The organism is Psychromicrobium ferritrahens, from assembly GCF_043789415.1.
Taxonomy (GTDB): domain Bacteria; phylum Actinomycetota; class Actinomycetes; order Actinomycetales; family Micrococcaceae; genus Renibacterium.
Genome location: NZ_JBDLLW010000001.1, coordinates 1,611,445 through 1,668,063, shown reverse-complemented (window position 1 = coordinate 1,668,063; position 56,619 = coordinate 1,611,445). Strand labels below are relative to the sequence as shown.

At 60.9% G+C, this 56,619-nt stretch carries 51 protein-coding genes, 1 tRNA gene and 1 riboswitch (1 of these 53 only partly in view); of the genes, 25 read left to right on the top strand and 27 right to left on the bottom strand.

The annotated features are described in order from the left end of the window. The 5 genes from ABDK06_RS07675 to ABDK06_RS07655 form a co-directional block, all read left to right on the top strand. Positions 1-220, top strand: the final stretch of a protein-coding gene (locus ABDK06_RS07675) for a DUF5819 family protein (protein WP_394940370.1). It extends 569 nt beyond the left edge of the window; only the last 220 of its 789 coding nucleotides appear in the window; the start codon falls outside the window, past its left edge; it ends in the stop codon at positions 218-220. After that, positions 217-1,401, top strand: a complete 1,185-nt coding sequence (locus ABDK06_RS07670) for an HTTM domain-containing protein (protein ID WP_394940369.1) — start codon at positions 217-219, stop codon at positions 1,399-1,401. Before ABDK06_RS07675 ends, ABDK06_RS07670 begins: the two co-directional genes overlap by 4 nt. Further along, a complete protein-coding gene (locus ABDK06_RS07665; protein ID WP_394940368.1) occupies positions 1,394-2,854 on the top strand; it encodes a phytoene desaturase family protein in 1,461 nt (486 codons plus the stop codon). The genes ABDK06_RS07670 and ABDK06_RS07665 overlap by 8 nt, the downstream gene beginning before the upstream one ends. A 198-nt stretch (positions 2,855-3,052) precedes the next feature. Then, positions 3,053-4,384: a sensor histidine kinase gene (locus ABDK06_RS07660; RefSeq protein WP_394940367.1), complete on the top strand. Its 1,332-nt coding sequence runs from the start codon at positions 3,053-3,055 to the stop codon at positions 4,382-4,384. Then, positions 4,374-5,030 (top strand): response regulator, encoded by a 657-nt coding sequence (locus tag ABDK06_RS07655; protein ID WP_394940366.1) that lies wholly within the window; start codon positions 4,374-4,376, stop codon positions 5,028-5,030. Before ABDK06_RS07660 ends, ABDK06_RS07655 begins: the two co-directional genes overlap by 11 nt. Positions 5,031-5,479: 449 nt before the next feature. Here ABDK06_RS07655 and ABDK06_RS07650 read toward each other — a convergent pair whose 3' ends face one another. The 3 genes from ABDK06_RS07650 to ABDK06_RS07640 form a co-directional block, all read right to left on the bottom strand. Beyond that, positions 5,480-8,110 carry a hypothetical protein gene (locus ABDK06_RS07650; RefSeq protein ID WP_394940365.1) on the bottom strand — a complete coding sequence of 877 codons (2,631 nt, stop codon included), beginning with the start codon at positions 8,108-8,110 and terminating at the stop codon, positions 5,480-5,482. Between the two features lie 375 nt (positions 8,111-8,485). Continuing rightward, entirely contained in the window at positions 8,486-8,812 is a 327-nt protein-coding gene (locus ABDK06_RS07645) for a nuclear transport factor 2 family protein (protein ID WP_394940364.1), read from the bottom strand. Between the two features lie 29 nt (positions 8,813-8,841). Then, positions 8,842-9,597, bottom strand: coding sequence for an SDR family oxidoreductase (locus ABDK06_RS07640; RefSeq protein WP_394940363.1), 756 nt, complete (start codon positions 9,595-9,597; stop codon positions 8,842-8,844). Between the two features lie 64 nt (positions 9,598-9,661). Between ABDK06_RS07640 and ABDK06_RS07635 the strand changes: the two genes are divergently transcribed. Next, the gene (locus ABDK06_RS07635; protein ID WP_394940362.1) at positions 9,662-10,372 is read left to right on the top strand and encodes a TetR/AcrR family transcriptional regulator; all 711 of its coding nucleotides are present in this window, start codon (positions 9,662-9,664) and stop codon (positions 10,370-10,372) included. A gap of 127 nt (positions 10,373-10,499) precedes the next feature. Here ABDK06_RS07635 and ABDK06_RS07630 read toward each other — a convergent pair whose 3' ends face one another. Further along, a complete protein-coding gene (locus ABDK06_RS07630; protein WP_394940361.1) occupies positions 10,500-11,333 on the bottom strand; it encodes an alpha/beta fold hydrolase in 834 nt (277 codons plus the stop codon). A 97-nt stretch (positions 11,334-11,430) separates the two neighbouring features. Here ABDK06_RS07630 and ABDK06_RS07625 point away from each other — a divergent pair, with 97 nt between their 5' ends. Beyond that, on the top strand, positions 11,431-11,994 hold the full coding sequence (locus tag ABDK06_RS07625) for a TetR/AcrR family transcriptional regulator (protein ID WP_394940360.1): 564 nt from the start codon (positions 11,431-11,433) through the stop codon (positions 11,992-11,994). Between the two features lie 166 nt (positions 11,995-12,160). Further along, a complete protein-coding gene (locus ABDK06_RS07620; RefSeq protein WP_394940359.1) occupies positions 12,161-12,856 on the top strand; it encodes an SDR family NAD(P)-dependent oxidoreductase in 696 nt (231 codons plus the stop codon). A 630-nt stretch (positions 12,857-13,486) separates the two neighbouring features. Here ABDK06_RS07620 and ABDK06_RS07615 read toward each other — a convergent pair. The 3 genes from ABDK06_RS07615 to ABDK06_RS07605 form a co-directional block, all read right to left on the bottom strand. After that, complete coding sequence (locus ABDK06_RS07615; RefSeq protein ID WP_394940358.1) at positions 13,487-14,074, bottom strand: dihydrofolate reductase family protein; 588 nt, start codon at positions 14,072-14,074, stop codon at positions 13,487-13,489. A gap of 94 nt (positions 14,075-14,168) precedes the next feature. Next, positions 14,169-14,432 carry a citrate/2-methylcitrate synthase gene (locus ABDK06_RS07610; RefSeq protein WP_394940820.1) on the bottom strand — a complete coding sequence of 88 codons (264 nt, stop codon included), beginning with the start codon at positions 14,430-14,432 and terminating at the stop codon, positions 14,169-14,171. Positions 14,433-14,780: 348 nt separating this feature from the next. After that, positions 14,781-15,041, bottom strand: coding sequence for a cell division protein CrgA (locus ABDK06_RS07605; protein WP_394940357.1), 261 nt, complete (start codon positions 15,039-15,041; stop codon positions 14,781-14,783). A gap of 247 nt (positions 15,042-15,288) precedes the next feature. Here ABDK06_RS07605 and ABDK06_RS07600 point away from each other — a divergent pair, with 247 nt between their 5' ends. From ABDK06_RS07600 to ABDK06_RS07590, 3 genes are read left to right on the top strand one after another with little or no spacing between them, the layout of a single operon-like run. Next, complete coding sequence (locus ABDK06_RS07600) at positions 15,289-16,062, top strand: class E sortase (RefSeq protein ID WP_394940819.1); 774 nt, start codon at positions 15,289-15,291, stop codon at positions 16,060-16,062. A gap of 5 nt (positions 16,063-16,067) precedes the next feature. After that, positions 16,068-16,229, top strand: a complete 162-nt coding sequence (locus ABDK06_RS07595; RefSeq protein ID WP_394940356.1) for a hypothetical protein — start codon at positions 16,068-16,070, stop codon at positions 16,227-16,229. Next, entirely contained in the window at positions 16,226-16,864 is a 639-nt protein-coding gene (locus ABDK06_RS07590) for an anthranilate synthase component II (protein ID WP_394940355.1), read from the top strand. Before ABDK06_RS07595 ends, ABDK06_RS07590 begins: the two co-directional genes overlap by 4 nt. A 107-nt stretch (positions 16,865-16,971) precedes the next feature. Here ABDK06_RS07590 and pknB read toward each other — a convergent pair whose 3' ends face one another. The 7 genes from pknB to ABDK06_RS07555 form a co-directional block, all read right to left on the bottom strand. Further along, positions 16,972-18,873 (bottom strand): Stk1 family PASTA domain-containing Ser/Thr kinase, encoded by a 1,902-nt coding sequence (gene pknB / locus ABDK06_RS07585; RefSeq protein ID WP_394940354.1) that lies wholly within the window; start codon positions 18,871-18,873, stop codon positions 16,972-16,974. 62 nt (positions 18,874-18,935) lie between these two features. Then, the gene (locus tag ABDK06_RS07580) at positions 18,936-20,675 is read right to left on the bottom strand and encodes a protein kinase domain-containing protein (RefSeq protein ID WP_394940353.1); all 1,740 of its coding nucleotides are present in this window, start codon (positions 20,673-20,675) and stop codon (positions 18,936-18,938) included. After that, complete coding sequence (locus tag ABDK06_RS07575; RefSeq protein WP_394940352.1) at positions 20,672-22,192, bottom strand: penicillin-binding transpeptidase domain-containing protein; 1,521 nt, start codon at positions 22,190-22,192, stop codon at positions 20,672-20,674. The genes ABDK06_RS07580 and ABDK06_RS07575 overlap by 4 nt, the downstream gene beginning before the upstream one ends. Beyond that, positions 22,189-23,616 (bottom strand): FtsW/RodA/SpoVE family cell cycle protein, encoded by a 1,428-nt coding sequence (locus tag ABDK06_RS07570; protein ID WP_394940351.1) that lies wholly within the window; start codon positions 23,614-23,616, stop codon positions 22,189-22,191. Before ABDK06_RS07570 ends, ABDK06_RS07575 begins: the two co-directional genes overlap by 4 nt. Further along, positions 23,613-25,253: a PP2C family protein-serine/threonine phosphatase gene (locus ABDK06_RS07565; RefSeq protein ID WP_394940350.1), complete on the bottom strand. Its 1,641-nt coding sequence runs from the start codon at positions 25,251-25,253 to the stop codon at positions 23,613-23,615. Before ABDK06_RS07565 ends, ABDK06_RS07570 begins: the two co-directional genes overlap by 4 nt. Further along, a complete protein-coding gene (locus ABDK06_RS07560; protein WP_394940349.1) occupies positions 25,253-25,738 on the bottom strand; it encodes an FHA domain-containing protein FhaB/FipA in 486 nt (161 codons plus the stop codon). The genes ABDK06_RS07565 and ABDK06_RS07560 overlap by 1 nt, the downstream gene beginning before the upstream one ends. Beyond that, positions 25,735-26,523, bottom strand: coding sequence for an FhaA domain-containing protein (locus ABDK06_RS07555; RefSeq protein ID WP_394940348.1), 789 nt, complete (start codon positions 26,521-26,523; stop codon positions 25,735-25,737). The genes ABDK06_RS07560 and ABDK06_RS07555 overlap by 4 nt, the downstream gene beginning before the upstream one ends. Before the next feature lie 294 nt (positions 26,524-26,817). Here ABDK06_RS07555 and ABDK06_RS07550 point away from each other — a divergent pair. Further along, positions 26,818-26,903: transfer RNA gene (locus tag ABDK06_RS07550), tRNA-Leu, on the top strand. Positions 26,904-26,959: 56 nt separating this feature from the next. Here the strand turns inward: ABDK06_RS07550 and ABDK06_RS07545 are convergent. The 7 genes from ABDK06_RS07545 to ABDK06_RS07515 all read right to left on the bottom strand — a co-directional run bounded on the left by ABDK06_RS07545 (position 26,960) and on the right by ABDK06_RS07515 (position 34,682). Then, positions 26,960-27,340: a YciI family protein gene (locus ABDK06_RS07545; RefSeq protein WP_394940347.1), complete on the bottom strand. Its 381-nt coding sequence runs from the start codon at positions 27,338-27,340 to the stop codon at positions 26,960-26,962. A 1,046-nt stretch (positions 27,341-28,386) separates the two neighbouring features. Then, positions 28,387-29,286: a hypothetical protein gene (locus ABDK06_RS07540; RefSeq protein ID WP_394940346.1), complete on the bottom strand. Its 900-nt coding sequence runs from the start codon at positions 29,284-29,286 to the stop codon at positions 28,387-28,389. 502 nt (positions 29,287-29,788) lie between these two features. Further along, a complete protein-coding gene (locus tag ABDK06_RS07535) occupies positions 29,789-30,568 on the bottom strand; it encodes a S1 family peptidase (protein WP_394940345.1) in 780 nt (259 codons plus the stop codon). A 67-nt stretch (positions 30,569-30,635) separates the two neighbouring features. Further along, a complete protein-coding gene (locus ABDK06_RS07530) occupies positions 30,636-32,216 on the bottom strand; it encodes a bifunctional hydroxymethylpyrimidine kinase/phosphomethylpyrimidine kinase (RefSeq protein ID WP_394940344.1) in 1,581 nt (526 codons plus the stop codon). Next, a complete protein-coding gene (gene thiE / locus ABDK06_RS07525; protein ID WP_394940343.1) occupies positions 32,213-32,884 on the bottom strand; it encodes a thiamine phosphate synthase in 672 nt (223 codons plus the stop codon). Before thiE ends, ABDK06_RS07530 begins: the two co-directional genes overlap by 4 nt. Next, the gene (thiM, locus tag ABDK06_RS07520; RefSeq protein WP_394940342.1) at positions 32,881-33,702 is read right to left on the bottom strand and encodes a hydroxyethylthiazole kinase; all 822 of its coding nucleotides are present in this window, start codon (positions 33,700-33,702) and stop codon (positions 32,881-32,883) included. The genes thiE and thiM overlap by 4 nt, the downstream gene beginning before the upstream one ends. Further along, positions 33,697-33,788: riboswitch (TPP riboswitch) on the bottom strand. (Overlaps the previous gene by 6 nt.) A 48-nt stretch (positions 33,789-33,836) precedes the next feature. Continuing rightward, positions 33,837-34,682 carry a helix-turn-helix transcriptional regulator gene (locus ABDK06_RS07515; protein ID WP_394940341.1) on the bottom strand — a complete coding sequence of 282 codons (846 nt, stop codon included), beginning with the start codon at positions 34,680-34,682 and terminating at the stop codon, positions 33,837-33,839. A 101-nt stretch (positions 34,683-34,783) separates the two neighbouring features. Here ABDK06_RS07515 and ABDK06_RS07510 point away from each other — a divergent pair, with 101 nt between their 5' ends. Further along, positions 34,784-35,467, top strand: a complete 684-nt coding sequence (locus ABDK06_RS07510; RefSeq protein ID WP_394940340.1) for an SDR family NAD(P)-dependent oxidoreductase — start codon at positions 34,784-34,786, stop codon at positions 35,465-35,467. A gap of 47 nt (positions 35,468-35,514) precedes the next feature. Further along, a complete protein-coding gene (locus ABDK06_RS07505) occupies positions 35,515-36,477 on the top strand; it encodes an SDR family NAD(P)-dependent oxidoreductase (protein ID WP_394940339.1) in 963 nt (320 codons plus the stop codon). Between the two features lie 25 nt (positions 36,478-36,502). Here the strand turns inward: ABDK06_RS07505 and ABDK06_RS07500 are convergent, their stop codons facing one another. Next, positions 36,503-36,919, bottom strand: a complete 417-nt coding sequence (locus tag ABDK06_RS07500; RefSeq protein WP_394940338.1) for a VOC family protein — start codon at positions 36,917-36,919, stop codon at positions 36,503-36,505. Positions 36,920-37,043: 124 nt separating this feature from the next. Further along, positions 37,044-37,724 (bottom strand): TetR/AcrR family transcriptional regulator, encoded by a 681-nt coding sequence (locus ABDK06_RS07495; RefSeq protein WP_394940337.1) that lies wholly within the window; start codon positions 37,722-37,724, stop codon positions 37,044-37,046. Between the two features lie 167 nt (positions 37,725-37,891). On the opposite strand from ABDK06_RS07495, the gene ABDK06_RS07490 reads away from it, so the two are divergent. The 4 genes from ABDK06_RS07490 to ABDK06_RS07475 all read left to right on the top strand — a co-directional run bounded on the left by ABDK06_RS07490 (position 37,892) and on the right by ABDK06_RS07475 (position 42,547). Beyond that, positions 37,892-39,295 (top strand): flavin monoamine oxidase family protein, encoded by a 1,404-nt coding sequence (locus ABDK06_RS07490; protein ID WP_394940336.1) that lies wholly within the window; start codon positions 37,892-37,894, stop codon positions 39,293-39,295. After that, positions 39,295-40,143, top strand: a complete 849-nt coding sequence (locus ABDK06_RS07485) for a universal stress protein (RefSeq protein ID WP_394940335.1) — start codon at positions 39,295-39,297, stop codon at positions 40,141-40,143. The genes ABDK06_RS07490 and ABDK06_RS07485 overlap by 1 nt, the downstream gene beginning before the upstream one ends. Positions 40,144-40,151: 8 nt before the next feature. Beyond that, the gene (locus tag ABDK06_RS07480) at positions 40,152-41,723 is read left to right on the top strand and encodes an APC family permease (protein ID WP_394940334.1); all 1,572 of its coding nucleotides are present in this window, start codon (positions 40,152-40,154) and stop codon (positions 41,721-41,723) included. Positions 41,724-41,845: 122 nt separating this feature from the next. Next, the gene (locus tag ABDK06_RS07475) at positions 41,846-42,547 is read left to right on the top strand and encodes a queuosine precursor transporter (RefSeq protein ID WP_394940333.1); all 702 of its coding nucleotides are present in this window, start codon (positions 41,846-41,848) and stop codon (positions 42,545-42,547) included. Positions 42,548-42,561: 14 nt separating this feature from the next. Here ABDK06_RS07475 and ABDK06_RS07470 read toward each other — a convergent pair whose 3' ends face one another. From ABDK06_RS07470 to tgt, 3 genes are all read right to left on the bottom strand, one after another. Then, a complete protein-coding gene (locus tag ABDK06_RS07470; RefSeq protein WP_394940332.1) occupies positions 42,562-43,080 on the bottom strand; it encodes a mycothiol transferase in 519 nt (172 codons plus the stop codon). Positions 43,081-43,110: 30 nt separating this feature from the next. Continuing rightward, positions 43,111-44,901 (bottom strand): gamma-glutamyltransferase family protein, encoded by a 1,791-nt coding sequence (locus ABDK06_RS07465; RefSeq protein WP_394940331.1) that lies wholly within the window; start codon positions 44,899-44,901, stop codon positions 43,111-43,113. Positions 44,902-45,048: 147 nt separating this feature from the next. Further along, complete coding sequence (gene tgt, locus ABDK06_RS07460; RefSeq protein WP_394940330.1) at positions 45,049-46,299, bottom strand: tRNA guanosine(34) transglycosylase Tgt; 1,251 nt, start codon at positions 46,297-46,299, stop codon at positions 45,049-45,051. Positions 46,300-46,400: 101 nt separating this feature from the next. On the opposite strand from tgt, the gene ABDK06_RS07455 reads away from it, so the two are divergent. From ABDK06_RS07455 to ABDK06_RS07430, 6 genes are all read left to right on the top strand, one after another. After that, on the top strand, positions 46,401-48,002 hold the full coding sequence (locus tag ABDK06_RS07455; RefSeq protein WP_394940329.1) for an anchored repeat ABC transporter, substrate-binding protein: 1,602 nt from the start codon (positions 46,401-46,403) through the stop codon (positions 48,000-48,002). Further along, positions 47,999-48,949, top strand: a complete 951-nt coding sequence (locus tag ABDK06_RS07450; protein ID WP_394940328.1) for a choice-of-anchor M domain-containing protein — start codon at positions 47,999-48,001, stop codon at positions 48,947-48,949. The genes ABDK06_RS07455 and ABDK06_RS07450 overlap by 4 nt, the downstream gene beginning before the upstream one ends. After that, entirely contained in the window at positions 48,946-49,737 is a 792-nt protein-coding gene (locus ABDK06_RS07445) for an anchored repeat-type ABC transporter ATP-binding subunit (RefSeq protein WP_394940327.1), read from the top strand. Before ABDK06_RS07450 ends, ABDK06_RS07445 begins: the two co-directional genes overlap by 4 nt. Further along, positions 49,734-50,651: an anchored repeat-type ABC transporter permease subunit gene (locus tag ABDK06_RS07440; RefSeq protein ID WP_394940326.1), complete on the top strand. Its 918-nt coding sequence runs from the start codon at positions 49,734-49,736 to the stop codon at positions 50,649-50,651. The genes ABDK06_RS07445 and ABDK06_RS07440 overlap by 4 nt, the downstream gene beginning before the upstream one ends. A gap of 31 nt (positions 50,652-50,682) precedes the next feature. After that, positions 50,683-51,369: a hypothetical protein gene (locus ABDK06_RS07435; protein WP_394940325.1), complete on the top strand. Its 687-nt coding sequence runs from the start codon at positions 50,683-50,685 to the stop codon at positions 51,367-51,369. A 114-nt stretch (positions 51,370-51,483) separates the two neighbouring features. Then, positions 51,484-55,290 carry a TIGR03773 family transporter-associated surface protein gene (locus tag ABDK06_RS07430; RefSeq protein ID WP_394940324.1) on the top strand — a complete coding sequence of 1,269 codons (3,807 nt, stop codon included), beginning with the start codon at positions 51,484-51,486 and terminating at the stop codon, positions 55,288-55,290. Between the two features lies 1 nt (position 55,291). Here ABDK06_RS07430 and ABDK06_RS07425 read toward each other — a convergent pair whose 3' ends face one another. After that, positions 55,292-55,834: an NUDIX hydrolase family protein gene (locus ABDK06_RS07425; protein ID WP_394940323.1), complete on the bottom strand. Its 543-nt coding sequence runs from the start codon at positions 55,832-55,834 to the stop codon at positions 55,292-55,294. Positions 55,835-55,982: 148 nt separating this feature from the next. Here ABDK06_RS07425 and ABDK06_RS07420 point away from each other — a divergent pair, with 148 nt between their 5' ends. After that, complete coding sequence (locus ABDK06_RS07420) at positions 55,983-56,573, top strand: YdeI/OmpD-associated family protein (protein ID WP_394940322.1); 591 nt, start codon at positions 55,983-55,985, stop codon at positions 56,571-56,573. The last annotated feature ends 46 nt before the right edge of the window (positions 56,574-56,619 follow it).

The following is a 56,619-nucleotide window of genomic DNA, read 5'->3' as shown; positions in this document are numbered from 1 at the left end:
GGTTGCTCGCGCTGTCTGGGGGAACTCGGTCATCAGGATCCAATTCCAGGTCTCGCGTCAGAACGTGGTTCCCTTCGAGGACCGTAAGACACCGGGTGTTCAGCCTCCAGCCCCGCAGATAGCCACCACCGGATGGCGGGGACTGCAAGTTGCTCCTGGACAATCGGATCAAGACTTTGCCGAGGTCTTCAAGGCTGCTTACGACAGGCTTCAACGATGAGCGCCCTTCAAGAACGGGAAGCAGCACTCGTGCAGCAGGACGCCGAAATCAGTTCGCCGAAGAACGCACCCTTTGCTCGGCCTGGTAATCCGCTCCTCGGCTTCCTGCGAGGTCTGGGTCGGTTTGCGCTGAACCTGTTTCAGGAATTCCTCGGCATTGTCGTAGGAATCGTCAAACGAGGCTATTTCTGGTCCGAAGGATGGCTACTGGATTCCAGGAAATCGCTTTACGGGCTTGCAATGACCAGAATCGTTCTCGGCGCTACCGGGTTCGGACTGCTGTTTTTCAACTTCTCCACTCGGTTATACAGTTTCGGTCCGGGCTCGGCCTGGAACGGTGAGGCCGCATCGGCCAAAAGTGACTTTCCTAAGCTCTGGATCTTCAGTGCTTTTCATGACGCCATCCTGAACGACGCGGTGTACACCTTTCTCTATCTGGTGCTGATGGCCCTCTCAGTGCTTTTCATGATCGGCTGGCGTTTCAAGCTCGTGCTGCCCTGCTACTTCGTTCTCTGGGTCTCCTTCATCGAAGCCAACGACATGTTGGGCGACCAGGGCGACAATATGTACCGGATCGTCCTGCTTTTCCTGTTTTTCGCCGACCCGGCGGCGAGGATTTCGCTCGATGCCCGACGTCGAAAGAAATGGGCGGCAAAACTGCAGGGAAGTCCCTGGCTGGTGCGCAAGTGGCGAGGGCAGCGTATCTTCGATGAGCAGCTCGGAAACCTCTTTCACAACCTGACGTTGATTATTCTGACCGCACAAGTCTGCTTCGTCTATGTCTCAGGGGCGCTCTACAAAGCGGGCGGGACCCCCTGGTCCACCGGCTATGCGATCTATAACCCTTTGATGACCGACCGCTTCGGCACCTGGCCCGAGCTGAGTCAGTTGCTCACTTACTGGGCGCCCTTGGTGGCCCTGATCAGCTGGGGGTCGATCATCATCCAGATGTCCTTCCCACTGATGCTGCTGACTCGGCCGACCAGAGTGCTCGCATTGATCGGCGTGATGTCCTTTCACCTGGGAATCGCCTTGCTGATGGGCTTACCCTGGTTCTCTCTGACCATGATCGCGGTGGACTTCATTTTCATTCGGGACCGTACCTGGAAGAATCTAGGTATCCGGTTGAGAGGGAGTTATCAGAGAGCCATGTCGAGCCGAGAACTGCACCCAGATGACTGACGCCGCGGTAGTCGGTTCGGGTCCGAACGGACTGGCGGCCGCCGTCATCCTGGCTCGTGCGGGTCTTGAGGTGGATCTTTACGAGGCCAGGGAGAGCGTCGGAGGCGGCACCCGAACCGAAGAATTGATCGAGCCGGGGCATTGGCATGATGTCTGCTCCGCGGTGCATCCGATGGCGATGGCCTCCCCCTTCTTCCGAGAGTTCGGCATCGCTGAACGAATCGATTGGCTGGTTCCGGAGCTGTCCTACGGTCACCCCCTCGACGGCGGGCGCGCTGCCCTGGCATACCGAGATCTGGATCGTACCGTTGACTCGCTCGGCGTCGACGGAGCCATCTACCGGCGTCTGATGGAACCGTTGATACGCACAACCGAGCAGGTGGTGGCTACCGCGCTCAACCCCCTATTAGGTGTTCCCCGCGGCGCCGCAGGTGCTATCTCACTCGGACTGAGAGCCCTCTGGCAAGGAGGACCCTGGTGGAACGTGGGCTTCAAGGGCGAGCTCGCACCGGCGTTGATCTCCGGGGCGGCCGCTCATCCGGTGGGTAGCTTGCCCTCACTGGCAAGCAGTGCCGCCGGTCTGGTGCTGGCACACCTGGCGCACACCGGGGGCTGGCCCATTCCACGCGGTGGCTCCGCCCGGATAGCGGACGCCCTGCTGGAGGACTTCGTGGCTCATGGCGGGCGGGTTCACCGTGGGCATCGGATTCGGGATCTGGCTGAACTCTCCGGTGCGAAGATCGTCATGGCGGATACCTCTCCGCGAGCCCTGGACGCTATTGCCGGGAATCGCTTTCCCGCCAGGTATTCAGCTGCTTTGCAGCGTTTTCGGTACAACAACGCCGCTTGTAAGGTCGATTTCATCCTCTCCGAGCCGGTTCCCTGGCAGAATCAGCAGCTTCGTTCGTCCGGAACCTTGCACGTCGCCGGCACTCGTGCAGAGATGGCGCATGCCGAAGCTCAGGTCGCCCGCGGCGAGCACCCGGAGAAGCCGTATGTGCTGGTTTCGCAGCCCAGTCTCTTCGACCCCGATCGCGCGCCGGCCGGCCGGCAGGTTTTATGGACCTATTGTCATGTGCCTGCTGGCTCCACCCGTGATATGACCGAGGCGGTGGTGAGTCAGATCGAACGATTCGCTCCCGGCTTCCGGGACGTCGTGCTGCACAGCAAAGCGATCACTGCGGCTCAGCTGGCTGAATACAACGTCAATTACATCGGTGGAGATTTTGGGTCCGGGGCGACGAATCTACGACAGTTGATCGCACGGCCGGTGCTCAGCGGGGCGCCGTGGAGAACCCCTCTTCGAGGCCTTTACCTCTGCTCCAGCTCCAGTACGCCGGGCCCAGGAGTCCATGGGATGAGCGGTATGCACGCGGCCAGGCTGGCGCTCAAAGATATTTTCGGAACTGACCTTCCCGACCTTGCTCCGCCGCCGCGGTCCGATATCGGATGAGGTGCGGGCATGCCTGGAAAGGAAGAGCTGATACTCCGCCGAAACATAGCCAGGGCTGTCCACGTTGGATAAAATCCGATTAAGAAAACTCTGGATCGACTACTTTATGTGCAGCCGATCTCTTGTCGAAAGAATTAAATATCATCGCAAATGGGGGGCGCCGTCTTTAGCTGATTTCACCGGGAGTGTTGATTCTAGATGAGTACTGATTCAGTGGAACTGTACTTGGATACTTTCAACGGTGAGATGCGTCGAAGTCGGGCGATTAAGCTGATGCGCTATACCTTGCACATAGGGTTCGCGGTCCTTTGGATAACGGGTTTGGTCGGAACGCTCATCTGGCTTGAAGAACTTCATAATGACCCGATTTGGATCCCGCTTTCACTGCTCCTCGTGATTCTCTATGTCGCCGCATTGATATATGACTACAAGAGGTTTCCGAGGAAGAGCGGGCAGAAGCTCGAGCCGATCGCTTATCTCTGGGCGATTGCAATCAGCTTAGTGTGGGGTTTTCTGCTGTACTTCTCCTTTGGGTTCTCTTGGGTTGGATTTCCGCTGGCCTTTTTTATTCTCGGAGTTTTCCCCCGTTGGTTCTTCGGAATCATCTGCTGTACTTATACGGGCTTACTGCTCTGGCTGGTGTGGCCTTACTACAGCGGGAAGCCTCCTGGTGGGATAATCCTCTTGATTCTTATCGCGATGATTCTCGGCATCATTGCCGATATGGTTTTCAAGGCGCTTCTCGCAGAGACAGCAGCACATCGAAAGATTGCACTCGAACTGATTAATGCTCGATCTGAGCTAGCCGCCCGGCAGCATGAGGCAGGCGTCAGGGCGGAAAGAAACCGGATTGCAACGGAGATTCACGACACCCTGACCCAGGGTTTTGCCGGTATATCACTCTTAGCGCGGAAGGGTAAGAGAGCAGTTGAGAAGCGTCATCAGACTGAAGTCTTGGAGGATTTCAGTCAGATCCAGGAACTGGCAGATGAGAATCTAGCGGAGGCCAGGAGATTCGTCCGTGGCTTCTTGCCGCAAGTGCTGGCTCGCAAATCTCTGGTCGAGGCGATCGAAGAAGCCTGTCGTGATGCGGAAGCATCGTCGATAAGGCACGGAAAGAACATTGAGATCGGTTTCACCGTCATAGGAGGCGAGATGCACGTGGCGGCTGCAATTGAAGCGGCGATACTGAGAGCCGCCCAATCTTGTCTGGCTAATATTCTGCAGCACTCGAGGGCTTCTCGGGCAGATGTCACACTGAGCTTCTTCGATCAGGAGCTCACCCTGGATATCTTCGACGACGGGATAGGTTTCGACGTCGCTAGTGTGGCTAAATCACCCGTGCTCAGCAGAGATGGCAGCGGACTTGGTCTTAAGCTGCTGGAGTATCGAGTGTCCCTTTTGGGCGGAGAACTGAAATTCACATCACAACAGAACTATGGCACGGTCGTGACGATAAGACTCCCCAGTACCCCGCCTGGTGACCCCGGCCCTGGTTCAAGGAGAGAGGCGGCTAGCCATGGAGTCTGAAATCCGGATATTGCTGGTTGACGATCATCCCATCGTGCGACGTGGGCTGAGGGCGATGATCGAAAGCCATCCCGATCTGCGGGTTGTGGGAGAGGCCGGAAATGGGGCGGAGGCGATTGATGCGATTGAACGTTTCGAGGAGATCGAAGCTCCCGTTGACTTGGTGCTGATGGATGTTCAGATGGGCGGCCGTCATGACGGAATACTGGCGACGAAGGAGATCCGGTCGAGGGAACTGGCGCCTGTCGTCATCATTTTGACTACTTTCGAAGACGATGAGGACATTTTCGCTTCTCTTGAGGCAGGGGCGAGTGGGTACTTGCTCAAAGACGCCCCGGAGCGGCAGATCTTCCATGCCATTGAATCCGCCGTGCTGGGACAATCGGTTTTCGCGCCGGCCATCACCACCAAACTTGCTGGCTTTGTTCGACGCCCGGAGACTTCGATCAGCCCGCTGTCCCCGCGGGAAACCGAACTTTTGGCTTTGCTCTCCCAAGGCCTATCCAATCGGGAGATTGCCCGATCTTTACATATCTCTGAAGCCACCGTGAAGTCACATCTGGTCAATATCTACGGAAAACTGGATGTCAGAAGTCGGGTCGACGCAATCCTCGAAGCCCAGCGTCGCAAGCTCATCTCTGGATAATTCGCCGCTCCTCAATGCAACTAAATGACCAAAGCTGATCAACCTTAAGATCGATTGAATCCTCTAATTCTGATAAATAGAATTTAACTACGATGCAGTTAGCGATGATCCTTCACCGCTTCCGCGCATCTTTCATGAATGCGCGGAAATTTCTGAATATTTTCGAGGCATGAGTTTCAGCTATCGAGGTGAAATCCATGTCTCGGAGCCCGACTTCGTTGTCCCCCAATTCAGCGAAGTCGTATAACGATGGCGTGCTGGTCGAACCCCAATCCTGAACCAGTGCGCCATCGTTATTTTCACCAAAAAGCTCTTTCGCTGCTTCCTGGCCCCTCGGGGTCTTCAGCAGAGGGTCGTCGTCACCGAACGGGACCTTTGGCTGCGAAAAAGATGGGGCCGGTAACCGCTTTTGCGGTTACCGGCCCCATCTTTGTTTGGTCAGCCCTTGGCTATGCCTTGGCGCGACGTCCGAATCGTGAACGCGCCATGAAGAAGGCCGCTATTCCGGAGGCCATGAGCAGGATTGCTATTCCGGTCGGAGCAATGAACTCCATGCCGGTATTGGGCAGTCCATCACCGTCTCCTGGGTTGAACGGTGTTTGCGGGGCGCTGGTGCCGGGTTTGGTCGGCAAGGCGCTATCCGCCGTGACGGTCACCGCCAGAGACAGGGTGGTATCCCCTGACTGGAGGGTCAGCGTGTGGCTTCCGGGAGTGACTCCGGCCTTCTTGAACAGGAAGTTCAAGACACCCTGCTGATCAGCCACCTCGGTGCTCACCAACTGGCCATCGAAGAGCACCTTCACTGAAGCATTGGCTCCGAAATTGCTTCCGGTGACCTGAATGCCCTTCGAGCCCAGCTCCGATACTGACAAATTGCTGGTACTAGCGTTAGCGGAAGGCTTCGGTGTGGTCGGAGGAGTATTGGCCTTGACGGTAATCGTCACCTCAAGCTGAGGAGCAGCTGCTGCCGCGAGCAGAGCGCGCTGCTTCGGAGCGAAGGCCGTCCAGCTGAATTGAATCTTGTGCTGGCCGGGTGCGACTCCACTGCGCTGATAGGTGAAGCTCACCTTGCCACTCGCATCGGCCCGGTGGTTTTCCGGGTTAGCGCCATCGAAGGTGACAACGACCTGCGCATTTGCCGGGAAGTCCTTGCCCACCACGACGATACCGGGGTTAGCCAGCTGGTCCACGGTCAGGGTGGTTGGTGTTGCGGTGACGGTGGGGTCGGGGATGACCGGGTCGGCGTTCACGGTGAGGTTGACGGTGGCGGTTTTGCCTGCTGCGGTGAAGCTGAGGGTGTGCACACCGGGTGCGACGCCTGCTTTGGTGAAGGTGTAGTCGATCTTGCCTTCGCCGTTGGCGGGGGTGGTGCCGGCGTCTGCGCCGTCGAACTTCACAGTGACGGTGCTGTTGGCTGCGAAGTCCTTACCGGTGACGTGAGTTCCCGGGTTGGCGAGCTGGCTCACCGTCAGGGTGGTTGGTGTTGCGGTGACGGTGGGGTCGGGGATGACCGGGTCAGCATTCACCGTCAGGTTCAGCGTGGCGGTTTTGCCTGCTGCGGTGAAGCTGAGGGTGTGCACACCGGGTGCGACGCCTGCTTTGGTGAAGATGTAGTCGATCCTGCCGGTGTTAGCCACCTGTGCGGTTCCGGCATCGTTTCCGTCCAAGGTAACAAATGCTCCAGTAGAAGGCGGGAAGTCCTTACCAGTAATGTGGGTGCCCGAGCTAGCCAGTTGCGAGACAGTCAGCGTGGCCGGGTCGGCGGCGACGGTGGGCTCCTGGATGACCGGATCGGGATTCACCGTCAGGTCCACGGTGGCGGTTTTGCCTGCCGCGGTGAAGCTGAGGGTGTGTGCCCCGGGTGCGACGCCTGCTTTGCTGAAGGTGTAGTTGATCCTGCCTTCGCCAGTGGCGGGGGTGGTGCCGGCGTCTGCGCCGTCGAACTTCACAGTGACAGTGCTGTTCGCTGCAAAGTCTCTACCGGTAACGTGGACTCCCGGGTCGACCATCTGGCTCACCGTGAAGGTTGTCGAATCGGGGTTCACGGTGGGGTCGGGGATGACCGGGTCGGCATTCACCGTGAGGTCCACGGTGGCGGTTTTGCCTGCTGCGGTGAAGCTGAGGGTGTGTGCGCCGGGTGCGACGCCTGCTTTGGTGAAGGTGTAGTCAATCTTGCCGGTGTTATCCGACTGCGTGGTGCCGACGTTGCTTCCATCAAGGGCAACAGTTATCGCGGTAGAGGCTGCAAAGTCCTTGCCGGTGACGTGGGTTCCCGAGCTAGCCAGTTGCGAGACGGTCAGGGTGGTCGGGTCAGCGGTGACTGTGGGGTCGGGGATGACCGGGTCAGCATTCACCGTGATGGTCGTAGAAGCGGTCTTACCGCCCGCAGTGTAAGCAATAGTGTGCTGTCCGGGAGCGATATTGGTGCCGGTCACCGGATCCTGGAAACCACCATTTGCATTGGTCGAGACATTGCCGTTCATCTGCTGGCCGTCGAAGGTCGCTGAGAGCGGGGAATTCGGTGGGAAGTCTGTCCCGGTGATCACGGTTCCCGGGTTGGCGAGCTGGCTCACCGTGAGGGTCGTGGGATTTGCGGTGATCTTGGGAGTCAGTGGCGAGGTGCCGCCAACTGTTGCATTGAAGGTGAATTGCAAGCCGGAGCAGCCCAGATCAGGCATGGTCGCGCGACCCTGACCGCTGGCCTGGCCATTCGAGCCGACCACGCCGGAGAGTGTGTATTTAACCCTGTTATCCGGATCGCCGAAGAACCAGGTGACATCGAAGGAGCCATCGGCGTTCAAGGCAGTGGGAGGCATTCCGGTCCACTGGATGGGCGTTGGGAAGCTACCGCAGAAGAGATAGCTTTCGGTATTCACATCCGCCATCACGCCATTGGCGTCTACCGTGAAGGAGATGGTTGCCCCGGTATAAGCGGTACTGGTGCCGGTGTACGTGCCCGCTGGCGCAGGCGAGGCCGCTCCGGCCGAGGCGGGCAGGCCCAGAATCGCCAGCAGAGAGATCGCTATTATGGCGATTATTTTGAATATTAGTGGTTTTTTATGCGCATCAGTGGTCAACACTGGGTTCACCCTCTTGGTCGAATTTGCGGATTATCCTCATGCGATCCCAGATCCCCCAGGGACGCACAGTTGCTAACAGGATATTCGGCGAAAAAACGGAAAGCAAGTGATATATCCACCGAAAGCGAAAAGATCTCTCATATTAGGCGAATCCCGCGCTATTGCTGAGGCTAAGGCTCAAATCTGCTACTGAAAAGTAACCGGATCGCCGTCATTATTCGACTCGATTGATCGGGGTGTCTCAGCCCGATGGGCGGGGTTCGATGACCCCCGGTTAAAGGTGACTCTTGGTGAGCACTAGAGGCCCGGTTAAAACAGAGGCCCGTGCCTTCAACCGGGTGTGAAGGCACGGGCTCAGTCTGGCAGCGCGCTGGTTCAGCCTTCGCGAATGGTCATCTTGGTGATCAGCTCACCGTCGACCTCGAAGCTGAACTTGCTCAGGCCATTGGCGTGGTTGCTGCGCCAATCGCCGATCACGGTGATGCCTTCCGCCGTGGAGTTCACTTCCTGGACGTTCAACGTGCCCCGCGAGCCGATGAACTCCTTGTCGCTCCAGCGTTTGATCTGCTCGCGGCCACTGAATTCCCTGCCCCAATCATCGACGACGCCGTGCTCACTGAATGCGCTGAGAAAGGCTTCCTCGTCATGACGATTGACGGCCTCGATGAAGGAGGCAACTGGTTCGGGTGCTTGATCGGTCATCTTGGTTCTCCTTGTTCTGCGGTGCTTGCTTAGCGGGTAGTGTAGCCGCCGTTGGCGAACAGGGTCTGGCCGGTGATCCACCAGCCCTCGGTAGCCAGGAAGCGCACGATCGGTGCGATGTCCTCGATCTGGGTCAATTGATTGCCCATTGCCTGGGATTTGTGAAATTCAACCCGCTCGGGTGTCTCCTGGCCGTAGAAGAATGGCGTATCCATCGGGCCCGGGGCGATCGCGGTGACGGAGATACCGCGATCGGCAAATTCCTTTGCGGCTGCTCTGGTGAAGTGCTCCACCGGAGACTTGCCGCCCGCATAAGTGGAGTAACCATCGGTGAAGGCCGCCAAGAGCGAGGTGACAATGGTGATCACCTTGCCGCCGTCGCGCAGTTGCTTCCCGGCTTCTTTGATGAAGAAGTAGGCGGCTTTGGAGTTGATGTCGAACATAGCGTCGTAGTCCGCTTCCGTGGTGTCCAGAATCGGTTTGCGCAGCACCTTGCCCACGGTGTTGACGGCGACGTCGAGTTTGCCGATCGCGGCTTCAGCGTCAGCGAAGAGCTTCTCGACGTTTTCCGGAGTGCTGAGGTCCCCGCTCAGGATGACCCCTTTGCGACCAGCCGCTTCAACGGCGCTCAAGGTCTCTTCTGCCGCGGTGCGGCTCGACTCGGAGTTGTAATGAATCGCGACGTTTGCTCCAGCTTCGGCGGCCTGCCTGCTGATCAGTCCGCCGAGGTTCTTGCCCCCGCCAGCGATGAGAACGTTCTTGCCTTCTAGTGTGTGCGTGCTCATGCGATCTCCTTGTTTATCATCTGTATAAATGCATATATCAACGATACATAAGTACTATATCAATATGACATCGAGTACGCACGGCGATACACGGTCTCGGCTTCTCGATGCCGCCGCGGAATTGATCGCCCGAGCTCCCGGGGAGGAGTTCTCACTGCGGGAGGTTTGCAATCAGGTGGCGGTCAAGATGCCGACCCTGTATCACTTCTTCGGCAGCAAGCAGGGGCTGATCGACGCCGTCGTCGAACGCGGCTTTGACCTCTATATGGGGCAGAAAGATGGCCAAGAATCCTCGGGTGACCCGATTCAGGACATTCGCCAGGGCTGGGACGCCCATGTGGCCTTCGGTCTGGCGAACCCCGGTTTCTATTCGCTGATGTACGGCAAAGTGCGGCCGGGTTACTCTCCGGCTCCGCAGGCCCGGCCGAGCCAGCTCCTACGCTCGCTGACCCGGCAAGCTGCCGCGCAAGGCCGGTTGGCCGCCGATCCGGATCAGGCGGCGGCGCATATCCTGGTGACTAATATTGGTGTCACTCTGCGGCAGATCATTCTCGCGCAAGAGGATAGAGAGCTCTCTATTGCGGTGCGGGAGGGCGCGATCGCTGCGATCACCGGGACCTCGAGCTCTCGGCGGGGGCGGGATGATCGCCTTGTCGCCATTCACCAGGTGATCGAAGAGGTGGCACGGCATCCAGAGGTGCTCGGCGTCCAGGAATCTCAGCTTCTCTCCTCATGGCTGATCAGGCTGAGTGAAAACGATTCTCCTTCACGCTGATTCAAGCTGATCAGGAAATAGCGACGCCCCCGCAGCCAACGCATTGCGTTGTGGACTGCGAGGGCCGCTGGTCCAAGCCGCTGGGCTGGCCAGCGAACTCGAGTACCTAGAAGGGCGCTATCGGTGCTTATTTGGCGAGGAAATCGAGCAGAATCTTATTGATTTCCGCTCCGTGGGTCCAGAGCATGCCGTGCGGGGCTCCCTCGATCTCGATGTATTCCGCAGCGGGCAGAGCCTTGTGGAACTCGCGGCCGGTCGAGTCGATGGGCAGGATATTGTCAGCGGTGCCGTGCACGATGAGCGAGGGGACCTTGATCTTCGCGACGTCGGCGCGGAAGTCGGTCAGCCAGGTCGGCTGAGCCAGGAAAGACGCGAACGGAGAGGCTGCATAAGCCAGTGAGGTGTTCGCGACCAGTGCCTCTTGGCTCAGTCGATTGCCGAGATAATCTTCGGTGTTGAAGAAGTTCTTGAAGAAATCGCTGAAGAAGGCGTAGCGATCGGCTTTGGCGCTGGCGAATAGCCCGTCGAAGACTTCCTGCGGAACTCCGGTGGGATTGTCCTCGGTCTTCAAGAGGAAAGGTTCAAGCGAACCCAGGAAGATGGCCTTCGCGATGCGATCGGAGCCATAGCTGCCGAGATAGCGCCCCACCTCTCCGGTGCCCATCGAGAATCCGGTGAGCACGACGTCGCGAAGATCGAGGTGCTCGAGCAGCGCCTTGAGATCTGCCGCATAGGTGTCGTAGTCGTGACCGGTGGTCGGTTTCGATGACTTGCCGAAACCGCGCCGGTCGTAGGTGATGACTCGATAACCGGCGTCGAGCAGGGCGGAGGTCTGCTTCTCCCAAGATGAGCCGTCGAGCGGATAGCCGTGGATCAGCACAACGGGCTGGCCCTGCCCATGATCTTCGTAATAGAGCTCGATATCGGTGCTGTTCTCAACGCCAACGGTAACTAATGACATGATCTGCATCCTTTCGATCCAAACTGAGAACGTTCGTTCTCAGCGATATTCACGATGTTACTGGAACGATCGTTCTCACGCAAGTAGACTGGTTCGCATGGTTGAGGAAAAGACGGATTCACTGCGCGAGCACATTATTGAAACCGCGGATGAGCTGTACTACGGCAGGGGTATCCAGACCGTGGGGATGGATGCTCTGCGCGATGCCGCCGGGGTTTCGCTGAAACGCCTCTATGGGCTCTTTCCGTCGAAAGAATCGATTGTGCTAGCGGTTCTTGAGCATCGGGATCGTTCCTGGGTCAACGGCTTGGAGGGTACCGTCAACGCCGTCGATTCGCCGCGAGAACGGCTGCTCGCTATCTACGATTATTTAGCCGACTGGTTCGAGGGCGACCTGTTTCGGGGTTGCGGCTTTATTAATGCCTTTGGTGAGCTGGGTGCGGTTTCGCCCGCTGTCGCCGAGGCCGCTCGGAAGCACAAGGCTAATTTTCAACGGTACGTCGCCTCCTTGGTTAAGGACGCCGGTGGCCCGCCGGAACTCGCCCCGCAATTAGCGATCCTGGCCGAGGGAGCTCAGACCACTGCAGCGATCAGCGGCAGCAGTGATGCTGCCGGACAGGCGCGCCGCGCCGCGGAAATCCTGATCGATTCGGCGGCCTGATGTCATCGGTTGCCGGCCGGCGGCGATGAATTCTTTGCTCAGGTGGGTCAGCCGGCAAGGGGTATGGTGTGAACTGTGAGGACCCGCTCTGGACGGCCGGAGCGATGCTCAGCGGATTTTTACTGGGACGAATTCGAAGACGAATTACTGTGACGAAGGAGAGAATGTGACTGACACTAGCCCTCGAACTGCCTTGATCATCGGTGCTTCCCGAAACCTCGGGCTCGGTCTCGCCCGGGAATTCGCTCAGCGCGGCTGGAAGGTGGTGGGGACCGTGCGCGGCGCTTCGCGGACTGGGTTGCACGACCTCGCTGATACCTCGGAGGGGCAGGTCGCCGTCGAGGAAGTGGATATCACCGTTGTCGAGAGCGTCGAGCAGCTTCGTGAGCGGTTCGCGGAGGCCAGCTTCGATCTGCTCTTCGTCAATGCTGGCATCACCGATCCGGATAAACCTGCCAGTGAGGTCGAGACCGAGGTCTTCACCCGGGTGATGGTGACCAATGCGCTTGCACCTCTGCGGGTGATCGAGACGCTGGCGCCTTTGGTCAAGCCCGAGGGCACGATGGGTGTGATGTCTTCACGGCAGGGCAGCATCAGCATGAATGAGCGGGGCGGCCACGAAGTGTATCGGGCGAGCAAATCCGCATTGAATCAGCTGATGCGTAGCTATGACGCGCGTCGCGACGATAAGAGGACGCTTCTGCTGATCCACCCCGGATGGGTGCAGACCGAACTCGGTGGTGAAGGCGCGCCGCTGACGGTGGAGCAGAGCGTCCCCGGCATCGTGAGTACCCTTGAGGCTCATGCCGGGGACGGCGGACTGCAGTTCCGCAGTTACGCCGATGAAACGGTCGCCTGGTAGGCAGGCCCGAGAACTGTCCGACGGCTGGGACTCCCGTAGGCCGGAGGCGAATGCCTGACCGGCGTCAGGTTGAAATTCTTTCCCGGCGTCCATTTCCTTCCAGGTGAACCACGGCTTGTCCGGGCTGAAATCGGGAGCTCGGGTCGTGTGGCTTAGCGTCCTGCTTCCGTGGCAGGGTTTCGGCCACCGGGGATTCCAGTGGAGGTCCACGAGTTGGAAACGGACTGATCGACTCCGAGCACTCGCGCGAGACCATCCCGCGAGACTACCGGGCGAGACCATCGGGCGAGAAGTCGCCATCCTGCCTGCGGCTCCAGCCATGACGCCTGACGATGAGTCTTGAGGTCTGGGGCCCTTGGAGTTACAGACCGCGGATCCGGCGCGAACCGGCGGTCTGGTTGAAGCTTGAACCGCTTTCCCCAGGTCGATACTTAGAAGTAACCGGCTGGGCTTGAGGATCGGGACTGTGCCGGGTCAAAGCGGCGTTTTCCCGTGAAATACCTGCCAGGAAGCGGTTCTAAGCTGAGTTACACACATGTAATTCCACAGCTGTGGATATCTCTAAACCGGGAAAGCTGGCCGTTTGATCAATTTTTCCCACAAAGTTATGCACACTGTGGATAACTTTGCTCACAGGCTAGAGACGTTCTCGGGACGGTACACCTGCGCCTTGAGGCCCGATTGAAATTGAGGGGCGCTGATGAGGTTCAAATACCTTGGCTGCTGCAATTCCGAGAAAATCGGGATGCCGGAGCCGAGCAGCACCGGGTGGATCACCAGTCGGTATTCATCGACTAGGCCGAGCTGAATCAGGCCGCGGGCGAAACCTGCGCCGCCCTGGGCGAGGATGTAGTTCCCTGGCTCTTCTTTGAGGCGGTTCATCTCAACTGTCAGATCGCCATTTGCTACCCTCGCTGACGCCCAGTTCCCCGCACTGGAAGCTTCCAGATTGTTATCGAATGACTTCTGTCGGGTGAAAATCACCTTGGGAATATCGTTCATCGGTGCTGCCATCGGCTCGGTCGATGTCGGCCAGAAGTCCGCCAATGCGCGGAATGTCTTGCTGCCCAGAGCGTGCAGACCTGCATTCCGAACCGTATCCAGAACCCAGGCCGTGGAGTCTTCACTTCGCCCGCGGAACATCCAATCAACCTCGCCATTGGGGCCGCTGACAAAGCCATCGAGCGACACTGACATCTTCAGTATGAGCTTTCTCAATTCTGATACTCCTCGTCTCGATTTTCCTCGGATCATTGAGGCGGCTGAGTTTGACGATGAATTGCAGTTAATCGAGTGCTTTCGCCGTTATCGCTTAGAATACTCCTCGGCATTTGAGAGGCTTTTGCCCTGCCCCTGCTGACCCAAATGGCTCCGCAGATGAGGGCAGCGGCTGCGGCGCTGCTGATCCGGTATAGCGAGCCGAGAGCCGGATGATCTTAGGGCCATCGGCTTGTTCCAACACATTGTCACACCAGCCGAGCAACTGTGCAGCGGCGAAAGTCGGCGGGAAGAGCTTTCGCTTCAGGCCGCAGGGCTCCATTACAGTGGCTGCATACCACTCAAGATTGGTGTACAGCTCTCAGCCCGGTTTGAGTTGCTTGATGCCGCGTTGCTGCTTGTTGATCGATCATGAACTGGCGGCTTCCACCTTGGCGAGCCGTTCGACGTCATAGCGGCTCATCCCACCGGAACAACAAATAGCCGAGCAGGTGCCACAAGTGGGCCCGCGCGCCGCAGGGATCCGCGCCTTCCCCAACCTCGCTAGCTCGGTTGGGAGCTGAGGCCTACTTTAACTTAAATCTCTGAGGGAATAAGTGCAGTTGCGAGGGGCCCCGAGGCGAGGTACGAGCTGCGGGGTAGCAACAAGGGGCCCACGCGCCCGAGGGCCCCAACGCGAAGGATGAGCGTTGGGAGGGCGTGGGGACTAGCTGCGCCAGCGAGTGGTCATCAGGAAGCCGACAATGGCGATGCCGAAGCCGATCACAATATTCCAGGCACCGATGCCGGGGATGGGCAACTGCGTCGTCGTATTGGAGGTGATGTAGAAGGTGATGATCCAGAGCAGACCGATGATCATCAGGCCGAACATCACCGGCTTGTACCAAACGGCATTCGGCTTAGCTGCTTTGCTGCCGTCCGGATTGGTGGGACGAGCGGTGCGACGGCGGGACTTGGACTCGGGCACAGGATCTCCTTGACGGGTGGACAGCCTATGCTGAGCCACCGAATGGGATGCGGTTCACGCAGTTGGTATCCTGCTAACAGCACTATTGCTGCTGATCCACATGGTTTCTGGCAGCAATTCTAGCGTCAAAATCGTGCGCCGCACCTCAGCGAGGCGGGTTCGGCACTATCCAGGAGTCGCAGTGGAGAGATCACCGGGGGGAAACTCGGAGGACGTAGGGTTCGACGAGCTGGTGGAAGCTGCCGATCTGCGGGATCGTTCGAACCGTTCCAGGCGGCAGCGAAGCGTCCAACCCAAGGGTGTCTTCCGCACCATAGTGCAGGTGATCGGCGAGCTCTTGATCACTCTCGGCGTGGTGCTGATGCTCTTCGTAGGCTGGGAGCTGTGGTGGACCAACCTCTCGGCCGACCAGACTCAGCAGCAGGCGGCCCAGCAGTTCGCCGGCCAATTGCAAGGCCCGGTGGACCCCTCGGCCACGACTAAGAATTATGGCGAGCCGGTAGTCACCAAGGCGCCTACCGAAGCTATGCAGACCTTCGGCTTGATGTACATTCCGCGCTTCGGACCGAATTACGCTCCTCGCCCGCTGGTGCAAGGCACCAATCAGCAGGAGTTGGATACCCTGGGGCTAGGCCACTACCCCGATACCTCGATGCCGGGCGCGGTGGGCAATTTCGCCGTCGCAGGTCACCGGCAAACCCACGGCGCGGTGCTGGACAATATCCATACCCTGGTTCCCGGGGACAAGATCTATGTACAGACCAAAGATGGTTACTACACTTACGTCTTCCGGAATACCGAGATCGTGCTGCCGAGTCAGGTGAGCGTGCTCTACCCGGTCCCGACCGTGAAGGATGCCGCACCCAAAGAGCGGATTCTCACCATGACCAGTTGCAATCCACGCTTCGGAGCTCAAGAGCGCATCATCGCCTATTCGGTGATGGAGTCCTGGCAGCCGCTCAGTGCAGGCCCGCCGGCCGCGATAGCCGCGCAGTTCAAAGCCATCGCAGGAAAGGGATAGACACCATGTACGGCTGGATCTTTCGTTCCTTACCGGGCCCTCTGTGGCTGCGGATCATCTTCTCAATCCTGCTGATCGCCGCTGTGCTGGCGGCGTTGGTCATCTGGGTTTTCCCCTGGCTCTCGCTCTACAACCCCTTCACCGATTCGACGATTGGTTCGCAATGAGTACTCGCATCTTGGTGATCGATAACTACGACAGCTTCGTCTACACCCTGGTCGGTTATCTCCGGCAGCTCGGTGCGGAGACCACCGTGGTGCGAAACGATGCGGTCACCCTGGAAGAAGCAATTGAACTGGCGTCCAGCAGGGACGGCGTACTGCTCTCTCCCGGCCCCGGCAATCCCGCGGAGGCCGGTGTCTGCATTGAACTGATCCGCTGGTGCGGGGAGCACCATAAAGCCATGTTCGGGGTATGCCTCGGCCACCAGGCGCTCGCCGAGGCGTATGGCGGTAAGGTGACGCACGCTCCGGAACTGATGCACGGGAAGACCTCCTTGGTCGAGCACGACGGCGGTGCCCCCTTCGACGGCGTGCCCTCGCCTTTCACGGCCACTAGGTACCATTCACTCGCTGCGCTACGAGAGACCATTCCCGCGGAACTGGAAATCACCGCGCAGACCGCGAGCGGAGTGATCATGGGACTCGCACATCGCACTGCTCCACTGCTCGGTGTGCAGTTCCACCCCGAATCGGTGCTCACCGAGGGCGGCTACCGAATGTTGGGCAACTGGTTGGAATCCTTGGGCATGGAAGGCGCCGCCGAAGCCTCGGCTCAGCTCAGTCCGCTGATTCACCACTGAACAGTCCACCACTGAACGGTCCACCACTGAACGGTCCACCACTGAACCGAGGCGATATCGAGCAGCCGTAAGGGCTCGAATCTTGAACTGAGGCGCCGGAGTTTTCGCTAGGGCTTGTCCGTGGAGCAGCCCGTTGGCGGGCTACTTGCTCCAGGGCTTGCTGTGCAGCTCGGATCCGAGCTGGAACCCGGACTGGATTTAGCCGGCGCCTTGGCGATCGTCACGGTCACTGTGCTGCCCTGATCGACGTCCTTTTTCGCCTCCGGGGCCTGATTCGTTACGTTTCCAGCTTTTACCTGAGAGTTCTCTTCTTCCACGAAATTCACTTGCAGGGTCGGGGATGCCTCGTTGAGCAGCTTGGTGGCCTCATCCTTGGTCTTGCCGATTAGCGAAGGCATGGTGACTTTTCCGCTGGAGATATTGAGGTTCACGGTGGCTCCGGCCTCGACCTTCTGTCCGATGGCGGGTGAGGTGGAGACCAGCAGCCCCTGGGGAATGGAAGGATCATTGACCATCGTCGTGGTGCCGGGATTCAGACCGAGCTGACGTAACTGATCGCGAACCGCGCTCTCGGTCATCTTGGCCAGATCCGAGGGAATCAGCACGCTGGCCGGGCCCTTGGAAATTCGCACGGTCACCGAGGATTGAAGTTCCACCGCGGTGCCTTGGCCTGGCACGGTGTCAATCGCAATGCCCGCTTTATAGGTATCGCTGTTGACTCGTTCGACTTGCGGCTTCAGTTGCATATTGCTGAGCGAGATCACCGCATCTGTCTCCGGAAGCCCTGCCACGGCCGGAATATTGACCGTCGGCGCGGGAGCCGGTTTTGCGGTCATCTGATTGAACAGGAAGAAACCGCCGCCGCCCAGTATCAGGACGAGGACTACGAATAAGGTGATGATCCAGGCCCTACGCCGTCGCTTGGTGGCTTTGTCGACGTCCTTGGCTTCCAGGAAGGTCAACGGGACCTGCTCCGGCTCCTCCTCCGCTCCCTCCGTGGTGAGTGGTCCACCGCTGAGCACCTTCGCCATGGCGCGGGTCACCGGTTCTTCCTCTGGGATGGGGATCGGAGCCACAGCGGGCAGCTTGGTCGGGATTTCGGTAGCTAATTGATCGGTGCTGGCATCTTGTTTGACCGGCGCCAGTTCGACGCCGGCCTTGGCCGCCCGCAGCGCTCTGCGGAAAGAGGCGGCGTCCTGAAAACGATCCTGACGGTCCTTCTGCAGGGCGCGCGCCAGCACGCTGTCCACCGCAGGGCTGACCTTGTCGTTGAAGTGACTCGGTGCTTCGGCGGTCTCCCGGACGTGCTGGTAGGCCACGGAGACCGGGCTGTCACCGATGAAAGGCGGCCGTCCAGTGAGCATTTCGTAGAGCAGGCAAGCCGCAGAATAGAGGTCGCTACGCGCATCCACTGTCTCGCCTCGGGCCTGTTCCGGCGAGAGGTACTGCGCGGTGCCGATCACGGCCTGGGTCTGGGTCATCGTAGCCGAGGAGTCGGCGATGGCTCGGGCGATGCCGAAGTCCATCACCTTGACCGCTGAGCCATCCTTGGTCACCATCACATTGGCGGGTTTGATGTCGCGGTGCACGATCCCCGCGCGATGGCTGTACTCCAGGGCGGAGAGCACGCCCAGGGTGTAATCGATCGCATTCTCGATGCTCAGATCGCCTTGACGGACCAGGTCTCGCAGCGTCCGCCCCTCGATGTACTCCATCACGATATAGGGCACCCTGGTGTGCTCGGTTTCGTGGCCGGTGACGTCGGTTGAGGCGTCGCCGGTATCGTAAACAGCGACGATCGAAGGGTGATTGAGCCCGGCGACCGCCTGCGCTTCACGGCGGAATCTGGCCTGAAACTGCGGATCCCGGGCCAGATCTGAGCGCAGCAGCTTGATCGCAATGGTGCGGCCGAGCCGGATGTCCTTTCCGAGATAGACATCCGCCATTCCGCCACGGCCCAGTAATTTGTCCAGCTCATAGCGACCGTTGAGCACACGCGGTTCAGCCATTACGCGACTCCTTTCTGGTCAGGACGAACTTTCACTGGAACGAGGTGGTGAGGCACTGCTTTTTAGTTGCCCCCGGGTGCGCCCGAGGCTGGAGGTGACTTCGCGGGACCGGTGGAGACGATGTAATTGACCGTCGAGCCCTTTTCGACCTGGCTGTTCGGCCCTGGGGTGGCCGAGATCACTTGGCCCGCGGGTACCGTCGTCGAGGTCTGGCTGGTGATCGCTGGGACCAGACCCGCGGCCACCAGATCGTTGTTGTACTGCTGGGCCGTTTTACCTGCGAACCCGGGAACACTCACCTTTTCAGTGCCCTTGGAATAGGTCACCTTGATCGCGTCGCCCTTCTTCACCGCCCCGGTCGGCGAGATCTTGAGCACCGTACCCGCTGCGCTGCTATCGAAGACCTCTTCGGGATCGACCTGCATCCCTAGCCCGATGAGTTGATTCTGCACATCGGCGAACTGCTTGCCGAGATATTGATCGGGCAGGATCGTCACGGTGTCCGGCGCGCTGGTGCTCGGGGTGGAGGACGGCGTCGTCGTGCTCGGGGTGGAACTCGACGTGCTCGGAGTCGACGAGCTCTGACTCGCTTGGCTGGAACTCGTCGACGGGCTGTTGTTCGGCCGGGAGTTGAACCAACCGGCCTGATTGGCGATCAGCGCGCCGATCACGAAGAGTGCCAGCACGATTAAGGCCACGAGAGGCCAGGTCCACGGGCTGCGCTTGCGTGTCGCGGGCGGTTCTTCTTCGCCGTCCAGGATCTCCTGATCGTCTTCGGGCTGCCATTGTCGTTCGGCCGCCAGCGCGTCCGCTCGGCTCAAGGTCGGCATCGCGGAGGTAGCCGGGGCTGAGCTTTCAGCGACGATCGGCGCACCCACCACGGAGGTGGGAGCAGTGCCGCCGAGATCCACCGGGGCGGTGATCGGCCCGGTAGCGGACTCGAAGAGCAGCATTCCGGGAACCGCCGCGTGGGCAGCCTGGATATCGCCGCGCCGGATAGCTTCTGCTGCTTCGGCCAGCCTGGTGGCGTCCGCCGGGCGATTGGCGGGATCCTTGGCGAGCATTGACATCAACAGCGCGCGCACCGGCGTCGGAAGCGACTCCGGCAGTGGCGGCGGGGCATCATTGACCTGGGCCAGCGCTATGGCGATCTGCGATTCGCCGGAGAACGGACGGTGCCCGGTGAGGCATTCGTAGCCGATGATGCCGAGCGAATAGATATCGCTCGAGCCGGTGGCGGACTGGCCGGTGGCCTGCTCGGGAGCCAGGTACTGGGCGGTGCCCATCACCTGCCCGGTCTGGGTGAGCGGAACCTGGTCGGCCAGTCGGGCGATGCCGAAATCGGTGATCTTGACCCGGTCGTCCGGGGTGATCAAGAGGTTTCCAGGTTTGACGTCGCGGTGCACCAAGCCTTGAGCGTGGGCGGCGGCCAGTGCCTCCGCGGTCTGCGCGATGATGCTCAGGGTGCGATCCGGGGAGAGCACGTGCTCCTGCTCGATGATCGCCGAAAGCGGCTGGCCCGGGACCAGTTCCATCACCAGATAAGCCGAACCGGCCTCTTCGCCGTAATCGAAGACATTGGCGATGCCGATGTGGTTGAGCAGTGCGGTGTGCCGGGCTTCAGCCCGGAACCGCTCGAGGAAGCCCGGATCTCCGGTGTATTCCTCTTTGAGGATCTTGATCGCCACGGTGCGGCCGAGCAATTGGTCTTGGGCACGCCAGACCTCGCCCATGCCACCAATGGCGATGCGCGATGTGAGCTGGAATCTGCCGCCTAAGGTGATGCCTGAAGTAGGTCTCACTTATTCAACACCGCCTTGATGAGTTTTGCTGCGTTCGGACTGGTCAGGGTATTGCTGGTGAGGATGTCTTGACCTTGCACCATGATTGAAACTACTACCTGCGGATCGTTCGCCGGAGCGAAACCCGTGAACCAGGAGTTCTTCGAGGAATCCGGGATATCGGTCACGGTCTCCGCGGTTCCGGTCTTTCCGGCGACTTCGATGCCGGGAACCTTCGCACCGCCGGCGATCCCGTTATCGACCACACCGGTCATCCATTCGGTGAGCTGCTTGGCGATCTCAGGGGTGGTGGATTGCCGCAGGACTTCTGGTTTGAAGTCGAAGCTCGTCACTGGTTTGAGGTCAGGAGTGCGCACTCCCTGGATGATATTCGGCTTCATCTGCACGCCGCCATTCGCGATCGCTGAGGTCATCATGGCGACCTCCAGCGGAGTGGCCTGTACATCCTGCTGCCCCACCGCGCTGCGCGCCAGTTCGGCCGGGCCCAACTGACCGCCAGGGCCGCCGGGGAACTTACTAGTCGGCGCCTTGGTGTTCACATTGGAGTTATTGGCGATATTCACATTGGGGTCATTGAAGCCGAACTTGGCGGCCTGCTCGGTGATCGCCTGCTGACCGAGGTCGAGAGCGATGCCGGCAAAGGGGGTGTTGCAGGACTGCTCTAACGCGAAGCCGAAGTCTGCCTGAGTCCTGGCCGAACAGCCACCGCTGACGTAGTTGGGCAGTCCGACGGGATCACCCGGAATATTCAGTCTGGCGGGGTTGGGCAGCACCGAGTCCTTATTGTATTTACCCGACGCCAGGGCGGCTGCGGTATCGACGAGCTTGAAGACCGAGCCCGGGGAATAGGTGCGCTTATAAGCGGCACTGCCGTACATATTGCCGTTCTGCTGGAAGTCTTTGTATTGCGCGGATTGCGTCAGTTGGTCGAAGTTCTTCGCCACCTGATTCGGGTTATGACTGGCCATCAGATTGGTGTCATAGCTCGGCGTCGAAACCATCGCGATGATCGCACCGGTCTTCGGGTTCATCACCACGATGGAGCCGGTGACGCCCTTGGGGATCATGCTGTAGGCCAGTTTCTGGATTTTAGGATCGATGGTCAGTTCCACTGAGGAGCCCTTGGGCTGGGAACCGGTCAGGATCTGCGAGATCTGATCATAGAACAATTCCGGAGCTTGCCCGGTCAGCGGCTCATCGAGGCTCGCTTCCAAGGCGGTCGAACCGAAGTTCTTCGAGTAGTAGCCGGTCAATCCGGCATAGACCTCAGGGTCGACGTACTTACGCGTGAATTTGCAGGAATCGTCGGCGGGAGATGGCACGGACTGCGCGATCGCCTGACCGCCCACCAGGATGGCGCCGCGCTCATTACAGTAGCTCTGCTCCAGGCTGCGGCTGTTCCAGTCGTTGGTGCGCAAGGAATCGACCGCAAAGAACTGCACATAGGTCACCGAGCCCAGAATGAGGGCAAAGAGGGCGGCAGCAACCACCCAGGAAGAGCGAATAGCTTGGTTCATGACGTGCTCACCGCCTCCGTGGAGTCTTTGCTAATACTGATCGTAGGGTTGCTGCCGGTGCCGACCTCAGCCGGTTGCGGTTCATCGGGCAGTGGCGTGGTGGAGATCGGGCGTCGAGCTGCATCGGAGATCAGCAGCAGAAGAGCCACGATGATCCAGTTGGCCAGCAAGGAGGAGCCGCCAGCTGCCAGGAACGGTGTGGTCAGGCCGGTGAGCGGGATGAGGCGGGTCACGCCGCCGATCACCACGAAGCACTGCAAGCCGATGGCGAAGGAGAGCCCGCAGGCGAGCAATTTGCCGAAAGCGTCCCGGGTGCCTAGCGCGGCTCGGAAACCGCGGGTCACCAACAGTGCGTAGAGCAAAATGATAGCCAGCAGACCGATCATGCCGAGTTCTTCACCGAAGGAGGCGATGATCATATCTGAATTAGCAAAGGGCACTCGCTCCGGTATGCCTTGCCCCAGGCCGGTGCCGAACAAGCCGCCGCTGGCCATGCCGAAGAGGCCCTGAACGATCTGCGCACTGCCGCCGGGGCTTCGGTTGTAGACGTCCGGATCGAAGGCATTGACCCAGGAATCGATGCGCAGGGCGACGTGGTCGAAGATCCTGACGGCCAGGAAGCCGCCTACTGCCACCAGTAAGACACCGATAATAACCCAGCTGATCCGGCTCGTCGCGACGTAGATCATCGTGATGAAGAGGCCGAAGAAAAGAATCGAGGAGCCAATATCTCGCTGGAAAACCAGCACGCCGACACTGGCCAGCCAGGCCACGATCATCGGCCCCAGGTCGCGTGCCCGGGGGAGCTGCAGTTTGCCGATTTTCTTTCCCGCCAAGAGGATCAGATCCCGATTCGAGGAGAGATAACCGGCGAAGAAAATCGCCAGCGTGATCTTAGCGATTTCGCCGGGCTGGAAGGTGGCCGGTCCGACCTTGATCCAGACCCGGGCGCCATTGACGTCTCCCGCGGTGATCCCTGGAATGAGGGGCAGCAGCAGGAGCAAAACACTCACCGCGAGTGAGATATAGGTGAAACGCCGAAGGACCTTATGGTCCCGGAGGAACCAGACCACCACGATTGCTGCAACCGCGGCCACTGATGTCCACAGCCACTGTCTGCTGCCAGCATTATCGCCGGTGGCGACGTCCAGGCGGTGAATCATGGCCAGGCCCATACCATTGAGGGCGATCACGATCGGAAGTATTACTGGATCAGCATATTTAGCGCGGAACCGCAGCGTGATATGCATCGCGAGGGCGAGCACGGTGAGGATCAGGGCTTGCAGGTAGAAATCGCCGCTCAGCGGGACGTCCAGATTTATATCCACCAGGGCATATGCGCCGATCGCGATCACCAGGGCGAAGATCAACAGCACCAGCTCGGTATTGCGACGTGGTTTGGGGACGGTCAGAACCTGACTCATGGCCGACCTCCTTTGCAGTCTGGGCTGGCACTTGAGTTGCCGGTAGCGGACGGAGAGGCTGAGCCACTGGGCTTTGCTGAACCTGAGCTGGGGCAGCTGCTCGGACTAGAGCTGGGTTTCCCTCCCGAAGGAGAAGAGCTCGGCTTGGAGCTCGGGCTGGGATTTTCGCTGCCGGGCGGGCTGACGATGCCCAGTTGCAGATCGGAGACGATTTGATTGGCATCGGTGAGGGTCGCGGCGGCCAGTGTCTGGGCCAGTCGCTGGCGGGAGAACTCGGGGAGCGAATCCACGGTGACCGGGGTCTCGGTGTAGACGCGGGAGAGCTGGATCGGCCCGAGGGATTGCGAGATGCCGTTGAAGATCGCCACTTTGCCGTGGTATTCGCCCACATAGTAGCGAGTCTGAGTCCAGGCATAGCCCAGCCAGGCGCCGCCAACGATCACTACGAGCAGCAGTGCGCTTACCGCCAAGGTGAACCAGCGGCGTCGCTTCGGCGGCTCTGAGCTGAGCACTTCCTCGTCCTCGGCTTGCTCGGGCTTGTGGGTCAGCACAGCAGCTGCCCGCCGGGAAGTGGAACGGCCAGCGACCATCGGGATCTTGCCTTCGGCGGCGGCGGTGATCGCTGCCCCGACGAGCTCGTGAGGCCGATGGGCCAAATCCTCACGCACCACATCCGCAGCGATATGGCTGCCGAGTGGCTGCCCATCGGTGCTCTGTACAGCAGCGGAAGGGCTATCTGTGCCCACCGGAGTGTCGCTGCTCTGCTCGGTGAGTTCAGCTGCGGCAGCGGCCGGCTGTTGTTCTGCGGTGCTTATCACTGACTCGGGCACAGCCGTCTCTGGCAGCTCGAGAAGTTGTTCCTCGGCGGGCGGCACAACCTCGAATTGATCGGTGCGCAGATCATCGGCACTGGCTTCGGAAACCTCGATCACGACAACCGTGACATTGTCCGGCGAGCCCACCCCGAGAGTGAGCTCGATCAGTTTTTCCGCGCACTCACTGAGTGAAGAGGTCTCCCGGAAGACCTGTTCCACCACTGGAAGGTCTACGAAGTTCAGTCCGTCGGAGCAGAGCAACCAGCGCTCGCCGGGACTTGCTTCGAAGCTGGTGAGATCCAACTCCGGTGAGGCATCGACGTCTCCTAGCACCCGCATCAGCACATTTTTATGTGGGTGAGTCTCGGCTTCTTCCGGAGTCAGTCGGCCCTCTTCGATCAGCCGCTGGACGAAGGTGTGATCGGTGCTGATCTGCTCGAAGACACCGTCCTTGAGCCGATAAGCCCGGGAATCGCCGATGTGCGCGAACTCCAGCTTTCCTTCGGAGAGCAGGACCGCTGTGACGGTGGTGCCCATTCCGGTCAGCTTCGGATTCACGTGCACCATCTCGGAAAGCAGCGAGTTTGCGGTCTGGATCTCATCGGCCAGGATGGTTCCGGCGTCGCCACGATAACCATCCCGATCCAGATGGATCAGGTCGAGCACCGTCGAAGCGCTCGCCACATCGCCTCCGGCGTGACCGCCCATGCCATCGGCGACCACCGCGAGATACTGCCCGGCGTAGGCCGAGTCATCGTTTTTCGCGCGAATCTTGCCCACATCGGAACGTGCTGCGTAACGCAGAATCAACGGACCGGCCATTACGGCCTCAATTCGATGACCGTCTTACCGATCCGAACGGGGACGCCGATTTCCACCGGGAGCGAGCGAGTGAGCTGCTGATCTGCCAGGTAGGTGCCATTGGTCGAGCCGAGGTCCTCGATGAACCATCGGCTGCCCTGCGGGAAGAGCCTGGCGTGCCGTCCCGAGGCATAATCGTCCTCCAGTACCAGGGTGGACTCCTGGGCTCTACCGAGCAGGATCGGGCTATTGCCGAGTGGGATGACCTGCCCGCTCAGGGGACCCTCGGTGACCACGAGTTGGTGAGCCTGCTGACGGGCCGGTGGTTCTTCCACCAGTTCGGGGTGCTTGCGGACCTGCCGGGCCGTCGGAGCGCCGGTGCGCGCCTTGCGGCCGATCGCCAGATCCCGGCGCATCGCGGTGATGATGCTGAAGATCAGGATCCAGAGCAGGAACAGGAAGCCAAAGCGCAGTACGGTCAGGGTCAGCGTGCTTGTTTCGATCATCCACGGCCTCCCTTGACCGGAAGCCAACGGAAGGTCATTCTGGTCCGGCCAATCGAGATCATCGCTCCGTCGCTCAGTTCCAGACTGCCGTTGACCCGGGAACCATTGACGAAGCTTCCATTGGTGGAGCCGAGGTCGACGGCGGTGGCGCGGCCCGGTTCGATCCGAATCTCTAGGTGCTGCCGTGAGACGCCGGTGTCGTCTACCAGAATATCTGCTTCTGAGGAGCGTCCCAGCACGATCGACGAGGCGTTCAGGGAATATCGCTGGCCGTCGATGTCCAGGACAGCCTGCAGGTTCTCCGCCGCTTGTGCCGGCACCGCTGGCCTGGCCGGAGGGCGAGGGGCTTGGCTGGGGCGCTGCCCGGGGTAGCTCGGCTGCGCCCGCTGAGCCTGTTGTTGGGGTTGCCCATCACTCTTTTGAGTATTCGAGATGATCTCGAAATTGCCCGCTTTGAGTTCCAGGTCCTGGGTGAAGGAGACCCGGACGGGGCCCTGCAGGGTGTAGCCCTGCGACCTGGCGTGCCGGATGGCGACGTCGCAAAGCTCTTCGGCGAGGGCGACTCCCCAGGAACGCGCGCGCTCAAAATCTGCTTCGCTGAGCCGGGTGTCGAAGACATTGGGGGCAAGGGTGCGTCCCGCAGCGAGCGTCATCGACTTATCGTCCATTTCGCGACGCAGCGCACTGGCGATCTCCACCGGCTGAACCTGCGATTTGGAACCGCGGGAAAAAACGCCTCGGACAGCTTTTTCTAAGCCGCGTTCCACGTTGTCGAGTATTCCCACGGTCACCTCCTCTTGTCGTCGCGGTGTCTGCCTGCAGAGCCGGAAAAGTGGCTAGTTGCCACCACCCGCTGAACTACTTATCGCCTAGATACTACTTGGTAGAACTGTTAAAGGCCTTAAGGAAGGGCGTTCCGGCTTGTGGAAAAGTCAGCTCCAGAGCCTTCTCGAGGCCCGTCAAACCGGGATTTTCACGTGCTGTTTAGGAGTATTAGCCAAGTTTCCGCTATGCTTGTTTTCGCTGTGATTCCAGCTTGCCGAGGGTTTTGATATCGGCCAAGTCGGAATTGACACTTTGCGCGAGTGGCGGAACGGCAGACGCGCTGGCTTCAGGTGCCAGTATCCGAAAGGGTGTGGGGGTTCAAATCCCCCCTCGCGCACCATTGAGAGCCCTCATCCCGAACCGGGATGAGGGCTCTCTTAGTGTCTCGCTAGGTTTTCAGGAGCCGAAGACCGGGCGCAGTTCGATGGTTTCACCCGGCCCGGAAAATCCGGCGGCAATCTGTTCTGCCCGCTGCTGCGAGGAAACCTTGATCAGGAAATATCCCGCGAGGTGCTCGGGCCGTTCAGCGTAGGGCCCTTTGGTGGCGAGCTTCTCGCCTTCTTCACCCCAGCGGTAGAGCGTGGACGCCGCAGGATCTCCGAGTGCTTCGGCGCTGATGAGTTCCCCCTTGCTCTGAAGTTCGGCTAGCAACTCGTCGAACTCCTGGTCCATCAAGGCCCGCCGTTCCGCGGGGAACGTCTGATAAACCTCCAGATAGTCGGCGGTGGGGTGGCCCCAGGGCTGTGGGTTCGAGTAGATCAGGATGGCGTATTTCATGATTCCTCCTCGTTTATGCTTTCGGCGATTGCTCTGAACTCTACCGAGTGTGCAGATCTACATGTTTTAAAGTGGTTTTAAGATGTAGATCTGCACACTCGGCGGGGGTTAAAAGCGGTGGCCCGAAATGGACACCCCAGTGAAGCTTGCCGGCACACCGGAACTTCGCGCTCACCCTCAGACGCAGGCTAGACCAAGGCAAATTCTCCAGAGTCTACAGCGACACCAGCGGTCAATGGCGCATCACGCTCACTGACTTACTGACCGAAGGATTCGCTCCTGCCGAACCCCTATTCAAGGTCTTCACTGAGATAGCTCAGCTGAGATGGCAAGAGTACGAAAACCTTCTAAAGACACTACAAAAAGACCTGTTCACTGACCGCGCTCACGAGCAGCCCTCAAATAAATTGCTCTAACTCATGAAAAACGCGCCGACACAGCAGGACGCGCCCTCAGAATGATCAGTTGAGACCACCAAACACAAAAACCCACTGAGCTCCAGCACAGCAAAACAACGCTGGCCGCCTCCGCAAGAGAACGGCGCTGATGGCAATGCAAAATCAGTAGAGCGCAGAATGCCCTGGATATCCTGGTCAGGGCATTCTGCGCTCTTGCCTCGGTTCTTCGAGCTCTACGTTGATTTTCTGCACCTTGCGGATATATCTGACAACAAACCACACCCCCAGTAGCTACGACAGTAGCTAAAACCCGGTACAAGATGATCAGGATCGAGAATTGAACTGAGGTAGGAACTATATTGCAGATAGGCCTTCCGGGTTACCGTTGGTTCAAATTTTTCTTAGCCCGAATGGCAAGGAAAGCCACGAAAAAAACCCACATAATCGGAACGAGAGTTGAGGATAATGTCGTAAACGACCTCTCACCTGGGAAAACAATGTATTGAAGAATCAATAGAACGAGCGATGCGGAAAAAACAGCCACGGTCAAAATTAAGAACTGGCTTCGAAACGCTAGCCGTCTCACTTCCTTAGTCATCTGCATCAAGTCCATAGCTATGCCGCCCTCCAAAAATTTGACTTCTCTGCCTAAGCGTAGCAATCGACAATAACGGGATACGGAGCACCCGGGATAGGGAACCCATTTCCCCAGCGGATACCCAGGCACTTACCTTGGTTCCTAGCATTGTTCGCGACGACGACAGACGCACCGGCGAGCACTCCACAAGCAGCTGCAACTGGCAGCAATGCAACTGCTCCTCCGCAGATAAGCGCAAATCCACCAGCACTATCAGCAGCGGTTGCTGTTTCGCCGCGAGTAAATTCCACCGTGTTGTTGAGCCAATCTTTTTGGAGCCTAGGGTCTGCAATCACGGGGAACTGAGCGTTGGAAAAATCTATTTTCTGAGTTACGACGTTATTTGAGACGGAGTAAGTAGTCTTGAGTGCTTTACCAGTCGCATCTTTTGCCCATGCCGGAGCAATGAGGTTGTTAGCCTTGCCGCCATGGTCAGAAACCAAAATCGAGCCACTTTGTGTAGCTGAAAGCTTGGCTGGTTTCCCACCGACGTTGATTTCATAGCTGTACTCTGTTGGAGAATCCTTTGAACCGATGATGCTATACCCAGCTGTTGCCCCGGAAGTTGCGTCAGTCAAAACATAGCTATAGTTTGCAGAACTTTTGAAGACTAAGGCGCCATCAGCCGAAGATGCCTTGAGGTCACCAACAGGTTTCATTGTTAGGGCCGATGATGTGTTAGGTCCTGCCACTTTGAGACCTTCATTGATCACAGCAGCAGATGCTGATTGAGGCTGTTTCGCTACACGCTCTTTGAGGCCAGTGGCAGATCCAGATGGGTTGTACAACCCAATTTTCGCCAATTGGCTCAGTGGGTCATTCTTTGTTTCCGAAGCCTGCACTGGAGCTGCACTAAGCCCTAAGGCTCCTAGTGCGGCAACCGTTGCAAGCGCTGTAATCAGTCTCTTCATCGTGATTTTCCTTCAGTGTCTCACTATCGTTATGTAATTTTTTCCTTGCTCAATCCACCACTCTGCACCAAAAGCACCAAGTATGGATTAAATGGCGGAGGTTTCAGTTAACACCATCCCTCTGATGGTTTTTTGAACACAGTGGATAACTTCCTCACCATGTCAGTGCCAGGCTTCCCGGACGCCTGGCCGAGCACATAAAATTTTTGGCGCAATATTCTGCGGCAGCGTCCTCTTGGTTTGCAAGATGTGCCTGACGGATGCCGCAAGGCGCTGGCCAATGAACCTATTCGCCCGCACCGAATCTGGATTGATCGCTGCCTTCTGAGCAGGACGCTTCCGGCGATTGCTCTGAACTCTACCGAGTATGCAGATCTACATGTTTTAAAGTGGGTTTAAGATGTAGATCTGCACACTCGGCGGGGGTTAAAAAGTGGTGGCCCCGACCGGAGCCGGGACCACCACGGAGAGCGTTCAGAATTCACGCTGTGAAGCTGTGAACTCAGATCCGCGAGAGGATGTCAGCCGTATAGGTGGTGACCCGGGTGTAGACGCCCGGATAACCGGCAAGCGCACAGCCATTGCCCCAGGAGACGATGCCGACCAGCTTGCCGCCGATCACCAGGGGGCCACCGGAATCGCCCTGGCAGGAGTCCTTGCCGCCCTGGCTGAGACCGGCGCAGACCATCGAGGTGGCGTCGAAATCGGAGCCATAGGCCGAGGAGCAGCTTGAGTTGCTGGTGATCGGCACGGTGACCTTACGGAGCTTGTTCTGGTAGGTGCCATTTCCCGTGGTGTCGCCCCAGCCGAGGACTACGGCGTTGGTGCCTGCCGCGTAGACCGCGGGGTTCGTCTCCAGGGTGGCGACCGGGCCGGTGAAGGCGGTGGAAAGTGTCAGGATGGCGTAGTCGCCTTCGCCGGTGCTGGCGTAGTCCGGATTGGCCCAGACGCTGCTCACGGAGGAGGTGTTCGGGCCGCCGGTGCGGTTAGCGCTGCCACCATTGATCTTGAAGAAGCTGGTAGGCCGCTTGCTGCCGCTTCCCGTGAGTACGCAGTGCGCCGCGGTGAGAACTTTCTTGGGCGCGATCAAGGTGCCGCCGCACCAGTTATCCCCGTTAGAGGCCTGGTTCACCGCGACGATGGGTGCATAGTCGCTGATGGTGGCGGTGGTGCCGCCGACAATCTTAGGAGCCGGAACCGCGGCATTCGCGGTGGCTCCTCCAGTGAGGATGAGGCCAAGAGCAGCCAACCCAAGCATCGTCGCTTTGACAGTCTTTCGCATTATTGCCTTTCTTGTTGATTGTCCCCGGTCAACAAGTGATTGCGCTCACAGGAACTTTATAGCAAATTCACATCCTTGTCTCTGCTTCGAGGTGCGGATTTAGCTGGGAATATCCTGACAGTGCCTCAGCGGAGCAGCGGAGCAGCGGCGCGGCGAAGAAGTCCCGTTCGTGTTCAGCCGAGATGCGGAAGGCCCGCTGCATGGCGCTCCGCTCAGCTGGCCCGGCTTGCACTGCGGCCGTCATCACGAAATCAATGGCTCGGCGGGTGGCTTCCGTGAACTCCGGATCGGCGTAGGTCTCCAGCCAGCTCCGGTAAGGATGCTGTTCCGTGACGGCGTGCTGCAAGCGGCTTCCGACGTCGTGATAGAGCCAGAAGCAGGGCAGCAGCGCGGCGATCAAAAGCGGATAGCTATCCCGGCAGGCGTGCAGGTGCTGAAGGTAGTGAGTAGTGGTTTGGCTCGGCTCTTGCTCGAACACCGTCTCGGCGCCGAGCCAGTCTCGGTGTAGTCCCAGCTCGGTGGCAATCGCGTTCTGCGCGCTCGCCGCCCAGAAGGCTTGCTCGGCGGTGCTCGGGGCGAGCTTGCTGGCTTCCGCCAGGCCTCGGGAGTACTCGCGCAGATAGAGAGCGTCCTGGGCCAGGTACCAGCGGAAGCTCGCTGGCTCCAGGCTGCCGTCGGCGAGTTTGCGGATAAAGGGCAGCTCGTCGATGGCTGCTCTCCAGGCGGAGATGTCCTGCCACCACTCCTGCTTTAGATCTTCAGGATTCGCACTGGTGGCTAAGCCACCTCGCTGCCAGAGACCGGCGAAGTGATTGATCGGACCCCGGCCCTTGCCAACCCGGAGTTCTGCACCGTGCGCAATGCTCTCGCTCAGCCAGCGCTTCACTTCGCGGAGGCTGGAGGGCCAATCCTCACCCGCCGCTCGCCGAGTGGCCAGACCTGCGGACAGCGAGCAGCCGGTGCCGTGGGTGTTCTCGGTGCGGATTCGGCGAGCGGGGAACTGCGTCACCCTTACCTCCTCACCGCGGGAAGGTTCGATCAGCGCATCGGGGGCCTGCTCTCCTGCCAGATGGCCGCCCTTGGCCAGTACTGTGACTCCGTAACGGTTGGCGAGCCGCGCTGCCTGGGCCAGCGCTTCGGGCCAGTTGACCGCAGGAGCTTCCTCGGCCAGAATCGCCAGTTCTGGAAGATTGGGGGTGACCAGATCCACCGTGCTCAATAATTCGCGAAGCGCATTTTCGGCGTCCTCATCGAGCAAGCGATCCCCGCTGGTCGCCACCATCACCGGATCCAGCACCACAATGGCTGGTCGGTGCCGAGCCAACCAGTCAGCAACCGTCTTGATCACTTCGCGGTTGGCCAGCATGCCGATCTTGACCGCGTCGATCTCGACGTCGTCGCTCACCGCGGTGAGCTGCTCGGCTAAGAAGCTCACCGGAGGGACATGCACCGCGCTGACTCCCTGGGTGTTCTGGGCGACCAGCGCGGTGACCACCGCCATGCCGTAGCCGCCCTGGGCCGCGATGCTCTTCAGATCGGCCTGGATGCCCGCCCCGCCGCTCGGGTCGGTGCCGGCGATGCTGAGTACCCGAGGGATGCCAGATGGTGGGGTGCTCAGTTGCCGCAACCGTTGGCTCGAGCCGCTCATTGCGCGGTCCGCCAGGCCCGGGAGAGTTCTTGCGCTGCCGCGAGCGGGTCACTTGCGGTGCAGATCGCGGAGACGACCGCTGCCCCCGCAGCTCCCGAGCGACGTAGCCCGGGCAGGTCGGCGATGCCGATGCCGCCGATCGCCACCACGGGCAGTGAGCACTGCTTGACGAGCTCGCGGAAGCCCTCTATTCCCAGGGCGGCGGGTGCATCGGGCTTCGTGCTGCTGGGGTGCAGGGTGCCGATTCCCAGATAGTCGATCAGCGTCGCTTGCTGCTCGGCGGTCCGAAGTTCCTCCGGAGTGGCTGCACTCAGCCCGATCACCGGCTGCTCGCCGATCAGTTCGCGGGCCAGTGCAATCGGCAGATCGGACTGGCCCAGATGCACCCCGGTCACCCGGCAGCCCAGCGCACGAGCCGCCAGAAAGACGTCGACCCGATCATTGACGAAAAGGCTCACCCGCTCCGGAAGCACCGTGAAGACTTCGGTCACGGTGCGCAAAAAATCAGCCGTCGACGCCGTCTTCTCCCGGAGCTGCACCGCGGTGACGCCGCCGGAGACCGCCAGGCGGACGACGTCGGTCAAGGACTTGCCCTGCGCGGCGATCTGAGCCGCATCGGTGACCAGGTAGAGGGAGAGATCGAGATCCGTCCCGGCTCGCTGGCTCATCGAGTCACTCGTTCGACCTGGATCCGGGCCCGTTCGCTGAGGTCCTCGGGCCGCAGCGCGGAGAGTTCGTCAAGGAAGGCCAGGGCGAAGCTACCCGGTCCGGCAGCGCGTTCCGCCGCGATCTCGGCGGCCACGGTGTAGACCGTGACGGCGGCTACCGTAGTGCTCAGTTGATCTTCGCTCGTCGCGGCGAAGGCCGCGATCACCGCTCCCAGTGCGCAGCCTCCGCCTGTCACCTTAGTGAGCAGATCGGTGCCATTGGCGATGCGGACTCGGTACTGTCCGCCGACGATCAGATCGATCGGGCCGGAGATCGCCACCACGCTGTCGCCCGCAGCCAGTTCGGTGGCTGCGGGCAGGGCCGCTTCCACGCCGTGGGCGGCGTCCACTCCTCGCCCGCCTGGGCCGTTTCCAGCCAGGGCGATGATCTCCGAGGCATTGCCGCGGATGACATCGGGTTTCAGCTCCCTGAGCCGCATCGCGAGTTCGGTCCGCACCGGCAGTGAGCCAATAGCGACCGGGTCGATCACCCACGGGGTGCCGGCGGAACTCGCCCCGGCCACCGCGCGCAGCATGGCTTGACGGTGTTCGGCGGTGGGAGTGCCCAGGTTCAGCAGCAAGCCAGAGGCCACCCGGGCAAAGGGCTCTGCTTCCTCTGGAATGTCCACCATCGCGGGGGAAGCTCCCAGGGCGAGCAGTACGTTCGCGGTGAAATTCACCACCACGCTATTAGTGATGCACTGCACCAGCGGCGCTTCGGAGCGCACTGCGAGCAGGGCGGATTGACTGAGTGAAATGAATTCTTCTGGCGTGCGCATGATGCGCGACATCCCTTCGCTAGTACTAACTAGATCAGGTTCGACGGGTGTGATCTCAGCCCTTGCGGGCACCCCGTGTCACGTGGTTAGCACCACGATATCGCACCGCTGAACATCTCGCGGCCGCTGGTTCTCTATTCGACGAGGGATTGAGTGCCGATGACTAAGGCGAGAGCGAGCCGGTCGGCATCTGCGGTGCCTGGTTCTGCGGTATAGATCATCATCCTCAGGTCATCGGTGGCGACGAAGAGCACATCGCAGTCGAGCGTGATCCGCCCGACCGCGGGGTGCTCGATGATCTTGTGCTTCGAGGTGTTCTCCCGGTTCGGAACTTCCCCCGATTCCCACAGCTGCTGAAATCGAGGGCTCCGGGAGCGCAGTTCGGCGATCAGCGATTTCAGGCTCCGGTCGGCCGGGTACCGGCTCGCCGTCATCCTGAGGTCGGTCACCTGCCCCGCCTGAAGTTCCGCTCGCTCCTCGGGGGTGTGCAGCACCCGGGAGCCCAAGCCGGTGAAGTTGCGCCACAAGGCATTGCGTTCCAGACCGTGCCAGGCTGAGGTCTCGCCCAGCAGAGCGTTGTACGGCGCATTGGCGAGGATCAGCGTCCAGGTGGCGTCGAAGACGGCGACCGGGGTGTTGGATAGCCGATCCAATATCCGCTGTACGCTCGCGGTAATCCGTGAGGGGACCATATCGGGCCCCGGGGTGGCGTGGCCCGCCAGCTGGTAGAGCAAGTCCCGCTCTTGATCGGGTAAGCGCAGTGCCCGGGCGAGGGATTCGACGACCTGGGCCGAGGGGGAGGTGGCTCTGCCCTGCTCGAGGCGGGTCAGGTAATCCGCCGAGATGCCTACCAGGCTGGCTAGTTCTTCACGGCGCAGTCCGGAGGCGCGACGTCGGCCGCCAGCCGGTACACCGACAGCTTCCGGTGTGACTCGATCACGCCAGCGACGCAGTGTCTGTCCGAATTCCCAGGTTTCCATGCTTCCAGTGTGCACGGCGAGAGGGGCTTTGTCCTGGACCTGGCAGTCCTACGAAAACGGGACCACTGGTTGGCTCTCGATGTTTCCAGAAAGCTGAAGTCATGACAATCACACTGATCACCGGAGCCAATAAAGGCATCGGATATGAAACAGCACGACAGCTACTCGAACTCGGGCACAAGGTCTACCTCGGTGCCCGCAGTATTGAACGCGGGCAGGCCGCAGCCAAGGACTTAGGTGCTCACTTCGTTCAACTTGACGTCACGGATGACGCCTCTGTGGCGGCAGCCTTACAGCAGATCGATGAAGCGGAGGGCCACCTCGATGTGCTGGTGAACAACGCCGGCATCGTGCCCACTGCACCGTTCGGCCCCGATGCGCTGCAGGTGTTCAACACGAACCCGGTTGGAGTGGTGCGCGTCACCCAGGCGGCGTTGCCCTTATTGCGTAAATCCGAGGTGCCGGTCGTGGTCAACGTCACCAGCGGTCTCGGCTCGTTCTGGGCGGTGACCAATCCGGAGAGAACCGAGTCCCTGCAACCGGCGGGGGTCTACGCAGCCTCCAAAGCCGCTGTGACGATGCTGACAGTTCAGTACGCCAAGGCGGAGCCCGGGATCAAGTTCAACGCGGTCGAGCCGGGGCTGACGGCGACCGACCTGATCGCAGGGTACGACGGCGGGCGTCCCGCCTCGGAAAGCGCCAAGGTGGTGGTCCGGATGGCGACCATCGGCGCCTCGGGTCCCACCGGGACCGTTCAAGAGGACGACGGCGTTTTGCCCTGGTAAATCCTCACCGCCTCATCACCACCCATCGACTGAAAGTCTGAAACGCCATGCCGCACACCTCCAGCACCGTCGGATCCGTCCTGATCACCGGCCCTACCGGCGGACTTGGCCGCGCCACCACCCTCGAACTGGCGCGCCGTCCTCAATCAACCCGTCCTGACCTGCTGCTGGTCGGAAGGGCTGGGCCAAAACTAGCCGAGATCGCCCGCGAGGCACGTGAAGCCGGTGCCACCGTGCACGAGATTCCCACCGATCTCTCCCGGCTTGCCGACGTCGGAGCCGCAGCTGCCGCCGTGCAGGAACTCATCGACAGCGAGGCAGCCCGACCGCTGAGCACCGTGATCGCAAACGCCGGCTGGTCCTCCGCGGACACCCGGGAAGCCTCGCACGACGGATTCGAGATGACGTTCGCGGTGAACTACCTGGCGCACGCCCAGCTGATCGGCGATCTCCACCACCGCAAACTGATCGGCGCCTCGGCTACCCCCACCCGGATCGTGCTGCTCAGCTCGAATCTCTACAACCCCGGCCTGATGCAGCGCATGATGGGGATGCCCCGGCCGGTCTGGCGCGATCCCGTCGAGCTGGCCACGCCGGCCGCCGCCGGCACCTCGAAGAGCACCAAGGCCGCTGCCATCGCCTATGCAAACGCCAAGCTCGCCCTCATCTACTACGCCCATGAAGCGCAGCGGAAGCTGGGCGACGGGGTCGCCGTCGTGGTGTTCGAGCCGGGCTGGATGCCCGGCACCGGCCTCTCCCGAGAGCAGGGCGCGGCGGTGCAGGCGATATCGCGGATGATGGCGCGGATGCCGGGGGCGACGACGCCGGAGCGGTCGGCACCGGCGCTCGCCTCGGTGGCTCTCGACAGCCGCTGGGAAGAGCTCCGCGACGGTGCTTTTATCGAGGTCGATCGGGTGATCGAGGTCGCCCCCTTCGCCCGGGACCGCGACCGGGAGAACCGGCTCTGGGAGGCAACTACCGAACTGCTCCAGAAGGCCGCAGGCCTCTGAACGGGTGACCGCCGGCCGCTAAACCTTACTGCTGGCCTCCGCTGATGTTGACCAGCCAGGCGATGCCGAATTTGTCATTGCACATTCCGAAGCTGTCTCCCCAGGGTGCTTTCTCCAGCGGCATCGCCACGATGCCGCCGTCGGAGAGCTTCTCCCAGTAACCTCGCAGCTCGGCTTCGTCTTCACCGCTGAGCGACACCGAATAGGTGTTACCGGGCTTGAACTCCATATGCGAAGGAGTGTCGGAGGCCATGAGGGTCAGGCCGCCAGCGGTTTCCAGCTGAGAGTGCATGATCAGGTTAGCCTCATTGGCTTCCACCGGGGCGTTGAACTCCGCGAAGGTGCTGGCGGTCAGCTCGCCGCCGAAGACGCTCTGGTAAAACTCCATAGCCTCTTTGGCGTTGTCCTTGAAGCTCAGATAAGGGTTCAGGCGAGTAGTCATGATATTCCTCCGCAGCTCGAGTAGTTGCTCAGATCGTACCCCCGGGCTCGGTTCGCGTCGATGGTTCCCAGCTCTGGGCGAACACTGTTTGCGGCAAGTTCTTCGGCTCAGCCCGCGGATTCGGTCAGCGTTTCGAAAGGTAGCGGGACTGTAAGCCCTGAATGATCGATTCGAGACCCAGCTCGAAGGCCGGTTCGGCTGAGTAGCGGCCATGAACGGCTTCGCGCGCTGCCACCGCGCTGCTCAGGGCGGGAGCCTCTGGTTGCAAGGCTCCGATGTCGAAGATGCTCTCCGGAGCGGTGGCGTCAAAGGCTGAGCCGTAGATGAAGGATTCCAGGGCGACTACCGCATTGACGATCTCGGCCTCAGGCCAGCCCACACGGTTGAAGCCCTTGGTCACCGCTTCGTAGATCCGCAGCGTCTGGGGTGAGTTGGTGATCGGCTGGACCGCGATCAGCGGGATCAGCGGGCTGTGGTGCGCGAAGACGTCCCGGTAGGAACGGGCCCAGTCACGGATGGCTTCATCCCAGGGTTTGCTCTCAAAGGAGGAGACGTCAACCAGCGACATCAAGTGGTCCTGCACCAGGATCAGGAGTTCCTTCTTTGAGCGCACATGGTTGTAGAGCGCGGAGGGTGCGACATTGAGCCGTCCCGCCAGGGCAGACATGGTGAGTCCTTGATAACCGCTTTGGCGGACCAGGTTGAGGGCTGTCTGGATGATTCTCTCGACGGCTAATACGGCCTTGACCGGCCGGCCGGCCCGTCGTTTGCCGCCAGATTGCTGTGCGGCAGCCATATCCGCCATGGTGGTCCCTTCGAATTGCTCAGAAGTTGATTATCTCACCCGGTGGCAGAGCCTGAAGTGTGATGTCCTTTTTCTTAATTGTGAGCTAGCATACATATAAATGAATTGTATTCATTTATATGTATCAGTCCGATGTGAATGAATATCGACCTAATCAAAGGGGAGCCATGAGCACATTGACGAGGGACGTGGTCGTGGTCGGGGCCGGGCCATCCGGGCTGAGCGTCGCCTGGAAATTGAAACGCGCCGGGTACCGCGTGGCCGTTGTGGAAGCCCGGGATCGGGTGGGCGGCCGCACCTGGACGGACACCGTGGAAGGCGCTGTGCTCGAAATCGGCGGTCAGTGGGTCTCACCCGATCAGACCGTGCTGATCGGCCTACTCGAAGAACTCGGCTTAGAGACCTTTAGCCGTTACCGGGATGGCGAATCGGTCTATCTCGCTCCCGATGGCCAGCGCACCCGCTATACCGGAGAGGTATTCCCGGTCTCCGAGCGCACCGCGGCGGAGATGGATCGGCTGACCAGGATTCTCGACGAGCTGGCCGCCGAGATCGGTGCGGAGCAGCCCTGGGCACACCCCCGGGCGCGTGAATTGGATACCATCTCTTTCCACCACTGGTTGCGGCAGCAGTCTGACGACGAAGAAGCCTGCAACTGCATCGGGCTGTTCATCGCCGGGGGCATGCTCACCAAGCCGGCCCATGCCTTTTCCGTGCTGCAAGCGGTGCTCATGTCGGCCTCAGCCGGCTCGTTCAGCAATTTGGTCGATGACACTTTCATCCTGGACAAGCGCGTGATCGGCGGCATGCAGCAGGTGTCCGAACGGATGGCCGCGGAACTGGGCGAGGACGTCATCCTCAATGCTCCGGTGCGCACCATCCGCTGGACGTCGGATTCGGTGCTGGTCGAAGCCGACGGGGTTTCGGTGTCTGGACGCCGGGTGGTGATGGCGGTGCCGCCCAACCTCTATTCCAGGGTCTCCTTTGACCCGCCGCTGCCACGCCGTCAGCATCAGATGCACCAGCACCAGTCACTCGGCCTGGTGATCAAGGTGCACGCCGTGTACCAGACCCCTTTCTGGCGCCAGGACGGACTCTCCGGAACCGGCTTCGGAGCGGCGGAGCTGGTTCAGGAGGTTTACGACAATACGAACCATCAGGATCCGCGCGGCACCCTGGTGGGTTTCGTCTCAGATGAGAAAGCCGATCGGGTCTTCGCCTTGAGCGCTGAGGAACGCCGGCGGGAGATCCTCGCTTCACTGGCGCGTTACCTGGGCCCCCAGGCGCTGGAACCGGTGGTCTATTACGAATCGGACTGGGGTTCGGAGGAATGGACTCGCGGCGCCTATGCCGCCAGCTTCGATTTAGGCGGTTTGCACCGCTACGGCGCCGATCAGCGTGCTCCCGTCGGCCCCATCCACTGGTCCAGTTCGGACCTTGCCGCCGAAGGCTATCAGCACGTCGACGGCGCCGTCCGAATAGGGCAGGCCACGGCCGCTGCGCTGGTCGATGAACTGGGTGCTCCGGCGCACCTGCCCGTCGCGAATCCGGTTGCACCGGCGGGTACCTGATGCGCTATGTGGTCTGCTACAGCGCCAATGCCCGGGGCCGGGAAGCGCTCAATCTGGCGATTGCGCTAGCCCGCAGGCAGGACGCCGAACTCGAGATCGTGCTGGTGCTCCCCGCCGCTTCGCCCTATGGAGCGGTGTACCCGCCCGCTCCCGACTCGATTCTGCAAGAGCAGGCGGAGCAGTGGCTTCGTGAGGCCGACGAGCTGGTGCCCCAGGACATTGCTGCAAGAACCCATCTGCGCCACGGCGAATCCGAGGCGGAAGCGCTGATTGCCGCTGCCGCAGAGTTCGACGCCGGGCTGTTGGTGATCGGGGCAGCCAATCAGGGACTGTTCCGCCGGTTCACGGTGGGGAGCACCGCGAGCTCCTTGCTGCATGCAGCAAGGGTGCCGGTGGCCCTGGTGCCGCGGGGGTACCAGAATCAGCAGCCGATCACCCGGCTGAGCTGTGGAATCGGCGATCGGGCCGGCGCCGATGAGGTGCTTGAACTGGCTCTCGACTCGGCTGAACGCCGTGGCCTGCCGCTACGCTTGATTTCTTTACTGCCTCTGGACGGCTTGGAACTCGCAGCCCGGGAGAGTTTGCAGTTGAAGCTGCGACTCGCGCTCGCCAAGCGTCCTGCCTCCGCCGTCAACCCCGAGATCGTGGTGGCGCAGGGCGGAAGCATAGAGCAGACCGTCGACGCTCTGCCCTGGGAGGAGCCCGGAGAGATTCTGCTGATCGGCTCCAGCCGGCTAGCGGCGTCCAGAGCACTATTCCTGGGCAGCACCGCGCACCGAATCCTGCGGGCTCTGCCGGTGCCGATGATCGTGCTGCCGCGCGGCCATCAATCTCGAAACACACCTTGAGGGGAAAGATGAGCAATTCTGCAGCAACGGAGCTGGGCGGAAAAGATGCCCCAAAGTCTCGGGTCAAGGCCAAGGGTGAAGAGGTGCTGAGCGAAAAAGGGCTGAGCGAGAAGGGGCTCAAAGCCGGATCGGTCGGCCTCCTGGGTGCCGTGGTGATCGGGATCTCCTGCATCGCCCCGGCCTATACCCTGACCGCGGCGCTCGGGCCCACCGTCTCAGTGGTCGGCGTGCAGCTACCCGCGATCTTTCTGGTCGGCTTCATCCCGATGCTGCTGGTGGCCTTCGGCTACCGGGAGCTGAATAATGCGATGCCCGACTCCGGAACATCCTTCACCTGGGCCAGCCGGGCTTTCGGCCCCTGGATCGGCTGGATGGGCGGCTGGGGACTGATTGCGGCGACCATTATCGTGCTCTCCAACCTGGCCGCCGTCGCCGTCGATTTCTTCTATCTGATGCTCGCCCAGATCTTCGCCAACCCGGAGCTGGGTGAGCTGAGCAAGAACCTGCCGCTGAACATCGCCACCACTTTCGTCTTCATCGCCCTGGCCTGTTGGATCTCCTACCGTGGCATGGAGACCACCAAGAGCTTTCAGTACATCCTGGTGGGGTTTCAGTTGCTCGTGCTGGGCTGGTTTGCGGTATCGGCATTCGCCCACTTGGCCGCCGGTAGTGCCTTCGATGCCACCGCGATCAGTCCGGATTGGTTCAACCCCTTTGCGGTCAGTTCTTTCTCGGATTTCGCCGCCGGGGTTTCGCTCTCCATCTTCATCTACTGGGGGTGGGACGTCACTCTGACCATGAACGAGGAGACCAAGAACCCGCAGAAGACTCCGGGGCGGGCGGCGACGCTCACCGTGGTGATCATCGTGGCCATCTATCTCGTGGTGGCGCTCGCTACGCTGTGCTACGCCGGAGTGGGTGATACCGGGCTGGGGGCGGGAAACCCGGAGAACCAGGCCAGCATTTTCGCGGTGCTGGCCGGACCGGTGATGGGCCCCTTCGCGATCCTGATGTCGCTCGCCATCCTCTCCAGCTCGGCGGCCTCTCTGCAATCGACTTTCGTCTCGCCGGGCCGCACCCTGCTCGCGATGGGGCACTACCGGGCGCTGCCCCAGTCCTTCGGCAGGGTCAGCCCGAGCTATAAATCCCCCTCGGTGGCGACCATTGCCTCCGCCATCGCGGCTGCCGCCTTCTACGCGCTGACCAGGATCATCTCGGAGAACGCGCTCTGGGACACCATCACCGCGCTGGGCATGATGATCTGCTTCTACTACGGCATCACCGCGCTGGCCTGTGTCTGGTACTTCCGGAGGCGCTGGTTCGCCTCGGTCCGCGGTTTCTTCTTCACCTTGCTCTTCCCACTGCTCGGTGGTCTGATCCTGCTGATGATGTTCGTCAAAACCGCCATCGATTCAATGGACCCCGGCTATGGCTCGGGCTCCGAGGTCGGCGGAGTCGGACTGGTCTTCATCTTGGGAATCGGCGTGATCCTGCTCGGTGCGGCGCTGATGCTGGTGATGTATCTTCGAAAGCCGGAGTTCTTCCGGGGCAAGGTGCTCAGCACCGGAGTGGCCGCCTAACGGCGTCTGCGTCTCGGTTCTCCGGCGGGCCGAGCGCTGGAGCGCTGCGGTTTTGATGGGTAGAATGGTGTGCGGCCTGGGTGCAGACGGGTCTTTCAACTAGCTCTCAGACCAGGAACCCGATGAAATCTACCGCACCCGCCCGTTACGCAGCTCTGGGCAGCCGTTACTTTGGAATTCTGCTCGCCGTGATGGCGGTGATCGTGGTGCTTTCCGGAATCGGCGCCGTGAAAGGCGTGCAGTTCGGCCCGATCATCACTGATGGTGGTTTTTTCCTGTTCCCTTTCGCCTACATCCTGGGCGACGTGATCAGTGAGGTCTACGGCTTCAAAGTGGCCCGTAAAGCGGTCTTCACCTGTTTCGGGCTCTCCGTTTTCGCTTCCCTGAGCTATTGGATCATCATTATCCTGCCGGGGTTCGATGACGACTTCGGGCACCAGAGGCAGGCCGCCCTGGAGAACGTGCTGGGGCCGGTGCCGCAGCTGGTCGCCGGTTCCTTGCTCGCTTTTCTGGCGGGGCAGTTGATGAATTCCTTCATCATGGTGCGGCTCAAGGCTCGCCAGGGGGAGCGCCGAGTCTGGGTCCGGCTGCTCGGTTCCTCGGGAGTCGGCGAATTCATCGACACGTTGATTTTCTGCACCGTGGCAGCGCCGGTGATCGGCATTACCGACGTCGGCGGCTGGGCGAATTATGTGATCGTGGGCTTTGTCTACAAGGTGGCAGTGCAGTATCTCTTTGTTCCGGTGACCGCCGTGGTGATCAACTGGATCAAACGGCACGAGCCCAGCTATGGGCTCGAAGCCGCCGAGCCAGCAGCCGTTTAGCTGCTCTGGCGTCCTCAGCCGCGTAGCAGTCCTTTCACATAAGCAGCCTGGCCGACGTGCTGAGAGCAATCGGAGAGCACGCTCACCAGGCGCACGCCCAGGGTCACCGGCGGATTCCAGCGTGTATCGACCACCCGATCGAGATCTGCCGAACTCAGCCCCGCGATGAACTGCTGAGTCGTATGATGCACAGCATGGTGGTATTCGGAGAGCAACTGCGGTCCGTCGAAAACCACTGAGGCAGCTTCGTCCGCGCTGTGCCCGTAGCCGGTGTCTTTGTTCTGCAACGGCAGGCCAGCGCGCTCCGCGAACCCCTGCTGGGTCCACAGTTGCTCGGTTCCGGCGACCTGCGCCAGGTGATCATCTTGAATTCTGCTCAGATGCCAGATCAGCCAGCTGATCGAATTGGCACGCTCGCGATGGCCAGCTGCCGGCTGGGTATTCATGGTCTGGGTTGCCAATCCGTCGAGTACTTCTCGGACTTCTTCGTCGATCCGGTTGAAGGCATCGCTGAGTAGTTCGGTGGATTCCATGGTTTCTCCCTTTTCTGTGGTCCTGCTGACTTAACGCCCAGAGGCATACCCTTGCATTCCCCGAGGGTTGGCTGCGGCATAAAAAACTTCTGATGCGGGGTCGACGCCGACCACGCAAAGCCTGCCCAGCGCCCAGTCGCCGGCCCGGGTCACCCGGTGCCCTCGGTGCTCCAGCTCAGTGATCACCTCTTCGCCGAGCCGGTTTTCCACCACGGCACCTCCGGGCTCCCAGGTTCTGGGCCAGAACGAGCCCGCCAAGGAGGTGGTGTGCAGGGCCGGCGCGTCGATGGCCTGCTGAGGGCTGTACCCGCCCACCAGGGTGCGGAGCAGAAAGAGCAACTGCCACTGATCCTGCTGATCTCCTCCCGGAGAACCCAGTGCGCTGACCGCCCGGCCGTCTTTGAGCAGCAACGTCGGTGTCAGGGTGCTTCTGGGGCGGTGACCGGGTTCCAGGCTTGCCGGGCCGCCCGGCTCCAGCCAACTCATCTGCAGTCGGGTGCCCAGGCAAAAACCGACTTCAGGGATATACGGTGAGCTCTGCAACCAACCGCCCGAGGGGGTGGCCGAAATGATATTGCCCCAGCGGTCAATCACATCCAGGTGGCAGGTATCGCCGCGGGTTTCGCCGCTCGCCCGCACAGTGGGTTCGCCCAGCCCCGCGCTGTTTATGTTGCTGGTGGAATATTCAGTGCGGAGGGGCGGCGTGAAGGCTTCTCGACCTGGAACGACGCCGGGGCGGAAGGAATGGCTGGCTCGCTCACCGATCAATGCCCGGCGGCCTGCTGCGTAGTCCGCCGAGAGAAGTACTTCAAGGGGAATATCTTCTCGATCACCGTAATACGCCTCGCGGTCGGCGTAGGCCAGTTTCTGGGCTTCCAGGATGTGATGAGCGCCGAGTGCGGTGGACGGGTCCAGGTATTCATCGTCGAAGCCGTCCAGGATGCGCAGGCTTTGCAAGAGCGCTGGTCCCTGGCTCCAGGGCCCCGCTTTGACGATGGTGTGCCCGCGGAATTCCAGGGTGACCGGAGTCTCGTAGTAAGCGGAGAAATCCCGGAAGTCCTGCGCGCTGATCACTCCTGCATGATCGCGTCCGTCCGAATGCCGATGCGGTGTCTTCGCGAAGGTTTCGACGGCTGCTGCGATCTGCTGTTTCCAGAGTTCCCGGGCCGCGGTGATCTGCTCGTTTCGAGAGCCATCGGGTGCAGCCTGGCTGAGTTTCTGCAAAGTGCTCGCCCAAGGGTGGTTGAACACCAATTCTCCGGTGCGGGGAGGCTTGCCATCGGGTAGCCATTGAGCGGCCGAGCTGGTCCAGTGCTCTGCGAACAGTTCGCGGACCGTCTCAATCGTCCGGCAGACTCCGGCGGCAACCGGGTGCCCGTGCCGGGCGTAGCCGATCGCGTAGTCCAGAACGTCCGGGAGTCTCCAGCTGCCATGATCGTGCAACAGGAGCAGCCAGGCATCGACCGCTCCGGGAACCGCCGCCGCGAGCGCGCCAGAACCAGGAACCAGATCCAGGCCCTCGGCGAGATAGTGTTCCCGAGTGGCGGCGGCCGGCGCGGGTCCCTGACCCATCAAGACTTTCGGGGCTGGATCTTGGGCGTTGCTGAAGATGGCGGTCAGATCGCCGCCCGGTCCGTTCAGATGGGGTTCGACGACGTGCAGCACGAAAGCCGCGGCAGTGGCGGCGTCGAAAGCGTTACCGCCGCGTTCCAGCACTGACTGAGCGGTCGCCGTCGCCAGCCAGTGCGTGCTGGCGCTCATCCCGAACGTGCCTTGCAAGGTCGGCCGAGTGCTGAAGCTCGACGGCGCAGTGAAGCTCATACCCCCAACCTACCAACAGCCGTTCAAGCCCCCGCAGGTTCCAGCCGTCCCATTGAATGTGACGGATGTTGCAGATGTTGCGAAAAATGCTGTGCATCAGTAACACCAGCACCACTCGGTGGGATAGCTGGTTTTGGAGATCAGGACTTAGTGGCTGTAGTAATTGCCCAGGGTCTCGGCTTTGAACTCAAAGAAGCTGCCGTCGTCGATCGACAGCCGGGCGTCGTCGACCATTTTGACCACGAAGCGCTCATTGTGGATCGAGATCAGGGTGTGCGAGAGCATTTCCTTGGCCTTGTACAGGTGGTGGATGTACGCCCTGGTGTAGTGCGCGCAGGCGTAGCAGTCGCAGCCCTCCATCAGCGGGCCGAAGTCCTTCTTGTACTTCGCATTGGAGAGATTCTTCCGGCCATAGGGGGTGTAGAAGGCCGAGTTGCGGGCTACCCGGGTGGGGGAGACGCAGTCGAAGGTGTCTGCGCCGTTCTCAATGGCGACGAAGAGGTCATCCGGCTCCGAGATGCCCAGCAGATGTTTCGGCTTGCTCTCCGGCAGTTCCTCGCAGCACCAACGGACAATGGTGCCCAGGTTCTCCTTCTCCAGGGCGCCGCCCAGGCCGAACCCGTCGAAGCCAGCGCCATCGATCTCCATGCCGCCAAGATCTATACAGGCCTTGCGCCGCAGATCTTCATACTGAGCGCCCTGAATCACCCCGAAAAGTGCCTGATACGGCTTGGCGATTCGCTGCTGAGTGAGTTTTTGATGCTCCGCTATACAGCGTTCCGCCCAGAGCCTGGTGCGTTCCAGAGCGGCTTCTTGGTAGCCGCGGGAATTGTGCAGGGTGGTGAGCTCATCGAAGGCGAACATGATGTCCGCGCCGAGCTGATGCTGCACCTGCATGGAGACCTCAGGGGTGAAGCGGTGCCGGGAACCGTCGAGATGAGATTTGAACCAGACGCCGTCGTCATCGATATGCGCCAGTCGTTCCCGGCCCGCGGCGACTCGGTCATCGGCCCCTGAATTGTCCACCGCATCCATATTGATCACTTTTTTGAATCCCGAGCCCAGGCTCATCACCTGGAAACCCCCGGAATCGGTGAAAGTTGGGCCCTGCCAGTTCATGAAACGCCCCAGACCGCCCGCTTCGTCCACGATCTCCGGGCCCGGTTGCAAATAGAGGTGATAAGCGTTGGAGAGCAAGGCCTGGGCGCCGAGTTCCTTCATTGAATCGGGCAGTACGGCCTTCACTGTCGCTTTGGTCCCAACGGCGATAAAAGCGGGAGTCTGGATCTCACCGTGCGGGGTGGAGATCGTCCCGGTTCGGCCGAGGAACTCGCCCTGATCCGGGGCGGTCTCGGTCAATCTGGAGGTGACGCTGAAGTTGAAATCTGAGGCAGGCACTCACCCATTCTCCCTGAGGCAAGTGGATGGAGCGTAATGCAATATATGCAAATGAGAATCATTATCGTTATGATGAAGCGAATCTCCTTGGAAAGATCCTGATGCTACTTTCAACTCGTCCGCACCGTGGCCGCTTGCTGCTCACTGCTGCCCTGGCTGTGCTGTTCGGCACCGTGCTCAGCGGTTGCGCGGTGAGCAGCACCTTCGATACCGCTGATCATCGGATCAAGGTGGTGACGACGACCGGCATTATCGCTGACCTGGCCCGGAACGTCGCCGGTGATCGTGCCCAGGTGATCGCGCTGGTGCCCGAGGGTGCCGACCCGCACAGCTATGAGCCGAGTCTGCGGGATGTCCGCAATATCGCCTACGCGAACCTGGCCTTCACCAACCATCTGCTGCTCGAAGAGCACAATCTGATCAAATCCCTCGATGCGAATCTGCCCTCCGGTGTGCCGAACATCTCGCTCGCCGAAGCGAGCGAAAAATACGGCGCGAACATCATCCCACTGATGGAGAACCTGACTCTGGATACCATCTGGCTGGGGCTACGCGTGCGCGGTACCGGCGCCCAATGGGGGGCGGATCGGAACTCAGATGTGCAATTGCGAGCCAGCAAGGTCGAGGGCCCCGGTTCGCTGATCGCTTACGGCACGGAGTCCTTCGGCAAGACCGAGATCTACTTCAACTCCGCTGACGGTCTGGATGGCCACGACCAGACGATTTTGCCACCCGATGCGCACACCCACGTCAGTTGGGCTTTCACCAAGCCCGGGATCTACCGGCTCACGGTCAACGCAGAATTACGCCCGGCTCCGGGCAAACCCGCTCAGCAGATCGGACAGCAGGAGTTCAGTTTCGCGGTGGGGGTGAATCCCGAGGACGCCGGGACGGGCCGGAACGGTAAGCCTCGGACGGTGCTCGGCAGCGGCCATGCCGACCTCGCCGCTGACCTGGACGCCAAACGACTCTACCTCTACGCCGACCCGGAGGGCTCCGGGGACTACACGCAATCTGAGTTCGACGCCGACAACACCGTGATCGAAGTGCCGAACAAGGCGCTGCACGAGATTCCCGCCGGGCCGGGCTACCGCTTCCTGGGCAACTCTGGTGAGCAGGTCTACCAACTGCCCCAGGCCGTACTCGGTAAGCACGTGCACGGCGAAATCGACCCGCACCTCTGGCAGGATGTCCGCAACGCCAAGGCCTATGTCGGAGTGATCCGGGACGCGCTGATCCGAGTCGATCCCGCCGGGCGCGAGGTCTACCTGAAGAACGCTCAGCACTACGCCGAGCAGTTGGATGCCCTGGACAGTTATGTGGAATCCAGGATCGATTCGATTCCTCTTGCCCAGCGCCAGTTGATCACCACTCACGATGCCTTCGGCTACTTCGCTGACCGTTACCGGTTGACCATCGCAGGTTTCGTCACCCCTAACCCGGCGGTCGAGCCGAGCATCGCGGAACGTCAGAAACTCACCCAGACGATGACCAACCTGCGGGTCAAGGCGGTGTTCCTGGAACCCAATCTGCGCACCAGGTCATCCACCCTCACCCAACTCGCCGCGGAACTGGGAGTTCAGGTGTGCACCATCTACGGGGACACCTTCGACGAGCACGTGCACAGCTACCTGCAGATGATGCGCGCCAACGCCGATTCCGTGGCTGACTGCCTCAATCCCGACCGGAAAGTTGTTCCATGAAATTGATTCCCGCAGCTCTGGTGACTGCATTATTACTGGGCACGCTGACTGCTCCGCTCGCGCTGGCTGCCACGCCCCCTCCAGATCTGCAGCAGAGCATCTCCCCTGATGAGCCAGCGCTCAGCGGCCAGGCAGTGATCTCCGATGGTCACATCGATATTGGGCCGCGCTTCGCAAAGGGAGTGAATTCGGATTGGTCTGTGCAGATCCACGATTCCTCGGGTCAGCGTCCGGTCTGGCGTTCGCTGCCCGACGTCGTGCTGCAAGTCTCGGATCGGGCCAAGCAGGTGGTGCCGGATGATCCGAGCTATGGCTTCCTCGGAGTGGCACCCGGCGAGTCAGTCTACGTGGTGCCGCAGACCCAGCAGCCCGGGGTGGTCTGGGCGGGCTGGAACACTCAGGATCCCCGGGTGATCGAGCTGCTCAAACGCCAAGTGCGGTTCAGCCTGCTCTCTACTCAGGGCCCCGGCTCGGTGATGATGTACCTGCAATCGGGGGATCTCGGCCAGCCGCAGATCCTCTGGGACTCCAAGAAGCCCGCCCGGCAAGATATCTTCGTCGATGCCAATGTGCACACCCATGCCAATTGGGTCTTCAGTGAGCCGGGGGTCTACCTGCTCACTGTGGAGTTCGCCGCCGAATTGAAGGACGGCCGAAGCACCTCGGACCGCCAGGTGCTGCGCTTCGCCGTCGGCTCGGTTGCCGACCCCCGGGCGGCCTTTGCCGAGGTTGCGACCCAGCAGCCCACTGCGTCGGCGTCCAGCACCTCCCAGTCGCAGGCCTCACCGGAGCAATTGCTCTGGCTGATCGGGGGAGGCCTGCTCGGGGTGCTGGTCATCGTGGTGCTGCTGCTGTTGTTCCGCTCGATCGTGAAGAGCCGACGCGCTAGAGCAGAGGTGGAGCGGGCTGCGAGCGGCTCGGGGGTAGGAAACGGGGATCCGCGATGAAAGCGCTTGAAATGAAGGGCGTCGAGGTGGAGTTGGCGGGTCGACGAGTGCTCCACGGCGTGGATCTGGAGATTGGTCCGGGTGAGCAGCTCGGCCTGCTCGGACCCAATGGCGCAGGGAAGACGACGCTCTTACGGTCGATCCTTGGCTTACTGAAAAGCCGGGGAACGATCCGGATCGCCGGGCAGCCGCTCGCAGCGGCCCGGCATCGGATCGGTTATGTACCGCAACGCCATGAATTCTCCTGGGACTTTCCGATCACCATTGAAAATGCCGTGATGACCGGGCGGGTGGCCCGAATTGGCTGGTTTCGCCGCCCCGGCTTAGAGGATTTCAAAGCCGTGCGGCTGGCACTTGAACGAGTCGGCCTGACCGATTTACGACGTCGTCCGGTGGGCGAGCTCTCCGGCGGTCAGCGGCAGCGCGTGCTGGTGGCTCGGGCGCTCGCGCTCAACCCGGAACTGCTGCTGCTCGATGAGCCGTTCACCGGGCTTGATACCCCGACTCAGGAGATCCTGACCGCCTTGTTCCGGCAGCTCACCAGCGAGGGCAAAGCCTTGCTGATGACCACCCATGATCTCTACAGCGCGGCCCTGGAATGCAGCAGGCTGGCCCTGCTGGATCGGCGGATCCTGATCGATTCGAGCCCCGGTGAGGTGCTAGCCTCCGAGCATTGGCGGAGCATTTTCGGCACCCGAGTGCTGCTGCCCGAACTACCTGAATTGTCTGGATCGCCTGAAACGGCTGGCCAGCTGGGCCTGCCTACTTCTTCGGTGGTGCAGCGGTGACGCCGATCGAATTCTTCCAGGATCTCAGCAATCCGACGCTGAGCTTCCTGCCCAAGGCACTTCTGGTCTCGCTCTTCTCCTCGGTGATCTGCGGGGTGATCGGTAGCTTCGTGGTGTTGCGTGGGATGGCATTTATCGGCGATGCGGTATCGCACGCGGTGTTCCCCGGTCTTGCGGTGGCGTTTGTAGTGCAGGGGAATCTGATGCTCGGCGGCGCTGCCGCAGGAATCCTGACCGCGGTCTTGGTCGCGCTGTTCTCACAGAACCGGCGGATCAAGGAAGACAGTTTGATCGGGGTGATTTTCGCGGCGGCCTTTGCACTCGGCATCATCATCATCTCCCGATCCCCAGGCTATGCGGGTTCGCTGGAGTCTTTCCTGTTCGGCTCAATCACCGGGATTCCGATGGAGGATGTCTGGACAGTGGGAATCGGTGGCGCTGGGGTACTGCTCATTGTGGCGATCTTCGGAAAAGAGTTCGTGGCGGTCAGTGTGGATCGAGATATGGCTCGCGCTGTCGGTTTGCCCGTGCTGTGGCTCGATATGTTGCTCTACGTGCTGGTCACCATTGCGGTGGTGCTATCCCTGCAGACCATCGGCAATATCCTGGTGCTCGCCCTTTTGATCACCCCCGCCGCGGCGGCCCGGCTGTTGACCGACAGGCTCGGCGTCATGATGATCCTGGCACCGCTGATCGGCGGTTTCTCGGCGATCACCGGGCTCTACATCTCCTGGAGTCTGGATTTCCCGGTGGGCGGCACCATCGTGCTGGTGGCCACCTCGCTGTTCCTGCTCGCTTGGCTCTTCGCGCCCAAGCATGGATTGCTGGGCAAGGTCAGGCAACAGAGGACACGTGTTATTGACAATGATTCTCATTTAATGAAGGATAGATTTATTGAGAATCATTCTCAATAAATCTATCCCCCGACGCTAGAAAGAGCGCATCGTGACTATCAGCCACACCTTAGAACATCCTTCAGCGAGTACTAAGCACCGTCATGGAAACGCCAGGAGAGCGGGTATTGCGGCTACCGTTTTCGCTGGCATCGCAGCACTCAGCCTGGCAGTAAGCACCCCGGCGCAGGCTGCAACCGTTATCTCGGTCGGCCATATCGACGTCGTCCGGGCCTCCGTGAGCAGCGACGGAAGCAAGCTGGTGCTTGGCACCAACGATGAGAACGCCGGGAATTACTACACCGCAGCCCAGGCTGCGAACATCGAATTCTCGGTGACTAAGAAGGAAGGCAATAAGTGGATCATTCCGGCCACCCAGACCGGTAATGAACTGTTTACCGGCTTTGCTGGCTCCGGAAACGAAGCCCCAGGCGCTGACTCAGGTGAGCAGGGTCTCTACACCAAGCTCAAGGGCGGGGATCATATTAAGTTCACCGTGAGCCCGGCCTCGAGTAATCCGGGCACCCTGAACCTCAACTTCCCGAGTGGCAGCGGAGTAGTCAGCTCCGGAAACAGCCACACGGTGGCTTTGGAGGCCGGTGAGGATGAGGCCTTCCACGCTCATCCGAAGTGGACCTTCAGCGCCAAGGGCACCTACCTGGTGAACGTCACGGCGAGTAACCCCGAGGGCAAGGTCGGAGCCTCCGGAACCATCACCTTGAAGTTCGTCACTAAGTAATCGTGCCCTCGGAGCCGTGGGATGGCACCCTCAATTTCAAGCCATCCCACGGCTCTTTGGCGGCCAGCGCCTCCCGTATCGCGAGCTCGTTTTCATGAGCTTAGAAAGAACTCCGTGAAATTCCGCACCGTTTTAACCCGCACCGTGATAGCCCGCAGCACCGTGATGTTCGGCGTGGCGGTGATCCTGTCAGGCACTGTGCTGCCGGTCGCCGCGATCGCTGCCCCGGCGGCTGCGGCAACCCCGGCGACGCCGGCCGTGCTCGATGCCGGTTATCTTCAGATCGCCCCGCTGGTCAAAGCCTTTGAAGGTAATCCGGGCAGGGTCGAATCATTCACTCCCGGGCTCGCGGTCAATCGGGTTCCTTGGCTCGATGCGGAGGGCAATAAGGATTTCAGCCAGCAGAGTTTCGTTGCCGCTGATCAGGCGATTGTGCACCTGTCTGCTCAAGACCAGAGCAGTTCAGGGAGCTATCAGACCCCGGCCACGGAGAATTATCTGGCCTCCAATGCCTTGATTGGCTCTCAGCAGAACGGTTCGAGCTATGTCGGTTCCGGCAGATTGCTGCTGGGCACCGGCACCCTGGTGGGCAAAGGCGCAGACAAGAACTCCTCGGAGCTCAACGCCCGCGGTGAGACCATTCGAGATTTCAGTGGCAGCAACTCGGCGAATGTGTTGAGCCTACGCAAGGTCGTCGCCCCGGAAGGCGGCAAGGTCTCCTTGACTGGCAAGGCTGCCGGAGCCGCAGTAACCGTGGAGAGCACGGGGCTGACTCAGGGCGGCTCCGCAACCTCTCTTGCACCCCCGGCCTCTCTTGAACTGGGAGTAACTAGCAGTTTGGCCACTGAGTTCACCCTCCCGGGCAGGTACTGCCTGACCATTGAGCAGTCGATCAAGAGCAAGCAGGGCGGCCTGCTCAGCGCGACCGGCACGTATACCTTCTACGTCGGCGCTTTGCCCGCAAAGCCTGCGCTCTGCGGAGGCTCGCCCACCGATCCGGGAACCTCTGATCCGGACCCGGATACCGTCAAGGTGATCGGTCAGGGGCACCTGGACGTCCGAGCGCCCCTGAGTGGGGATGGCCGGTCCCTGCAGCTTCAGGTCGCGACGTCGCAGCAACGCGTGCCCTTCAAGGACCTGGTGCTCACCGGGGTGCGTTCGGGCAAGATCCCGACCGCGACCGCCCAGCAGAACTTCGGCCTGGTCGGCGCCGCGGGTAGCCCGTACTGGTACTACGGGCAGAGCGAGGCAGATCTGGCGCACCACCTCTGGCCGGGGTTCAGTGGTGAGGATTTCGCTCCCTCGGATCTGAGCTTCGGCTTTCAGGATGCCAGCCTGACCCGCGTGCTCGGGCCGGCGGGTGGGCATTTCGCAATGTTCTTCAATGATGCGGTGACCGACAGGCTACGACCCGATGCCGTTTACTTCGACAGTCGTCAGGGAATGCCGCAGAGCTACCCCATCGGTGCGGCCAGCCACAATCACTTCAATTGGACCTTCAGCCAACCCGGAAAATACTGCCTGGCCTTCGAAGCGAAAGCTGGGATGTCCTCGGGTAGCTGGGTCAGTGATGCGGCTCAGCTGACCATCTGGGTGGGCGATCCAGCCCTGGCCAGTCAGCAGATTCCGTGCGATCGATCCGAAGGCACCAAGGGTCTTAGCCTGCTCTCGCACCCTAAAGTGGCCCCCGCCCCAGACGCCTCGAAGAGCGTGCTGCGCTCAGGGCTGGTTGCCTTGGAACCGCTGCTGAGCAGCTCAGGGTTGGGGCTCAATGCCCGGCTGCAGAGCAGCACCGTGAGCCCGGTAAAGGACGCCTCAGCCACGGCGCTGATCCTTTCCTCCGGGTTGCTCTCCGGAGGTCGGTATCTCTTCGAGGCCGGGGACGCCGACGCCGCACCGGCGCTTTTACTCGACTCGGGGCGAATCGCTCCCTCGACGCTTAGTGGCCTGATGGGTCTTTCCTTCGGCCAGATCCGCGGGCCCGGCACTGTCGAATTGCTGCGCGGCCAGACGCCGGTGCTGTCCAGCAATCCTGCGTCCGGCCTGCAGCAGACCTCGCTCGCCGCGCAATCACGGGATAACAGCCTGCGCTGGTCCTTCGATCAGCCAGGGGTCTACTGCGTTCCGCTGAACGTCTCGGCGCAACGCCCGGGCACTTCGCAGGCCCTCAGCTCGAGCACCCTGCTGACCTTCGTGCTCGGTTCCGAAACCCCGGGAGCCCCGGATTACCTTGACCGCGGCAAGCTCAAGCCCTGCGCTCAGGGTGGGTCCGCAAGCAAGCCGGGCGACGTCGTCAAACCCGGAGGTAAGGACGGTTCCCCGGCCGGGCAGAAACCGGTCGGCGTCACCGTGCTCTCCGAAGGACATGTCGATTTGGCCAGCAGACTGGGTGGCCGAGGTCTGACCACTCAGATCAAGGACTCCTCGCGTGGGCCGGTGCAGTATCGTGACCCGGCCAAGACGGTGCTTCAGGTGAAGAATGCGGCGAAGCACACCATTCGTTCGGGTTCCAGTTTCGGGTTCTTGGGCGCTTCCGGCGCGCAGGTCTACGTCCTCGGCCAGACCCAGGAAGCCGGATTGCTCTGGCCCGGTTGGTCCACCGAAGAGGTGCCGCAGCTCGGGCCGGTGGGCTGGACGCTGACCAGACTCGGTACGGTGGGTTCTTCCGGGCCGGCGCCCGGGGACTTCGCGATGTATCAGCTCAGTGATCTGGGGCAGGCTGAGATCAAATTCAACTCTGCCAGCGGAGTCAATCAGTTCACTATTCCGGCGGGAGTTCATCAGCACGGCTCTTGGGCCTTCTCGACGCCCGGGGTGTATTGCACGGCTTTCCACCGGAGTGCGGCAAACGGCCAGAGCAGCGATTTCACGGTGACCTGGGTGGTCGGCGAGCACATTGATCCGAGCGGGGTCGATCCGGCGCGATGCTTCGCCGGTGAAAAGGTGCACGGTCTGCCGAAGTCGATCAAAACAGCCGATTCCTCCGGTCCTTCCGCGGCCGCTCCGGGCGGATCGAAGCCGCAGCCGCCGCTGGCTTGCCTGGCCGGGGACGCCGGGGGTGCTGCTCAGGCACTGCCGCCGGGAGCCGTGGTCCTCGATCAAGGGCACGTCGACTTCGCCAGCCGGATCGTCGACGGCAAGCTGCGATCCCAGATCAAGGATGGCACCTCGAGCGCGGTGCAGTGGCGCGAGCCCTCCGATACCGTGATCAAGCTGAAGCCAGAAGCCAAGATCACCCTGCCGGGGGGTGCCTTCGACTTCCTCGGGGCGGCTGGTAGCCAGGTCTACCAGATCCCGCAGACCCAACGACCCGGTCTGGTCTGGCTGGGCTGGAACACCGAAGAACTCGGCCTAGGGCAGGTCTCCAGTCCGGTCAGCTGGACCTTGGATGCAGTAAATGGCCCGGGACAAGTGCACATCTTCGAGCTGAGTGCCTTCGGCTCGCCGATCCAGGTGCTCAGCGCTGGCGGCAGTTATCAGATCCCGCTGGGCACCCACGCCCACGGCAATTGGGCCTTCAGTGCACCCGGGATCTACCGGCTCAGCATGACTCAATCCGCTGTGCTCTCCGGCGGCGAGCGGGTGAGCGATCACCAGACCCTCACCGTTCTGGTCGGTGATGCTCCCGCTGCTGCGTCCTCCGAGAAGGGCAAACAAGGCGAGACTCAGCAGGGGAACACGAAGCAGAAGGCCCAGCAGACCGCCTGCCCGCCCGATGCAGCCGCGAAGAAGCCACCGCAGAAACCTTCTTCGAACAAGTTGCCGATGCTGGGTCAGGCTACGGTTCCCTGGGTCGATCAGCAGGAGGTTTCAGAGACGGGCTGGCCACTTTGGCTCTGGGTCGTGCTAGGGGCGGGGGTCTTGCTGGCCGGTGCCGGGCTGGGAACCGGTGGCACGATCTGGGTATTGCGGAAGAAGTGACTCACTGACTCGCGATGCCGGCGTAGGCCAGTGCCTGGCGCACCAGCTCGCCGCGACCGCCGTCGAACTCCGCCTGCACACCGGGGCTGAGCACCTCCTGTGGGGTCATCCAGGTGAGTTCCAGAGCATCCTGGCGCGGGCTGCATTCGCCGGTCACCGGGACGATATAAACCAGGGCGACGGCGTGCTGCCGTTCGTCGGTGAAGCTGGTTTGCGAGGGGGCCGGGAAGTACTCGGCCACGGTGAAGGGCACCGGGCTGATCGGCAGCAGCGGAAAAGCCAGCGGGCCGAGGTCCTTCTCGATATGGCGCAGCAGAGCCGCCCTGATGGTCTCCCGGTAGAGCACGCGCCCGGAGACCAGGGTGCGAATCATGCTGCCGTCTTCATCCGCCTGCAACAGCAAGCCGATCTCATTGACGTAGCCCAGCGGGTCGAGCCGCACCGGTACGGCTTCGACATAGACCATCGGCAAGCGGTTCCGCGCTTCGTGGAGATCGTCTTCGGAAAGCCAGCCGGGATAAGGGTCGGGGGTGCGTACGCTCATGATTCAGTTCTACCGGAAATTGCCCCGGAAGTCTGAACGCTCGCACCCCGACCCTCCGCCGAGTGTGCAGATCTACACCTTTTGAGGGTGTTTTAACGTGTAGATCTGCACACTCGATGCGGGCAGCGGGCCCGGCTAGCATAGGTTGATGGCTATCGAACTCCCGGAACTGCTGCTCAAGAACGCCGCTCAGTGGCGGGATTGGCTCGTCGAGAACCACCAGAGCAGCCGCGGAGTATGGCTGGTTCACCACAAAAAGGGCGGCCAGGTCACCGAGGTCACCTACGATCTGGCGCTGAATGAAGCACTCTGCTTCGGCTGGATCGACGGCCAAGTACGACGTCGGGACGAGCAGAGCTTCTTCCAGCGCTGGACGCCGCGCGGACCCAAGAGCAGCTGGTCGGTGCGTAACACCGAGATCGTGGCCAGGCTCGAGCAAGAAGGAAGGATGTTCCCGGCCGGCTTGGCCGCGGTACAGGCAGCGAAAGCCGATGGGCGCTGGGAAATGGCCTATGCTCGGCAGAGCGATGCCAGTCTGCCCGAGGATCTGCTCGCGGCGATCAGCGCCAATCCCGAGGCGCAGAAAATGCTTCAGGTGCTCACCGCGCAGAACAGGTTCGCCCTCTACTTCAGGCTCAGCCAGCTCAAGACGCCGATCGCGAGGCAACGCAGGATTGCCAGTTTCGTCGAGATGCTCTCTCGGCATGAGACGCCCTATCCCCAGAAAGCCAAGCCCTAAACCTCACTCGATACCGGGGGACACAGCACTTGCTCAGCTTTCTCGG

Coding starts and splice junctions, on each gene's coding strand:
- ABDK06_RS07565 (WP_394940350.1), bottom strand. CDS start 25,253: ATGGCCGGTCCGTTGATTCTGCGTTACGCAGCACGTTCCGATGTGGGC.
- ABDK06_RS07465 (WP_394940331.1), bottom strand. CDS start 44,901: ATGAGCTTCACTGCGCCGTCGAGCTTCAGCACTCGGCCGACCTTGCAA.
- ABDK06_RS07595 (WP_394940356.1), top strand. CDS start 16,068: ATGTACGGCTGGATCTTTCGTTCCTTACCGGGCCCTCTGTGGCTGCGG.
- ABDK06_RS07470 (WP_394940332.1), bottom strand. CDS start 43,080: ATGGAATCCACCGAACTACTCAGCGATGCCTTCAACCGGATCGACGAA.
- ABDK06_RS07545 (WP_394940347.1), bottom strand. CDS start 27,340: ATGAAATACGCCATCCTGATCTACTCGAACCCACAGCCCTGGGGCCAC.
- ABDK06_RS07645 (WP_394940364.1), bottom strand. CDS start 8,812: ATGACCGATCAAGCACCCGAACCAGTTGCCTCCTTCATCGAGGCCGTC.
- ABDK06_RS07590 (WP_394940355.1), top strand. CDS start 16,226: ATGAGTACTCGCATCTTGGTGATCGATAACTACGACAGCTTCGTCTAC.
- ABDK06_RS07655 (WP_394940366.1), top strand. CDS start 4,374: ATGGAGTCTGAAATCCGGATATTGCTGGTTGACGATCATCCCATCGTG.
- ABDK06_RS07640 (WP_394940363.1), bottom strand. CDS start 9,597: ATGAGCACGCACACACTAGAAGGCAAGAACGTTCTCATCGCTGGCGGG.
- ABDK06_RS07625 (WP_394940360.1), top strand. CDS start 11,431: ATGGTTGAGGAAAAGACGGATTCACTGCGCGAGCACATTATTGAAACC.
- ABDK06_RS07500 (WP_394940338.1), bottom strand. CDS start 36,919: ATGACTACTCGCCTGAACCCTTATCTGAGCTTCAAGGACAACGCCAAA.
- ABDK06_RS07445 (WP_394940327.1), top strand. CDS start 48,946: ATGAAAGCGCTTGAAATGAAGGGCGTCGAGGTGGAGTTGGCGGGTCGA.
- thiM (WP_394940342.1), bottom strand. CDS start 33,702: ATGCGCACGCCAGAAGAATTCATTTCACTCAGTCAATCCGCCCTGCTC.
- ABDK06_RS07425 (WP_394940323.1), bottom strand. CDS start 55,834: ATGAGCGTACGCACCCCCGACCCTTATCCCGGCTGGCTTTCCGAAGAC.
- ABDK06_RS07480 (WP_394940334.1), top strand. CDS start 40,152: ATGAGCAATTCTGCAGCAACGGAGCTGGGCGGAAAAGATGCCCCAAAG.
- ABDK06_RS07510 (WP_394940340.1), top strand. CDS start 34,784: ATGACAATCACACTGATCACCGGAGCCAATAAAGGCATCGGATATGAA.
- ABDK06_RS07475 (WP_394940333.1), top strand. CDS start 41,846: ATGAAATCTACCGCACCCGCCCGTTACGCAGCTCTGGGCAGCCGTTAC.
- ABDK06_RS07660 (WP_394940367.1), top strand. CDS start 3,053: ATGAGTACTGATTCAGTGGAACTGTACTTGGATACTTTCAACGGTGAG.
- thiE (WP_394940343.1), bottom strand. CDS start 32,884: ATGAGCCAGCGAGCCGGGACGGATCTCGATCTCTCCCTCTACCTGGTC.
- ABDK06_RS07530 (WP_394940344.1), bottom strand. CDS start 32,216: ATGAGCGGCTCGAGCCAACGGTTGCGGCAACTGAGCACCCCACCATCT.
- ABDK06_RS07575 (WP_394940352.1), bottom strand. CDS start 22,192: ATGAACCAAGCTATTCGCTCTTCCTGGGTGGTTGCTGCCGCCCTCTTT.
- ABDK06_RS07560 (WP_394940349.1), bottom strand. CDS start 25,738: ATGATCGAAACAAGCACGCTGACCCTGACCGTACTGCGCTTTGGCTTC.
- pknB (WP_394940354.1), bottom strand. CDS start 18,873: ATGGCTGAACCGCGTGTGCTCAACGGTCGCTATGAGCTGGACAAATTA.
- ABDK06_RS07630 (WP_394940361.1), bottom strand. CDS start 11,333: ATGTCATTAGTTACCGTTGGCGTTGAGAACAGCACCGATATCGAGCTC.
- ABDK06_RS07535 (WP_394940345.1), bottom strand. CDS start 30,568: ATGCGAAAGACTGTCAAAGCGACGATGCTTGGGTTGGCTGCTCTTGGC.
- ABDK06_RS07515 (WP_394940341.1), bottom strand. CDS start 34,682: ATGGAAACCTGGGAATTCGGACAGACACTGCGTCGCTGGCGTGATCGA.
- ABDK06_RS07420 (WP_394940322.1), top strand. CDS start 55,983: ATGGCTATCGAACTCCCGGAACTGCTGCTCAAGAACGCCGCTCAGTGG.
- ABDK06_RS07485 (WP_394940335.1), top strand. CDS start 39,295: ATGCGCTATGTGGTCTGCTACAGCGCCAATGCCCGGGGCCGGGAAGCG.
- ABDK06_RS07505 (WP_394940339.1), top strand. CDS start 35,515: ATGCCGCACACCTCCAGCACCGTCGGATCCGTCCTGATCACCGGCCCT.
- ABDK06_RS07450 (WP_394940328.1), top strand. CDS start 47,999: ATGAAATTGATTCCCGCAGCTCTGGTGACTGCATTATTACTGGGCACG.
- ABDK06_RS07540 (WP_394940346.1), bottom strand. CDS start 29,286: ATGAAGAGACTGATTACAGCGCTTGCAACGGTTGCCGCACTAGGAGCC.
- ABDK06_RS07635 (WP_394940362.1), top strand. CDS start 9,662: ATGACATCGAGTACGCACGGCGATACACGGTCTCGGCTTCTCGATGCC.
- ABDK06_RS07665 (WP_394940368.1), top strand. CDS start 1,394: ATGACTGACGCCGCGGTAGTCGGTTCGGGTCCGAACGGACTGGCGGCC.
- ABDK06_RS07670 (WP_394940369.1), top strand. CDS start 217: ATGAGCGCCCTTCAAGAACGGGAAGCAGCACTCGTGCAGCAGGACGCC.
- ABDK06_RS07455 (WP_394940329.1), top strand. CDS start 46,401: ATGCTACTTTCAACTCGTCCGCACCGTGGCCGCTTGCTGCTCACTGCT.
- ABDK06_RS07490 (WP_394940336.1), top strand. CDS start 37,892: ATGAGCACATTGACGAGGGACGTGGTCGTGGTCGGGGCCGGGCCATCC.
- ABDK06_RS07495 (WP_394940337.1), bottom strand. CDS start 37,724: ATGGCGGATATGGCTGCCGCACAGCAATCTGGCGGCAAACGACGGGCC.
- ABDK06_RS07570 (WP_394940351.1), bottom strand. CDS start 23,616: ATGAGTCAGGTTCTGACCGTCCCCAAACCACGTCGCAATACCGAGCTG.